The organism is Geodermatophilus sp. SYSU D01036 (genome assembly GCF_054050435.1).
This window is the reverse complement of record NZ_JBJGZJ010000001.1, coordinates 332595-390265: the sequence shown is the minus strand read 5'-3', so window position 1 is coordinate 390265 and position 57671 is coordinate 332595. Positions and strand designations below refer to the sequence as shown.

The 57671-nt window shown below is 75.9% G+C and carries 44 protein-coding genes and 2 tRNA genes (2 of these 46 cut by a window edge); 35 read left to right on the top strand and 11 right to left on the bottom strand.

Annotation, left to right across the window (positions count from 1 at the left end):
* The 5 genes from galU to ACI8AR_RS01990 form a co-directional block, all read left to right on the top strand.
* Positions 1 to 707, top strand: the 3' portion of a protein-coding gene (gene galU, locus ACI8AR_RS02010) for a UTP--glucose-1-phosphate uridylyltransferase GalU (protein ID WP_457049484.1). It extends 211 nt beyond the left edge of the window; only the last 707 of its 918 coding nucleotides appear in the window; its start codon lies off the left edge, out of view; it ends in the stop codon at positions 705 to 707.
* Between the two features lie 31 nt (positions 708 to 738).
* Positions 739 to 2133, top strand: a complete 1395-nt coding sequence (glp, locus tag ACI8AR_RS02005; protein ID WP_457049483.1) for a molybdotransferase-like divisome protein Glp — start codon at positions 739 to 741, stop codon at positions 2131 to 2133.
* Between the two features lie 55 nt (positions 2134 to 2188).
* Positions 2189 to 2752 carry a GNAT family N-acetyltransferase gene (locus tag ACI8AR_RS02000; RefSeq protein ID WP_457049482.1) on the top strand — a complete coding sequence of 188 codons (564 nt, stop codon included), beginning with the start codon at positions 2189 to 2191 and terminating at the stop codon, positions 2750 to 2752.
* A 177-nt stretch (positions 2753 to 2929) separates the two neighbouring features.
* Positions 2930 to 3643 carry a divisome protein SepX/GlpR gene (gene sepX / locus ACI8AR_RS01995; RefSeq protein WP_457049481.1) on the top strand — a complete coding sequence of 238 codons (714 nt, stop codon included), beginning with the start codon at positions 2930 to 2932 and terminating at the stop codon, positions 3641 to 3643.
* A 72-nt stretch (positions 3644 to 3715) separates the two neighbouring features.
* A tRNA-Ala gene (locus ACI8AR_RS01990) sits at positions 3716 to 3789 on the top strand.
* Positions 3790 to 3866: 77 nt separating this feature from the next.
* On the opposite strand, the gene ACI8AR_RS01985 is transcribed toward ACI8AR_RS01990, so the two are convergent.
* Together ACI8AR_RS01985 and ACI8AR_RS01980 are read right to left on the bottom strand one after the other, a co-directional pair.
* Positions 3867 to 4661 carry an ArsR/SmtB family transcription factor gene (locus ACI8AR_RS01985; RefSeq protein ID WP_457049480.1) on the bottom strand — a complete coding sequence of 265 codons (795 nt, stop codon included), beginning with the start codon at positions 4659 to 4661 and terminating at the stop codon, positions 3867 to 3869.
* Between the two features lie 110 nt (positions 4662 to 4771).
* Positions 4772 to 6304: a dolichyl-phosphate-mannose--protein mannosyltransferase gene (locus ACI8AR_RS01980; RefSeq protein ID WP_457049479.1), complete on the bottom strand. Its 1533-nt coding sequence runs from the start codon at positions 6302 to 6304 to the stop codon at positions 4772 to 4774.
* A gap of 54 nt (positions 6305 to 6358) precedes the next feature.
* Between ACI8AR_RS01980 and rsmI the strand changes: the two genes are divergently transcribed.
* On the top strand, positions 6359 to 7195 hold the full coding sequence (gene rsmI / locus ACI8AR_RS01975) for a 16S rRNA (cytidine(1402)-2'-O)-methyltransferase (protein ID WP_457049478.1): 837 nt from the start codon (positions 6359 to 6361) through the stop codon (positions 7193 to 7195).
* Between the two features lie 71 nt (positions 7196 to 7266).
* Here rsmI and ACI8AR_RS01970 read toward each other — a convergent pair whose 3' ends face one another.
* Together ACI8AR_RS01970 and corA are read right to left on the bottom strand one after the other, a co-directional pair.
* On the bottom strand, positions 7267 to 8139 hold the full coding sequence (locus ACI8AR_RS01970) for a DUF559 domain-containing protein (RefSeq protein WP_457049477.1): 873 nt from the start codon (positions 8137 to 8139) through the stop codon (positions 7267 to 7269).
* Between the two features lie 128 nt (positions 8140 to 8267).
* On the bottom strand, positions 8268 to 9362 hold the full coding sequence (corA, locus tag ACI8AR_RS01965; protein ID WP_457049476.1) for a magnesium/cobalt transporter CorA: 1095 nt from the start codon (positions 9360 to 9362) through the stop codon (positions 8268 to 8270).
* A gap of 121 nt (positions 9363 to 9483) precedes the next feature.
* On the opposite strand from corA, the gene ACI8AR_RS01960 reads away from it, so the two are divergent.
* From ACI8AR_RS01960 to ACI8AR_RS01925, 8 genes are all read left to right on the top strand, one after another.
* Positions 9484 to 10980, top strand: coding sequence for an amino acid permease (locus tag ACI8AR_RS01960; RefSeq protein WP_457049475.1), 1497 nt, complete (start codon positions 9484 to 9486; stop codon positions 10978 to 10980).
* A gap of 102 nt (positions 10981 to 11082) precedes the next feature.
* Positions 11083 to 11694: a hypothetical protein gene (locus ACI8AR_RS01955; RefSeq protein ID WP_457049474.1), complete on the top strand. Its 612-nt coding sequence runs from the start codon at positions 11083 to 11085 to the stop codon at positions 11692 to 11694.
* Positions 11695 to 11730: 36 nt separating this feature from the next.
* On the top strand, positions 11731 to 13527 hold the full coding sequence (metG, locus tag ACI8AR_RS01950; RefSeq protein WP_457049473.1) for a methionine--tRNA ligase: 1797 nt from the start codon (positions 11731 to 11733) through the stop codon (positions 13525 to 13527).
* Between the two features lie 37 nt (positions 13528 to 13564).
* Positions 13565 to 14455 (top strand): TatD family hydrolase, encoded by an 891-nt coding sequence (locus ACI8AR_RS01945; RefSeq protein ID WP_457049472.1) that lies wholly within the window; start codon positions 13565 to 13567, stop codon positions 14453 to 14455.
* 27 nt (positions 14456 to 14482) lie between these two features.
* The gene (locus ACI8AR_RS01940; protein WP_457049471.1) at positions 14483 to 15322 is read left to right on the top strand and encodes a hypothetical protein; all 840 of its coding nucleotides are present in this window, start codon (positions 14483 to 14485) and stop codon (positions 15320 to 15322) included.
* A gap of 322 nt (positions 15323 to 15644) precedes the next feature.
* Positions 15645 to 16736 carry a transglycosylase family protein gene (locus ACI8AR_RS01935; RefSeq protein WP_457049470.1) on the top strand — a complete coding sequence of 364 codons (1092 nt, stop codon included), beginning with the start codon at positions 15645 to 15647 and terminating at the stop codon, positions 16734 to 16736.
* Positions 16709 to 17614, top strand: a complete 906-nt coding sequence (gene rsmA, locus ACI8AR_RS01930) for a 16S rRNA (adenine(1518)-N(6)/adenine(1519)-N(6))-dimethyltransferase RsmA (RefSeq protein ID WP_457049469.1) — start codon at positions 16709 to 16711, stop codon at positions 17612 to 17614. The genes ACI8AR_RS01935 and rsmA overlap by 28 nt, the downstream gene beginning before the upstream one ends.
* The gene (locus tag ACI8AR_RS01925; RefSeq protein WP_457049468.1) at positions 17611 to 18570 is read left to right on the top strand and encodes a 4-(cytidine 5'-diphospho)-2-C-methyl-D-erythritol kinase; all 960 of its coding nucleotides are present in this window, start codon (positions 17611 to 17613) and stop codon (positions 18568 to 18570) included. Before rsmA ends, ACI8AR_RS01925 begins: the two co-directional genes overlap by 4 nt.
* A gap of 2 nt (positions 18571 to 18572) precedes the next feature.
* On the opposite strand, the gene ACI8AR_RS01920 is transcribed toward ACI8AR_RS01925, so the two are convergent.
* Together ACI8AR_RS01920 and ACI8AR_RS01915 are read right to left on the bottom strand one after the other, a co-directional pair.
* Entirely contained in the window at positions 18573 to 19160 is a 588-nt protein-coding gene (locus tag ACI8AR_RS01920; RefSeq protein WP_456938831.1) for a TetR family transcriptional regulator, read from the bottom strand.
* A 29-nt stretch (positions 19161 to 19189) separates the two neighbouring features.
* Positions 19190 to 20179, bottom strand: a complete 990-nt coding sequence (locus tag ACI8AR_RS01915; RefSeq protein WP_457049467.1) for an acyl-CoA desaturase — start codon at positions 20177 to 20179, stop codon at positions 19190 to 19192.
* 186 nt (positions 20180 to 20365) lie between these two features.
* Here ACI8AR_RS01915 and ACI8AR_RS01910 point away from each other — a divergent pair.
* The 9 genes from ACI8AR_RS01910 (at position 20366) to ACI8AR_RS01870 (ending at position 29053) form a co-directional block, all read left to right on the top strand.
* Positions 20366 to 20438: transfer RNA gene (locus ACI8AR_RS01910), tRNA-Gln, on the top strand.
* Between the two features lie 39 nt (positions 20439 to 20477).
* Entirely contained in the window at positions 20478 to 21989 is a 1512-nt protein-coding gene (gene glmU, locus ACI8AR_RS01905) for a bifunctional UDP-N-acetylglucosamine diphosphorylase/glucosamine-1-phosphate N-acetyltransferase GlmU (protein WP_457049466.1), read from the top strand.
* A gap of 12 nt (positions 21990 to 22001) precedes the next feature.
* Positions 22002 to 22982: a ribose-phosphate diphosphokinase gene (locus ACI8AR_RS01900; protein WP_457049465.1), complete on the top strand. Its 981-nt coding sequence runs from the start codon at positions 22002 to 22004 to the stop codon at positions 22980 to 22982.
* A 137-nt stretch (positions 22983 to 23119) separates the two neighbouring features.
* Positions 23120 to 23824, top strand: coding sequence for a 50S ribosomal protein L25/general stress protein Ctc (locus tag ACI8AR_RS01895; protein WP_457049464.1), 705 nt, complete (start codon positions 23120 to 23122; stop codon positions 23822 to 23824).
* 92 nt (positions 23825 to 23916) lie between these two features.
* Positions 23917 to 24480, top strand: coding sequence for an aminoacyl-tRNA hydrolase (pth, locus tag ACI8AR_RS01890; RefSeq protein WP_457049463.1), 564 nt, complete (start codon positions 23917 to 23919; stop codon positions 24478 to 24480).
* Between the two features lie 164 nt (positions 24481 to 24644).
* On the top strand, positions 24645 to 26150 hold the full coding sequence (locus ACI8AR_RS01885; RefSeq protein ID WP_457049462.1) for a sugar transferase: 1506 nt from the start codon (positions 24645 to 24647) through the stop codon (positions 26148 to 26150).
* A 147-nt stretch (positions 26151 to 26297) separates the two neighbouring features.
* Positions 26298 to 27608, top strand: a complete 1311-nt coding sequence (locus ACI8AR_RS01880; RefSeq protein ID WP_457049461.1) for a DUF1972 domain-containing protein — start codon at positions 26298 to 26300, stop codon at positions 27606 to 27608.
* Between the two features lie 23 nt (positions 27609 to 27631).
* A complete protein-coding gene (locus ACI8AR_RS01875) occupies positions 27632 to 28279 on the top strand; it encodes a hypothetical protein (protein ID WP_457049460.1) in 648 nt (215 codons plus the stop codon).
* A gap of 93 nt (positions 28280 to 28372) precedes the next feature.
* Positions 28373 to 29053, top strand: coding sequence for an acyltransferase (locus ACI8AR_RS01870; RefSeq protein WP_457049459.1), 681 nt, complete (start codon positions 28373 to 28375; stop codon positions 29051 to 29053).
* Between the two features lie 431 nt (positions 29054 to 29484).
* Here ACI8AR_RS01870 and ACI8AR_RS01865 read toward each other — a convergent pair whose 3' ends face one another.
* Entirely contained in the window at positions 29485 to 30237 is a 753-nt protein-coding gene (locus tag ACI8AR_RS01865; RefSeq protein ID WP_457049458.1) for a CDP-alcohol phosphatidyltransferase family protein, read from the bottom strand.
* 368 nt (positions 30238 to 30605) lie between these two features.
* Here ACI8AR_RS01865 and ACI8AR_RS01860 point away from each other — a divergent pair, with 368 nt between their 5' ends.
* From ACI8AR_RS01860 to ACI8AR_RS01845, 4 genes are all read left to right on the top strand, one after another.
* Positions 30606 to 35816, top strand: coding sequence for a PKD domain-containing protein (locus ACI8AR_RS01860; RefSeq protein WP_457049457.1), 5211 nt, complete (start codon positions 30606 to 30608; stop codon positions 35814 to 35816).
* Between the two features lie 81 nt (positions 35817 to 35897).
* A complete protein-coding gene (locus ACI8AR_RS01855) occupies positions 35898 to 38033 on the top strand; it encodes a glycosyltransferase (RefSeq protein WP_457049456.1) in 2136 nt (711 codons plus the stop codon).
* A complete protein-coding gene (locus tag ACI8AR_RS01850) occupies positions 38030 to 39070 on the top strand; it encodes a glycosyltransferase family 2 protein (protein ID WP_457049455.1) in 1041 nt (346 codons plus the stop codon). The genes ACI8AR_RS01855 and ACI8AR_RS01850 overlap by 4 nt, the downstream gene beginning before the upstream one ends.
* Positions 39067 to 39816 carry a polysaccharide deacetylase family protein gene (locus tag ACI8AR_RS01845; RefSeq protein ID WP_457049454.1) on the top strand — a complete coding sequence of 250 codons (750 nt, stop codon included), beginning with the start codon at positions 39067 to 39069 and terminating at the stop codon, positions 39814 to 39816. The genes ACI8AR_RS01850 and ACI8AR_RS01845 overlap by 4 nt, the downstream gene beginning before the upstream one ends.
* Positions 39817 to 39828: 12 nt before the next feature.
* On the opposite strand, the gene ACI8AR_RS01840 is transcribed toward ACI8AR_RS01845, so the two are convergent.
* Entirely contained in the window at positions 39829 to 40833 is a 1005-nt protein-coding gene (locus tag ACI8AR_RS01840) for a glycosyltransferase (protein ID WP_457049453.1), read from the bottom strand.
* Positions 40834 to 41121: 288 nt separating this feature from the next.
* On the opposite strand from ACI8AR_RS01840, the gene ACI8AR_RS01835 reads away from it, so the two are divergent.
* The gene (locus ACI8AR_RS01835) at positions 41122 to 42618 is read left to right on the top strand and encodes a lipopolysaccharide biosynthesis protein (RefSeq protein ID WP_457049452.1); all 1497 of its coding nucleotides are present in this window, start codon (positions 41122 to 41124) and stop codon (positions 42616 to 42618) included.
* 336 nt (positions 42619 to 42954) lie between these two features.
* Here ACI8AR_RS01835 and ACI8AR_RS01830 read toward each other — a convergent pair whose 3' ends face one another.
* Positions 42955 to 45171 (bottom strand): hypothetical protein, encoded by a 2217-nt coding sequence (locus ACI8AR_RS01830; RefSeq protein WP_457049451.1) that lies wholly within the window; start codon positions 45169 to 45171, stop codon positions 42955 to 42957.
* A 233-nt stretch (positions 45172 to 45404) separates the two neighbouring features.
* Between ACI8AR_RS01830 and ACI8AR_RS01825 the strand changes: the two genes are divergently transcribed.
* The 6 genes from ACI8AR_RS01825 to mfd all read left to right on the top strand — a co-directional run bounded on the left by ACI8AR_RS01825 (position 45405) and on the right by mfd (position 53347).
* Positions 45405 to 46844: a polysaccharide biosynthesis tyrosine autokinase gene (locus ACI8AR_RS01825; RefSeq protein ID WP_457049450.1), complete on the top strand. Its 1440-nt coding sequence runs from the start codon at positions 45405 to 45407 to the stop codon at positions 46842 to 46844.
* Positions 46841 to 47437: an arsenate reductase/protein-tyrosine-phosphatase family protein gene (locus tag ACI8AR_RS01820; RefSeq protein WP_457049449.1), complete on the top strand. Its 597-nt coding sequence runs from the start codon at positions 46841 to 46843 to the stop codon at positions 47435 to 47437. The genes ACI8AR_RS01825 and ACI8AR_RS01820 overlap by 4 nt, the downstream gene beginning before the upstream one ends.
* Positions 47434 to 47637, top strand: coding sequence for an adenylyltransferase/cytidyltransferase family protein (locus tag ACI8AR_RS01815; protein WP_457049448.1), 204 nt, complete (start codon positions 47434 to 47436; stop codon positions 47635 to 47637). Before ACI8AR_RS01820 ends, ACI8AR_RS01815 begins: the two co-directional genes overlap by 4 nt.
* Positions 47634 to 48407 carry a polysaccharide deacetylase family protein gene (locus ACI8AR_RS01810; RefSeq protein ID WP_457049447.1) on the top strand — a complete coding sequence of 258 codons (774 nt, stop codon included), beginning with the start codon at positions 47634 to 47636 and terminating at the stop codon, positions 48405 to 48407. The genes ACI8AR_RS01815 and ACI8AR_RS01810 overlap by 4 nt, the downstream gene beginning before the upstream one ends.
* Before the next feature lie 496 nt (positions 48408 to 48903).
* Positions 48904 to 49362: an adenylyltransferase/cytidyltransferase family protein gene (locus tag ACI8AR_RS01805; RefSeq protein WP_457049446.1), complete on the top strand. Its 459-nt coding sequence runs from the start codon at positions 48904 to 48906 to the stop codon at positions 49360 to 49362.
* Between the two features lie 442 nt (positions 49363 to 49804).
* A complete protein-coding gene (gene mfd / locus ACI8AR_RS01800; RefSeq protein ID WP_457049445.1) occupies positions 49805 to 53347 on the top strand; it encodes a transcription-repair coupling factor in 3543 nt (1180 codons plus the stop codon).
* A 2-nt stretch (positions 53348 to 53349) separates the two neighbouring features.
* Here the strand turns inward: mfd and ACI8AR_RS01795 are convergent, their stop codons facing one another.
* Positions 53350 to 56268 (bottom strand): acetoacetate--CoA ligase, encoded by a 2919-nt coding sequence (locus ACI8AR_RS01795; RefSeq protein WP_457049444.1) that lies wholly within the window; start codon positions 56266 to 56268, stop codon positions 53350 to 53352.
* Complete coding sequence (locus tag ACI8AR_RS01790) at positions 56265 to 56930, bottom strand: 4'-phosphopantetheinyl transferase family protein (protein WP_457049443.1); 666 nt, start codon at positions 56928 to 56930, stop codon at positions 56265 to 56267. Before ACI8AR_RS01790 ends, ACI8AR_RS01795 begins: the two co-directional genes overlap by 4 nt.
* Before the next feature lie 116 nt (positions 56931 to 57046).
* Between ACI8AR_RS01790 and ACI8AR_RS01785 the strand changes: the two genes are divergently transcribed.
* Positions 57047 to 57671, top strand: partial view of a peptidylprolyl isomerase gene (locus ACI8AR_RS01785; RefSeq protein WP_457049442.1) — the 5' portion only. The gene runs 371 nt beyond the window's last position; only the first 625 of its 996 coding nucleotides appear in the window; it begins with the start codon at positions 57047 to 57049; its stop codon lies off the right edge, out of view.

Below are 57671 nucleotides of genomic sequence, written 5' to 3'. Positions count from 1 at the left end.
ACTTCTTCGACCGCACCCCCGAGCTCGAGACCGCGCTGGAGAAGAAGGGCGACGCCGACCGGCTGGCCGCCGTGCACGAGTCCACCGAGGTCGCCCAGGTGCACTTCGTCCGGCAGGGCGAGGCGCGCGGGCTGGGCCACGCGGTGCTGCAGGCGGCCGCCTTCGTCGGCGACGAGCCGTTCGCCGTCCTGCTCGGCGACGACCTGATCGACGCCCGCGACCACCTGCTCGAGCAGATGCTCGCCGTCCAGGCCGAGCACGGCGGCTCGGTGATCGCCCTGCTCGACGTCGGCCGGGAGAACATCGACAAGTACGGCGCGGTCGCGGTCGAGCCCGGCTCGTCCGACGGCGTGGTGACCGTGACCGGCCTGGTGGAGAAGCCGCCGGTCGACGAGGCGCCGAGCAGCCTGGCGATCATCGGTCGCTACGTGCTCGCCCCCGAGGTGTTCGGGGTGCTGCGCGAGACCGCGCCCGGCCGCGGCGGGGAGATCCAGCTGACCGACGCGCTGGCCACGCTGGTCGAGCGCGGCGAGCCGCTGCACGGCGTGGTCTTCGACGGCCGCCGCTACGACACCGGCGACAAGCTCGACTACCTCAAGGCGGTCATCCGGCTGGCCGCCGAGCGGGAGGACCTGGGCCCCGCGCTGCGCTCCTGGCTGACCGAGTTCGTCGCCGACCTGCCCGCCGAGGGCGCGTCGCAGGCCTGACCTGCTCCCCGCAGGGGGGACGATCGCAGCGATGAGCGAGAACGGCACGCCCGGGGCGCGGGACACCACGGCGCTGGACCTCCGCAGCGGGGCCACCCTCGACCCCCCGACGTCGCCGCGGCTGGCGGTGCACACCACGGCCGCGATCGGCCCCGACGCGGCGCTCCCGGCCCCGCCGGCGGCCGCCGAGCCGGAGACGCCGGTGCTGCGCACCGTCGAGGCGCACCTGGACGAGATCCTCGCCGCGGTACCGCAGCCGGAGCCGATCGAGCTCGCCGTCCTCGACGCCCAGGGCCTGCTCTGCGCCGAGGAGGTGGTCAGCGCCCGCGCGCTGCCCGCCTTCGACCAGGCGGCGCTGGACGGCTACGCCGTCCGGGCCGAGGACGTCGCCGCCGCCACCCCGGACGCGCCGGTGGAGCTGGCCGTGGTGGGGGAGACCGTCGCCGGCGCGGCGGGCCCGACCGCGCTCGCGCCCGGGCTGGCGCAGAAGGTGGCCGCCGGCGCGATGCTGCCCACCGGCGCCGACGTCGTCGTCCCGGCCGTGTGGACCGACCGCGGGCTGGTCCGGGTGCAGGTGCACGGCGCACCGGAGGCCGGCGGTTACGTCCGGCGGGCCGGCGACGACGTCTCGCCCGGCACCGTCGCCGTCCGCACCGGCACCCCGATCGGCCCGGCGCAGATCAGCCTGCTCGCCGCCGTCGGGCGCGACCGGGTGCACGTCCGGCCCCGGCCGCGGGTCGCCGTCCTGTCCGCCGGCACCGAGCTGGTCGACATCACCGCCCAGCCCGTGCCCGGCCAGGTGGTCGACGTCAACACCTACGCCCTGGCCGCGGCCGCCCGCGACGCCGGCGCGGCCGCCTACCGCTGGGGGATCCTGCCCACCGACCGGCGCCGGCTGACCGAGGTGCTGGAGAGCCAGCTGCTGCGCAGCGACCTGGTGCTCATCGCCGGCACCTTCGCCGCCGAGGGCGACATGGTGCAGGAGGTCCTCGCGGAGCTCGGCCCCATGCGCTTCCGTCAGGTGACGATGCACCCGGGACCGGTGCAGGGCTTCGGCCGGCTGGGCCGGGACGAGGTGCCGGTCATCTGCGTGCCCGGCGAGCCGGTCGCCGCGCTGGTGTCCTTCGAGGTCTTCGTGCGCCCGGCGATCCGCTCGATGCTGGGCAAGCGGCAGCTGTTCCGCCGCACCGTGCAGGCGATCTCCGCGGAGCGGCTGGTCTCGCCGCTGGGCTACCGGCAGTACCTGCACGGCCAGGTCATGCGCCACCCCGACGGCGGCTACGTCGTCGAGCCGCTCGGCGACGGCGACGAGGCGATGCTGGCCCGGATGGCGCGCGCCAACTGCCTGGTCGTCGTCGACGAGGACGTCACCGAGGTCGCCGAGGGCGGGCTCGTGACGGTCATGCCCCTGCTGCTGGGCGGCTGACCTGGACCCGGTGCAGCACCCGGGCTGGCCCGCCCGCCTGGCGCACGGCCCGGTCGTGCTCCACCCGCTCCGCCGCGGCGACGCCGCCGAGTGGAGTCGGCTGCGGCTGGCCAACGAGTCCTGGCTGCGGCCGTGGGAGCCCTCGGCGGGGGTGGCCTGGTCGGTCCGGCACACGCCGGCGGCCTACCGCGCGATGCGCCGCTCGGTCGCCCGCCGCGCCCGGACCGGGGCGGCGCTGCCGTTCGCCGTCCGGGTGGACGGGCGGCTGGCCGGGCAGGTCACCGTGGACAACATCGTGCGGGGCGCGCTGCGGTCGGGGTCGCTGGGCTACTGGATCGACCGGGAGGTGGCCGGGCGGGGGATGGCCTCGCTCGCCGTGGCGCTGGTGTGCGACCACGCGTTCGGCCCCGGCGGGCTGCACCGGCTGCAGGCCGACATCCGCCCGGAGAACGGGCCGAGCCAGCGGCTGGTCGAGCGGCTCGGCTTCCGCCGCGAGGGGCTGCTGCGCCGGTACCTCGACATCGACGGCGACTGGCGCGACCACCTCGCCTACGCGCTGCTGGCCGAGGACGTGCCGCACGGCGTGCTCCGGCTCTGGGCCTCCCGCGCACCCCGCTGACGCGTCTCTATCACGTTCACGCTTCGTGAGCAGTCGACTACGTGTCGACGCGCCGCTTGGCAAACCCCTTCCGTCACACGACCAGTCGCGCGACACGCCCAGGAACATCCCTCTACCTGGGGATTCGCGTGCATAACCTGCCGCGGCAAGTGACTCGTGTGACGGGTGGTGTTCTCGATGGGGTCAGGCGTGCTTCTCGCCGCGCTGGTCGTGCTGTGGTTCGTCGTGCTGGTGCCGATGGTGGTGACCCGCGGGGACTCTCCGGCGACCCGCGCGGAGGTCACCCGGGGCCGGACGCTGCAGCGCCGGCGCGTGGGTGACCCGGTCCGCTCGGCGGAGACCGAGCGGGTCGCGGTGGACCGCGACCTGCTGCGGCAGACCGGCGAGCTGCGGATCGACGTGCACGCCGTCCGGCGGCGCACGCTGGCCGGGCTGCTGGCGCTGACGCTGCTGGCGCTGGCCGGCGCGCTGACCCTCACCCCGTGGCTGTGGGTGGCCCAGGGGCTGCTCGACGTCGCGCTGGTCGGCTACCTGGTGGTGCTGCGGGCCGCCGCGCGCCGGGAGCGGGCCGCCGCCCGCCGGGCCGCCCGCGTCACCGCCCGCTCGACCGCGCGGCCGGCCGCCCGCCCCGCGCCGCGGCCGGCACCCCGGGTGGCCGAGCCGCTGGTCGCCGAGCCGGTGCTCACCGACGACGAGTCGCTGCACCCGACCGTCGGCCTGCCGCACCCGAGCCTGCCGCTCGCGCCGGTGCACCCGCTGCGCCCGGCCCGCGTGGTGGCCGCCCGCCCGGTGCCGGCCGGCTGGCAGGACAGCGCCGTCGTCGGCCTGGACGACGACGACATCGGCTTCGCCGACATCGACCTGTACCAGCCGCGCGTGGTCAACGGTTAGAACGCGACACCCCGGGTGCCACCCCGCTGGTGGCGCCCGGGGTCGCGGGCGGTAGTCTTGGGCCCGCAGTCAGGGGCTGTAGCGCAGTCCGGTAGCGCACCTCGTTCGCATCGAGGGGGTCAGGGGTTCAAATCCCCTCAGCTCCACCCAGACCGCACCACCGCCGACGCCGTCGGGGCACCCGCCCCGGCGGCGTCCGCCGTTCCGGGACCCCGGACGACGGTCAGGCCGGGGTCGGCGCCATCGCCCACGGCGCCTCCGGCAGCACCTCGCCGGTCTCCAGCAGCGACTTGAGGTTGGCGCACACGGCGGGCCAGCCCTGCGACACCTGGCCCAGCTCGGTCTCGCCCGCCAGGTTCTCGTGGGTCACCGTCAGCCGGACGATGCCGCCGTGCTCCTCGACGAGGAACGTCACGACCGAGTCCCCGCCCGGGGGCTCCTCGCCGTCGGCCTCCCCGAAGGTGACCACCAGGCGCCGGGGCGGGTCGGTCTCGAGCACCCGGCCGCCGGCGTCGGCGACGCCCGACCCGTCGGTGCGCCGGTGCTCCCAGCGCGAGCCCGGCTCCCAGTCCGAGACGTTCGCGTGGCCCCAGAAGCGGGCCGTGAGGTCGGCGTCGGTCAGCGCGTGCCAGACCTGCGCGGCCGAGGCGCGGATGTACGTGACGTAGACGTATTCGGGGACCCGCTCGCTCATGGCGTGCTCCTCTGCTGCGGTGCGGATGGCGGACAGCGCCTGCAGGCGCGGCCGGTCGAACGCCGCGATCCACCGCCGCTCGATCTCGGCGATCGGGACCGGGTTGAGGAGGTGCAGCCGCTCCCGGCCGCGGCGGACGGCGGTGACCAGTCCCGCGGCGACGAGGACGTCGAGGTGCTGCGTGGCCGACTGGCGCGCCATGCCGGTGCCCGCGCACAGCTCGCCGAGCGTCTGGCCGTCGCGCTCCCGCAGGCGGTCGAGCAGGAGCCGCCGGGTGCGGTCGGCCAGCGCCTTGAAGACGGCGTCCTCGCCTCCGGGCTGCACGCCGCCGATCGTGCAGGTATCTACCTGCACGTGTCAACGCGCGGACCCGGGGCTCAGCCGTACGCCCCGACCGTCTGTCGCGGCGACGGGCCCCTCGGAACGACGGCCGCTCAGAACCAGGACGGGAACCACATGCGCAGCAGCCAGTCGGCGTGCGACAGCGGGCGCCCGGCGAGCACCGGGTAGAAGAAGACGAAGGTGCCGGCCACCACCGCGACGTAGCCGCTGACCGCGGCCAGGCCGGCGCTGCGCCGCCACTCGGGAGCGCCCGGGCGGCCGAGGACGTCCTGCAGCACCAGGGTCACGGCCAGCACGAAGAACGGCAGCACCGGCGCCATGTAGAAGACGAACATCGTGCGCTCGGGGTTGAGGAACCAGGTGCCCCAGCCGGCGGCCACCGTGACGGCCACCAGCAGCGCGGCCGGGTCGCGGCGGGCGACGATCCGCCAGGCGGTCCAGACCAACGCGGGCGCGAACGCCAGCCACAGCGTCGGCGTCCCGACCATGAGGATGTAGCGGACCACCTGGTCGCCCGCGGCGTCGGTGAGGCCCTGCGGGTTCCACAGCAGGATCGGCCGGCCGTTCACCAGCCAGGTCCAGGGCCCCGACTCCCACGGGTGCGGCGTGGACAGCCCGTTGTGGAAGGTCCACCACTCGGCGTGCATGTGCCACCAGGAGCGCAGCGCGTCGGGGACCCACGGGAACGCCGTCCCCGGGTTGCGCTGCGCCCACCAGCGCCCCTGCGCCGTCTCGCCGAGGAACCACCCGGCGAAGCTCGCGACGTAGGTGAGCACCGGCACGGCGGCCAGCGCCCAGGTGGCGCCGGGCAGGCCGCGGCGCAGCGCCGTCGTCGTCGGCCTCGGGACCCCGGCCTCCCGCCAGGCCTGCCGGTCCCACCACAGGGACAGCACGGCGCAGGACGCCAGGAACCAGATGCCGCTCCACTTGACCGAGCAGGCGCAGCCGAACAGCAGGCCGGCGGCGATCCGCCAGCCCCGCGGTCCGAGGCGGAAGCCGGTGGCCGGCACCGGCAGCGAGGCGGCGATGCGAGCGCGCACCCGGTCCCGGTCGACCACCAGGCAGGCGACGGCGGCCAGCACGAACAGCTGCAGGAAGACGTCGAGCAGGCCGATCCGGGAGACGGTGAACGCGAAGCCGTCCAGCGCCAGCAGCAGTCCGGCGACCAGGCCGAGCAGCGTGGACCCGGTCAGCCGCCGGGCCAGCCGGGTGAGCAGGACGACGGCGAGCGCGCCGGCCACCGCGGAGGGGAACCGCCAGCCCAGGCTCGTGTAGCCGAACACCTGCTCGCCGGCGGCGATGAGCCACTTGCCCAGCGGCGGGTGGACGATGAACGTGTAGCCGCGGTTGTACTCGTGGCCCCAGACCAGCAGGTCGTGCGCCTCGGGCGGGTAGTAGGCCTCGTCGAACAGCAGCGTGTCGGGGTAGCTGATGCCGACCAGCCGGCCGGCCAGCGTGGCGGCGCCGAGCACCGCGGCCAGGACCCACGACAGCAGCCGGTCGCCGGGCAGCGGCGGGATCCGGTCCACCCGCGGCCGGGGCGCCGGCCAGCGGCGCGGGGGACGGGCGCGGGCGTCGTCCGGCTGGTCCCCGGCGCCCGTGCGCTCGGGAGCCAGGACCGCCATGCGCCTCAGGGTATGTGGGACGGCGGTGCGCCCCGGCGTGACAGGCTCGTCGTCGTGACCGGACGGCTCGTGCTCGGTGGTGCGCCCCTCGGCCAGCCCGGCGACGTCGGCCCGCGGCTGCGGCAGGTGATGGCGTCGGCCGACGTCCTGGCGGTGGAGGACACCCGGCGGCTGCACCGGCTGGCCACCGACCTCGAGGTCGCGCTGACCGGCCGGGTGGTCACCTTCCACGAGTCGGTCGAGCGCCAGCGGCTCCCCGGGCTGATGGCGGCGCTGGCCGACGGCGCGACCGTCCTGCTGCTCACCGACGCCGGCATGCCCTCGGTCTCCGACCCCGGCTACACGCTGGTGCGTGCCGCGATCGACGCCGGCGTCGAGGTCACCTCCGTGCCCGGGCCGTCCGCGGTGACGACGGCGCTGGCGGTCTCGGGGCTGCCGGTCGACCGGTTCTGCTTCGAGGGGTTCCTGCCGCGCAAGGCGGGGGAGCGGCGGTCCCGGCTGGCCTCGCTCGCCGACGAGCGCCGCACGATGGTCTTCTTCGAGTCGCCGCACCGGCTGGCCGAGGCGCTCGCCGACTGCGCGGCCGCGTTCGGGGACGCGCGGGAGGCCGCGGTGTGCCGGGAGCTGACCAAGACGCACGAGGAGGTCCGGCGGGGGCCGCTGTCCGCGCTGGCCTCGTGGGCCGCCGACGGCGTGCGCGGGGAGATCACCCTCGTCGTCGCGGGGGCCACGCCGGAGCCGGTGTCGCTGTCGCCCGCCGAGCTGGCCGCGCTGGTGGCGGGGGAGGAGGCGGCGGGCGCCAGCCGCAAGGACGCCATCCGCGCCGTCGTCACCCGCACCGGCCTGCCCCGCCGCACCGTCTACGACGCCGTCGTCGCCGCCAAGCCCTGAGGGCACCCGTTGCGCTGAAGAGACACCCAATCCCGCGCCCGGATGCGTGCCGGAGGGCGCAGTCCAGGAGCTCAGGCAGCCAGCGCCGCGGCGATCCGGGCGAGGAGCTCGGCAGGACGGTGCAGGTCCGAAGCCGTGACGAACACGACGCGCCAGCCGGCCGCCTGGAGCCGGTTCAGCCGCTGCCGGTCGCGGGCGAACTGGCCCGGCTCGGCGTGCCAGAGCCCGTCGTACTCGACCGCCACCCGCCGATCCGGCCAGGCGAAGTCGACGCGTGCGACGCACCCGCCCGACGCGTCGGTCACCCGGTACTGGGCCACCGGCACAGGAACGGCGCCGCGGAGGAGGAGCCGCAGCCGGGTCTCCTGCGGTGACCCGGCCAGCCCGTCGGCCAGCCCGGCCACCGCCCTCGCACGTCGGCACCCCGGGCCCCGCGCGTCCGTGGCGAGCCTGCGGACGGTGGCGAGGTCCGCGCGGCCGGACACGACGAGCTGGTCGACGGCGGCCACGGCGCGGTCCCGCGGGAGGACCGAGGCCAGGCGGAGCGCAGTCGCCTCGGGAGTCGTCACGCGCAGCCCGAGACGGCGGGTCACGTCGGCCGGCCGGACGACGGCCCGCCGTGCCGCCACGCCCGCGAGCCGGACCTGGTGGGTGCCCGGCCGCAGGGTCACCTCGACGTCGTCCCCCGGGCCGGCCAGGTCGAGGCCCCACAGGACCGCTGCACTGCGCCCGGTGACGACGGCCGACGGGAGGAGCAGCGCCGCGGCCCGGGCACGGACTTCGTGCGTCGGCGGGACGTCGCGGTGGACGTAGACGTCCTGCAGCACCCGCCGCCAGGTGGATCCACCCAGCTGCCGACGGGTCAGCGCTCCGGAGGCGACCGCACTCGACCCGCGGAAGACCCCCGCGCGCAGGTGGTCGGGGACGGCAGGCGCGGGCGGCACCGGGGCACCGTGCCCGACCACCGGATGTGGCTGCTGCGGCTGTCCACAGGCTCCGCCGGTTGCGCGCTGGACCACGGAACCCAGGGCGGGATCAGGTGCTCCTCCGCGCAACCGCGCGGGCACGGGCGCTAGAGCCAGCCGTTGCGCTTGAAGCCGCGGTAGAGCAGCGAGCAGGTCACGAGGATGACCAGCCAGACCATCGCGTAGCCCCAGCGCCAGTGCAGCTCGGGCATGTGCTCGAAGTTCATCCCGTAGATCCCGGCGATCGCGGTCGGCACCGCGACGATCGCCGCCCACGCCGAGATCCTGCGCATGTCCTCGTTGTCGGCCATCGACGTGCGCGCGAGCGAGGCCTGCAGGATCGACGACAGCAGCTCGTCGAGCGCGCCCACCTGGTCGCGCACCCGGATCGCGTGGTCGAGGACGTCCCGGAAGTAGGACCGCATCGGGCCCGGCACCGAGTCGACCTGCCGCTCGGCCAGCTTCTGCAGGGGCACCTCCAGCGGCCCGACCGCCCGCCGCAGCGACATGAGCTCCCGCTTGAGCTGGTACAGCCGGCCGATGTCGTCGGTGCGGTCGGGGCTGAACACCGAGGCCTCGAGCTCGTCGACGTCGTCCTGCACCTGCTCGGCGACGTCGACGAAGGTGTCGACGACGTGGTCGGCCACCGCGTACAGCACCGACGACGGGCCCAGGCACAGCAGGTCGCGCTGCTCCTCCAGCCGGTGCCGCAGCTCGGTCAGGTCGTTGTGGTCGCCGTGCCGGACGGTGATCACGTGGTGCGGGCCGAGGAACACCATGACCTCGCCGGTGTCGACCACCTCGCTGGTCGCGGTCAGCTGCTCGTGCTCCACGTACCGCGCCGTCTTGAGCACCATGAACAGGTCGTCGTCGTAGCGCTCAAGCTTGGGCCGCTGGTGGGCGTAGACGGCGTCCTCGACGGCGAGCGGGTGCAGCCCGTAGCGCTCGGCGATCGCGCCCAGCTCGGCCTCGGTCGGCTCGAACAGCCCCAGCCAGACGAAGCCGTCCCGCTCGACGGCGGCCTCCAGCGCCACCATCGGGTCCACCGGCGGCTCCCGGCGCCCCTCCACGTAGACGGCGCAGTCGACGATCGCGTCGACGCCGGCCGCCCGCGTCGTCGCCGGCCGTGGCGCCCCGGCGGGGCGCGGCCGGGTGGTCGGCACGAACGGCCCGGGAGGGGCGTCCGCCCGCTGGTCGGTCACCGGTGCGCCTCCTCCCGTCCCGCCGCCGCGGCGGGGCGACAGCAGCGTAGGCGTGCGGGCTCGCGCCCCTCGTGCCACGCTGCCCGTGAGGCCGCTGCCGGGACCGACCGAGGAGGACGCCGTGGCCGCAGAGTCGCGCCGGGTCAAGTCCGTCGAGGAGTCCATCCGCGACACCGACGAACCCGAACACCGGCTCAAGAAGAACCTCTCGGGCCTGGACCTGGCGGTCTTCGGCGTCGGGGTGATCATCGGTACGGGCATCTTCGTGCTCACCGGTGTGGTCGCCCGCAACCAGGCCGGGCCGGCGGTGGCGATCTCCTTCGTGATCGCCGGCGTCGTGTGCGGGCTGGCCGCGCTCTGCTACGCCGAGTTCGCCTCCACCGTCCCGGTGGCCGGCTCGGCGTACACGTTCTCCTACGCGACCTTCGGCGAGTTCGTCGCCTGGATCATCGGCTGGGACCTGGTCCTCGAGCTGGCGCTGGGGGCGGCCACGGTCGCCGTGGGCTGGTCGGGCTACCTCAACCAGTTGCTGGACGACGTCGGCCTGGCGCTCCCGACGTCGATCGCGGGCGAGACGGCGACGTTCAACGTCCCGGCGATCGTGATCGTGCTGGCGATGACCGCCGTCCTGGTGCTCGGCATCAAGCTGTCCTCGCGGGTCACCGCGGTGATCGTGGCCATCAAGCTGGCCGTCGTCCTGCTGGTCATCGTGGTCGGCGCGTTCTACCTCGTCGCCGACAACTACTCGCCGTTCGTGCCGCCCGCCGAGAACGCGGCCGACGGTGGCGAGACCTGGCTGGACACCCCGCTGATCTCGGTGCTCACCGGCTTCAGCCAGGGCACCTTCGGCTGGGGCGGCGTCCTGGCCGGCGCGGCGATCGTGTTCTTCGCCTTCATCGGCTTCGACATCGTGGCCACCGCGGCCGAGGAGACCCGCAACCCGGCCCGCGACCTGCCCCGCGGCATCATCGGCTCGCTGGCCATCTGCACGCTGCTCTACGTCGCCGTCTCGCTGGTGGTCGTGGGCATGCAGAACTACACGGAGCTCAGCGAGAGCGCGCCGCTCGCCGGGGCGTTCGCCGCGAACGGGCTCACCTTCTTCTCGAGCATCATCTCGCTGGGCGCGCTCGCCGGACTCACGTCCGTGGTGATGATCCTGATGCTGGGCCAGTCGCGGGTGCTGTTCGCGATGAGCCGCGACGCACTGCTCCCGCGGTCGATCGGGACCGTGCACCCGCGGTACGGCACGCCCTACAAGATCACCATCGGCACCGGGATCGTCGTCGCCGTCCTGGCCGGGCTGGTGCCGCTGTCCGAGCTGGCCGAGCTGGTGAACATCGGGACCCTCTTCGCCTTCTTCCTCGTCTCCCTCGGCGTGTGGATCCTGCGGCGCACCCGCCCGGAGCTGCCCCGCTCGTTCCGCGTGCCGCTGGTGCCGCTGCTGCCGATCGTCTCGGCGCTGGCCAGCCTGTGGCTCATGGCCAACCTGCCCACCGAGACCTGGCTGCGGTTCTTCGTCTGGATGGCCGTCGGCGTGCTCATGTACTTCATCTACGGACGACGGCGCAGCCGCTTCGCCACCGGCTCGGCACGGGCGGGGACCGGCAAGCGCCTCTGACGGCTCACCCCTGGGGGTGAGGGGTGCCCCGCCGTCCCTCCTGCGCCGGCCCGCGCGGGACGACCTGACCGGTGACCGACGTCCCCGGCCAGGAGCAGACCCGTGGCGACCAGCGTCCTCGACGCACCCCTCCCCGCACCCGCACCGTCCACGCCCCGGCGGTGGCCGGCGGCCGTGCTCGCGCTGGCCGCCGTCTGCGGGCTGGAGGCCGCGGCGCTGCTCGCGGCCGGGCTGACCGGGCTCGACGGGCTGTTCGCCGTGGCGTCGCGGCCGCCCGCGCCGGTCGTCGTCGCGGTGCTCGCTGGGCTGGCCGGCTGGATCGTGCTGTGCGCGGGCGGCGGCCTGGCGGCCCTCGACGGCGGACGGCGGCTCGCGAACGGCCTGGCCTGCGCGGAGATCGTGGGCGTGGCGGGCCTGTTCGCCGTGAGCCTGGTCACCCCGCTGGTCGGCGACCTGCCGACGACGCTGCCGCTGCCGGCCGTCGCGCTGCTGGCGCTGGCGGTGCCGGTCGGCAAGCTGCTGCTCACCTCGGCGCCGGCCACCCTCGCCTGGTCCGCCGCGGTCCCGCCGCGCCCCCGCCCGGCCGCCGCGACCCGGCACCCGCGGACGCGCCTGGCCACCGTCGCGGTGATCGGGGTCGCCCTCGGCGCCCTCGCGCTGACCACGCCCGTCGCCGGCGAGCTCCCGCCCGCGAGCACCGTCGCCGGTCACTGACGAGGCGGGGAGCGGCCGCTCACTACCCTCGGTGTCGTGAGTGATCGGCACATCCTGACCGCCGTGGCCTGGCCCTACGCCAACGGCCCGCGGCACATCGGCCACGTCTCCGGCTTCGGCGTCCCCTCCGACGTCTTCAGCCGCTACCACCGCATGGCCGGGGACCGCGTCCTCATGGTCAGCGGCACCGACGAGCACGGCACGCCGATCACCGTGGCCGCCGACGCGGAGGGGGTGAGCCCGCGGGAGATCGCCGACCGGAACAACCGGCTGATCGTCAACGACCTGCAGGCCCTCGGCCTGTCCTACGACCTGTTCACCCGCACCACCACGGTCAACCACGCCCGGGTCAGCCAGGAGATCTTCCTCGGCCTGCTCAAGAACGGGTACGTCTTCCCGCAGACGACGCTCGGCGCGATCAGCCCGTCCACCGGCCGCACGCTGCCCGACCGCTACATCGAGGGCACCTGCCCGATCTGCGGCTACGACGGCGCCCGCGGCGACCAGTGCGACAACTGCGGCAACCAGCTCGACCCCACCGACCTGATCAACCCGGTCAGCCGGATCAACGGCGAGACGCCGCGGTTCGTCGAGAGCGAGCACTACTTCCTCGACCTGCCCGCCTTCACCCGGTCCCTCGGCGACTGGCTGGACAGCCGCCGGGGCTGGCGGCCCAACGTGCTCAACTTCGCCAGGAACCTGCTCGACGACCTCAAGCCGCGCAGCTACACCCGCGACATCGACTGGGGCGTGCCGATCCCGCTCGACGGCTGGCGGGACCGGCCCGACAAGCGCATCTACGTCTGGTTCGACGCCGTCGTCGGCTACCTGTCGGCGTCGATCGAGTGGGCCCGCCGGTCCGGCGACGCCGACGCCTGGCGCCAGTGGTGGCAGTCGCCCGACGCCGACGCCTACTACTTCATGGGCAAGGACAACATCGTCTTCCACGCCGAGATCTGGCCCGCGCAGCTGCAGGGCTACAACGGCGAGGGCGACAGGGGCGGCAGCCCCGGCTCGCTGGGCCGGCTGGCCCTGCCCACCGAGGTGGTCTCCAGCGAGTTCCTCACCATGGAGGGCCGCAAGTTCTCGAGCAGCCGCCAGGTGGTCATCTACGTCCGCGACTTCCTCGCCCGCTACGACCCCGACGCGCTGCGCTACTTCGTCGCCGTCGCCGGCCCCGAGACCCAGGACACCGACTTCACCTGGGCGGAGTTCCTCCGGCGCAACAACGACGAGCTCGTCGCCGGCTGGGGCAACCTGGTCAACCGGACGGTGTCGATGGCGGCGAAGAACGTCGGCGCCGTCCCGACGCCGGGTGAGCTGACCGACGCCGACCGCGCGCTGCTGGCCTCGACGTCGTCGGCGTTCGGGCCGATCGGCGACCTGCTGGCCCGCAACCGGCAGAAGGCGGCGGCCACCGAGGCGATGCGGGTGGTCGGCGAGGCGAACAAGTACCTGTCCGACCAGGCGCCGTGGAAGCTCAAGGAGGACCCGGCCCGCCGGGACACCGTGCTGCACACCGCGCTGCAGGCGGTCAGCGACTGCAACGCGCTGCTCACGCCGTTCCTCCCGCACTCGGCGCAGAAGGTGCACGAGCTGCTGGGCGGCACCGGCGTCTGGTCGCCGGCGCCGCGCATCGAGGAGGTCACCGACCTCGACGACGGCTCGCCGTACCCGATCATCACCGGCGACTACGGCGACGCGCAGGCGGTGTGGGCCTCGCGCCCGCTGCCGTCGGGCACGCCGCTGTCCCCGCCCACCCCGGTGTTCCGCAAGCTCGACGAGTCCGTCGTCGCGGAGGAGCTGGCCCGCCTGGAGGGCGACGCCTCGTGACGGCAGAAATGGCCATCTCTGCCGCACGGGCCGGGCAGTGAGCCGCTCGGCCGCGTCCCGCGCCAACCGGCGGGGCGAGCCACCGCCGTCCCCGGAGCCGCTGCCGGCCCCGGCGGTCGACAGCCACACCCACCTCGACATCGTCCTGAACGGCTTCCGCACCGACGAGCCCGCGGACGACGACGCGGTGGACGCCGAGATCGCCGCCGCGGCCGCGGTGGGGGTGCCGCGGCTGGTGCAGGTCGGCGTCGACGTGCCCTCCTCGCGGTGGTCGGCGGAGCTGGCGGCGCGGCACCCGGGCGTGCTGGCCGCCGTCGCCGTCCACCCCAACGAGGCCGGGGAGGGCGCCGCCGACGACGACGCGCTGGCCGAGATCGACCGGCTGGCGGCGCTGCCGCGGGTGCGCGCGGTGGGGGAGACCGGGCTGGACCGCTTCCGCACCGGGCCCGAGGGCTGGGCGGCGCAGGAGGCGTCGTTCCGGGCGCACCTGCGCATCGCGAAGGAGCACGGCGCCGCGCTGGTCGTCCACGACCGCGACGCGCACGACGAGGTGTTGCGGGTCGTCGACGACGAGGGCGCGCCGGAGCACGTGGTCATGCACTGCTTCTCCGGCGACGCCGCGTTCGCGAAGGCCTGCGTCGAGCGCGGCTTCGTGCTGTCCTTCGCCGGGACGCTGACCTTCGGCAACGCCGGCTACCTCCGCGAGGCCGCCGCGCTCACGCCGCTGGACCAGCTGCTCGTCGAGACCGACTCGCCCTTCCTCACGCCGGTGCCGCACCGCGGCCGGCCCAACGCCTCGCGTCTGGTGCCGCACACCGTCCGGGCGTTGGCCGAGGTCACCGGCGTGGAGGTCGCGCAGCTGTGCGACGCCCTGACCCGGAACGCCGAGCGGGTCTTCGGGACCTGGGGGACCGACCGGCTCGACTGACCGCGTCGGCGTTGCACACTGGTCTGCGTGGGTCGCCTCATCGCCGTCGTGCTGTTCATCGCCGTCCTGGTGCCCGGCGTGCTGCTCGCCCGCGCGTGGGCCCTGGCCGCGGGTCGCCGCGCCGTCGCGTCGGCGGCGATCGACTTCGCCACGCCCACGCCCGAGGGCGTGGCCGCGCTGCAGCGGCAGGCCCAGCACGGCCGCCGCGTGCGCCGGCTCGGGCTGCTGCTCGGCGTCGTGGGGATCGTCGCCAGCGTCGTGATGTTCGCCGAGGCGTCGGTGTTCCTCTGGCTGCCCGCCCTCGTCATCGGCCTGCTGGCCGGCGTGGTGCTCGCGGAGGCGACCCGCCCGCGGCCGCGCTGGCGGCTGTCCGACCCCGCCCGCCGGCCGCGGCGCGGCGAGCAGGTCTCGCCGTGGCTGCTGTGGACCACGCGCGCCGTCGTGCTCGCGGAGGTCCTCGTGACCGTCCTGATGTGGCAGCGCGGCGAGCTCGCCGACACCGTCGCCTGGGTCGCGCTCCTGGTCCCGCTCGTGGCGTGGCTGCTGGCCGAGACGGCGCTGCTGCGCGTCCTCGTCCGCCCGTTGCCGGCCGAGGGCGCCGACGTGCCGGTCGACGAGGCGCTGCGCACCTGGACCGCGCACCTGGTCACCGCGGCGGCGAGCGTGCTCGCGCTGCTGCCCCTCGGCACGCTGCTGCTGGCCGCCGGCATCGACCTCGGCGACCGGGTGACCGAGAACGTCGACCTGCTGCCGGTCGCGCTGGTCGCCGGGGGTTTCGCGAGCCTGGCCGCGGGCCTCGCCGTCGCCGGCTTCCTGCTCACCTGGCTGCGCCCGGTGCGGGCGAACGAGCGGGCGCTGGCCGGCTGAAGCCCGCTCCGGTGCCCGGCCGGGGCGCCGGTCACACCGTGACGTCGGTCACCGCCTGATCTCACGCACCGCATCCGTCACCGCTGTCACATGCGGCGCGTCCCTCACCGTTCGTGTCGGCGCGGCTCCATGTCGACGTGTCGCCCCTCTGCTTCACTTCCTGCGCACCGTTGCTAGACGTGGCGCACTCGTTATCGTGTCGTGACTGACAGCCGGGGTGGGATCGCCGGACGGCGTCCGACGGTCCCGGGAACCCCCGCGCTGTCGGCTGCCGCTCGGGTGTGCGACCCCCTGCCCGGTCCCTCGACCCCGTGGAAGTGTCGTGCCCCGAACGCTGAAGCTCGCCCTGTTCGCCCTGGTCCTGCTCGGGCTGGTCGGCGGCTCCGTGGCCTGGTTCGCCGCGCAGAAGTCGCTCACGCTCACCGTCGACGGGCAGGCCCGCGAGGTCAGCACCTACGCCGACACCGTCGGGGAGGTCCTCGAGGAGGAGGGCCTGCGGACGCAGTCGCACGACGTCGTCCTCCCGCGCCCCGCGGCCGCGGTGGCCGACGGCGACACGGTCGTGGTCAACCGCGCCCGCCCGCTGCAGCTCACCGTCGACGGCGTGACCCGCGAGGTCTACGTGACCGCCCTGTCCGTGGACGAGGCGCTCGACCAGCTCGGCTACCGCGCCGAGGACATGGTGCTGTCGGCCAGCCGCAGCGAGCGGCTCCCGCTCGACGGCATGGCGCTGTCGATCACCACCCCGAAGGCCGTCACGCTCGTCGTCGACGGCGCCACCCGCGTGGTGACCACCACCGCGGCCACCGCCGGCGACCTGCTCGCCGAGCAGGGCGTGACCCTCGGCGCGCACGACCGGACCAGCCTGTTCGCGACCCAGCCGCTGCTCAACGCCATGCGGCTGCAGGTCTACCGTGTGCAGGTGACCGAGCAGGTGGTCACCACCCCGATCCCGCACCAGACGGTCCGCACCGACGACCCGAACGTCTTCGAGGGCGACGAGACCGTCACCCAGCCCGGCGTCGACGGCGAGCAGGCCACCACCTTCCGCGTGACCGTCACCGACGGCGTCGAGACCGGTCGCGAGCAGCTGAACACCTCGGTCACCCGCCCGGCGGTCGACGAGCTGGTCAGCGTCGGCACGAAGGAGCGCCCGGCGCCGGAGCCCTCCACCAGCGGGCTGGACTGGGACGCGCTGGCGCGGTGCGAGGCCGGCGGCAACTGGTCCATCAACACCGGCAACGGCTACTACGGCGGCCTGCAGTTCAACCAGAGCACCTGGCTGGCCAACGGCGGCGGCGAGTACGCCCAGTACCCGCACCAGGCCACCCGGGAGCAGCAGATCGACATCGGGGAGCGGCTCTACGCCGCCCGAGGCGCCTCGCCGTGGCCGCACTGCGGTCGCTACCTCTGATCCACCCGGAGAACACCCCGCTGAGCACACCTCCCGAGCAGGCCGACGGGCTGCTGGGCCCGGCCGCGATCCGCGAGCTGGCCCAGCAGCTCGACCTGCGCCCGACCAAGACGCTCGGGCAGAACTTCCTGCACGACGCGAACACCATCCGCCGGATCGTGCGCACCGCGGAGCTGCGCCCCGACGACGTCGTCCTCGAGGTCGGGCCGGGCCTGGGCTCGCTGACCCTCGGCCTGCTGCCGGCCGCCGCAGCGGTCACCGCCGTCGAGATCGACCCGCGGCTGGCCGCCCTGCTGCCGGCCACGGTGGCCGCCCGCCGGCCCGACCTCGCCGGCCGGCTGACCGTCGTCGAGGCCGACGCGCTGCGGGTGACCGAGCTGCCCGGGCCGCCCCCGACGGCGCTGGTGGCCAACCTGCCGTACAACGTGGCCGTGCCCGTCCTGCTGCACCTGCTCGAGCTGCTGCCCTCGCTGCGCCGGGCGCTGGTGCTCGTCCAGGCCGAGGTGGCCGAGCGGCTGGCAGCCCCGCCGGGCGGCGCCGCCTACGGCGTGCCGTCGGTGAAGGCCGCCTGGTACGGCACCGCCCGCCGGGCCGGCAACGTCGGCCGCCGCGTCTTCTGGCCCGAGCCCAACGTGGACTCCGGGCTGGTCGCCCTCGACCGGCACGACCCGCCGCCCGGCGACCGCGCCGCCACCTTCGCCGTCGTCGACGCCGCGTTCGCGATGCGCCGCAAGGGCCTGCGCGCGGCGCTGGCCCGCTGGGCCGGCAGCCCGGCCGCCGCCGAGGCCCGGCTGCGGGCGGCGGGCATCGACCCCGCGACCCGCGGCGAGCAGCTGTCGGTGGCCGACTTCGCCCGGCTGGCGGCGACCGCGCCGTGAGCTGGTCCTCCCCGGGCGGCCCCGGCCACACCCGCGGCGACGGCTCCGTGGCCGCGCACGCCCCCGCCAAGGTCAACGTGTCGCTGGCGGTCGGCCCGCTGCGCGAGGACGGCTTCCACGACCTGCAGACGGTCTACCTCGCGGTCTCCCTGCTGGACACGGTGACCGTGCGCCCCGGCGAGGGGCTGTCGGTGACGGTGACCGGCGAGGGCGCCGACGGCCCCGACCCGGTGCCCACAGACCGGCGCAACCTCGTCTGGCGGGCCGCCGAGCTGCTCGCCGAGCACGCCGGGGTCGCCGCCGACGCCGCCATCGCCGTGGACAAGGCCATCCCGGCCGCCGCGGGGCTGGCCGGCGGCAGCGCCGACGCCGCGGCCGCGCTGGTCGCCCTCGACGCGCTGTGGGGCACCCGCGCCACCCGCGGCGACCTCACCGCGCTGGCCGCGCAGCTGGGCAGCGACGTGCCGTTCTCGCTGGCCGGCGGGGTCGCGCTGGGCAGCGGCCGCGGCGAGCGGCTCACCCCCGTCCTCGCCCGGCGGCCGTCGCACTGGGTGCTCGGCATCGCCGAGGGCGGGCTGTCGACGCCGGCCGTCTACGCCGAGCTCGACCGGCTGCGCGCCGAGGGCCGGGTGCCCTCCGGCGCCGCGTTCCCCTCGCCCGAGCCGGTGGTCGCCGCCCTGCGCAGCGGCCCGGTGACCGCCCTCGCCGGGGCCCTCGCCAACGACCTGCAGGCGCCCGCCGTCTCGCTGCGCCCGGCGCTGCGCCGGGCCCTGCGGGGGGCCGTCGACGCCGGCGCCGCCGCCGCGGTGGTCAGCGGGTCGGGCCCGACCGTGGCCGCGCTGGCCGCCGACGAGGACGCGGCGGTGCGGCTGGCCGCCGTCCTGGCGGGGGAGGGCCTGTTCCGCACCGTCCGGGTGGTGCACGGGCCGGTGCCGGGGGCCCGCCTGGTCGGCTGAGCTCAGCCGTCCCGGTGCCGCAGCGCCGGGTCGGGGTCCAGGTGCGCGAGCCCGTTGTAGGCGAGGTCCACCAGCCGGGCGGCCACCTCGGCCTTCCCCGGCGAGCGGGTCTCCAGCCACCAGTGGCCCACCTGCGCGACCATCCCGACCAGCGCCTGGCTGTAGAGCGCGGCCAGCCGCGGGTCGTGGCCGCGCGCGCCGAACTGCTCGGCGAGCAGGTGCTCGACCCGGCGGGCCAGCTCCCCGATCAGCGACGAGTACGAGCCGGGGGAGTCGCGGGAGAGCACGCGGAACCCGTCGGTGTCCTCCTCGACGTAGTCCAGCAGCGCCAGCGCCGCCCGCTCCAGCAGCGCCCGCGGGCTGCCGCCGGCGGCCAGGGCGGAGGTGAACCGCTCGAGCACCCGCGCCATCTCCCGGTCGACGACGGCGGTGTAAAGCCCCTCCTTGCCGCCGAAGTGCTCGTAGAGGACCGGCTTGCTCACATCCGCGCGAGCGGCCAGCTCCTCGATCGAGGTGGCCGCGTAGCCGCGCTGGGCGAACACCTCCCGGCCGACCGCCACCAGCTGCTCGCGCCGCTGGGAGCGGCCCATCCGCGCCCGTCGCCGGGGCGCGCCGGCGGTCAGGACGCCACGGCGCCGGCGGCCGGGACCCGCCGCTTGGCCGCCAGCCGGACCGGGTCGGGCCACTTCACCGAGTGCGCCCACCCGAGCTTCTCGAACACCCAGATGACCCGGGCGCTGATGTCGACCTGCCCGCGCAGGACGCCGTGCCGGGCGCAGGTCGGGTCGGCGTGGTGCAGGTTGTGCCAGGACTCGCCCGCGCTCAGGACGGCCAGCGGCCAGAAGTTGGTGGCGCGGTCCCGGGAGGCGAAGGGCCGGCTGCCCACCACGTGGCAGATCGAGTTGATCGACCAGGTCACGTGGTGCAGCAGCGCGACGCGCACCAGCCCGGCCCAGAAGAACGCCGTCCATGCGCCGGTCCAGCTGCCGGTCACCAGGCCGCCGACCGCCGTCGGGACGGCCAGGCTCAGGAACGCCCACAGGATGAACAGCCGGCTGGTGACCCGCAGGCCGCGGTCCTTGAGCAGGTCGGGGGCGTAGCGCTCGGCGTTGGTCTGGCGCCGGTCGAACAGCCAGCCGAGGTGGGCGTGCCACATGCCCTTGAGCAGCGCGCGGGTGTCGGTGCCGTAGCGCCACGGCGAGTGCGGGTCGCCCTCGCGGTCGGAGAAGGCGTGGTGGCGGCGGTGGTCGGCCACCCACTGCACCACCGGGCCCTGGACGGCCATGCAGCCGACGACCGCCAGCGCGATCCGCAGCGGACGGCGGGCCTTGAACGAGCCGTGCGTGAAGTACCGGTGGTAGCCGACGGTCACCCCGAGCAGGGTCAGGAAGTAGAAGCCGACCGCCAGGCCGACGTCCAGCCAGGACAGCCCCCAGCCCCACACCGCCGGCACGACGGCCGCCAGCGCGAGGAACGGCACGACGACGAACACGTAGAGCGTGAGCTGCTCCAGGTGCCCCTTCTCCTTGCCCAGCGCGTTGGGCGGCAGGCCCTTGTCCGGGTCTGCGGGACGGAAGGCCGTCGGCCGGGTGAGGGAAGGGGCGGACACGGGGCCTCCAGGGGTCGTCCGTCGCGGGCCCCGGGTCGGCGTCCGGCGGCTCCGGGGCCGTAACCTACGTCACCGTAGGGAGGACCGCTCCTCGAGGGGACGACGCCGTCCGGGCGGCTCCCGTGCCCGCCTCCGGCCCGCCCCCTAGGCTCGTCCCACGCGGTGCCGTGCGGGGACGGCGCGCGGTGGGGGATGGGGTAATCGGCAGCCCGCCGGCCTTTGGAGCCGGGAAGTCTCGGTTCGAGTCCGAGTCCCCCAGCAACGTCCCACCCGGTCGCACCCGTCGTCGAGGAGATCCGTGAGCCCGCAGCAGCCCGTCGCCGCCGTCGTCGTCCTCGCCGCCGGTCAGGGGACCCGGATGCGGTCGACCACCCCGAAGGTGCTGCACGAGATCGGCGGGCGCAGCATGCTCGGCCACGTCCTCGCCGCGACCGCGCCGCTGGCGGCGGGCACCACGCTGGTCGTCGTCGGGTCCGGCCGCGCGATGGTCGAGGAGCACCTGGCCGCCGTCGCGCCGGACGCCCGCGCCGTCGTGCAGGAGGAGCAGCGCGGGTCGGGGCACGCGGCGCAGGTGGCGCTGGAGGCGGTGCCCGACCTCGAGGGCCCGGTGCTCGTCGTCAACGGCGACTCGCCGCTGCTCACCACCGGCACCCTGGCCGCGCTCGTGGCGGCCCACCACGAGGCGGGCAGCGTCTTCACCGTGCTGACCGCCGAGGTGGGGGACCCCACCGGCCTCGGCCGGATCGTGCGGGGGGAGGACGGCGCGCCCCGGGCCATCGTGGAGGAGAAGGACGCGACCGCGCAGCAGCGGTCGATCCGCGAGGTCAACGCCGGCGTGTACGTCGCGAACGCGGCCACGCTGCGCCGGGTCCTCGCCGGGCTGTCCACCGACAACGCCCAGGGTGAGCAGTACCTGACCGACGCGCTGGCGCCGCTGGTCGAGGGCGGCGCCCCGGTCGCCGCCGTCGCGGCGCAGGACCCGGTCGACGTGCTCGGCTGCAACGACCAGCGGGAGCTCGCCGCGCGGCGGCGCACCCTCAACGACCGCGTCCTCGACGCGCTCATGGTCGCGGGCGTCACCGTCGTCGACCCGGCCACCACCTGGGTCGACGTCACCGCCTCCGTCCTGCCGGGGGCCCGGCTGCTGCCCGGCGTCCAGCTGCACGGGACGACGACGGTCGCGGCCGGCGCCGCCGTCGGCCCGGACACCACGCTGACCGACTGCACGGTGGGGGAGGGCGCCACCGTGCTGCGGACGCACGCCACCGGGGCCGAGATCGGGCCCGGGGCGACGGTCGGGCCGTTCAGCTACCTGCGGCCGGGCACCCGGCTGGCGGCCCGGTCCAAGGTGGGCGCCTTCGTCGAGACGAAGAACGCCGCGGTCGGCGAGGGGTCGAAGGTGCCGCACCTGTCCTACGTCGGCGACGCGACGATCGGCCGCGGGGCGAACATCGGCGCGGCGACCGTCTTCGTCAACTACGACGGCGTGGCCAAGCACCACACGACGATCGGCGACGCCGTCCGTGTGGGATCGGACACGATGCTGGTCGCGCCGGTCACCGTCGGGGACGGCGCCTACACGGCCGCGGGCTCGGTGATCACCCAGGACGTCCCGCCGGGGGCCATGGGTGTGGCGCGGGCCAAGCAGCGCAATGTGGCAGGCTGGGTGGGACGCCGTCGCCCGGGCACCTCCGCCGCGCAGGCCGCGGCGGCAGCGACAGCAGCAGCGGCCGAGGACCCGGCCGGGGGCCGGGCCGCGGGTGACGCACCGGACCGGCCGGCGGACCCCGAGGCCACCCACGAGCAGTGAGGCAGTGAGCCGATGAGTGCGATCCGGCAGACCACCAGCAAGAGCCTGATGCTCTTCTCCGGCCGGGCGTACCCCGAGCTGGCCTCCGAGATCGCCGGGCACCTCGGCGTCACCCCGACCCCCACGGCCGCCTACGAGTTCGCCAACGGTGAGCTGTTCGTCCGCTTCGAGGAGTCCGTCCGCGGCTGCGACGCCTTCGTCGTGCAGAGCCACACCGCGCCGATCAACACCTGGCTCATGGAGCAGCTGATCATGGTCGACGCGCTCAAGCGCGCCTCGGCCAAGCGGATCACCGTCGTCGCGCCGTTCTTCCCCTACGCCCGGCAGGACAAGAAGCACCGCGGCCGCGAGCCCATCTCCGCCCGGCTGGTCGCGGACATGTTCAAGACCGCCGGCGCCGACCGGCTCATGGCCGTCGACCTGCACACCGCGCAGATCCAGGGCTTCTTCGACGGCCCGGTCGACCACCTGTTCGCCCTCGACCTGCTGGTCGCGCACGTGCGCGACCGCTGGGGCGACCGCGACATCACCGTCGTCTCGCCGGACTCCGGCCGGGTGCGGGTGTCGGAGCGGTGGAGCGACAAGCTCGGCGGCGTCCCGCTGGCCTTCATCCACAAGACCCGCGACCCCATGCGGCCCAACGAGGTGGTCGCCAACCGCGTCGTCGGCGAGGTCGCCGGGCGGGTCTGCATCCTGGTCGACGACATGATCGACACCGGCGGCACGATCGTGAAGGCCGCCGAGACGCTGTTCGAGGCCGGCGCGGCCGACGTCATCGTCACCGCCACCCACGGCGTCCTGTCCGGCCCCGCGGTCGACCGGCTGAAGAACAGCAAGATCAGCGAGGTCGTCATCACCAACACGCTGCCGATCGAGCCGGCCCGCCAGTTCGACAAGCTCACCGTCCTCTCCATCGCCCCGCTGCTGGCCCGGGCGATCAAGGAGGTCTTCGAGGACGGCTCGGTCACCAGCCTCTTCGGCGGCGCCAGCTGAGCACCGGGTACGCTGGTCGGAGCCCGGCGAGGGAGACGGCCGTCCGTACTCCGTGATCGACGTGCGTGTGCTCCTGCGAGGTGTGCCGCGCCCGGCCGCCGGCACCCGGCCCACCCGCTGTTGAGGAGCACACCACCGTGGCTGACTTCCGCCTCGTCGCCGAGGCCCGCACCGAGTTCGGCAAGGGCAGCGCCCGCCGGACGCGCCGCGCGGGCCGCATCCCGGCCGTCCTGTACGGGCACGGCCAGGACGTCGTCCACCTGTCGCTGCCGGCCCGCGAGTTCGCCGCGGTGCTGCGCAACGGCGGCACCAACGCCCTGATCACCGTCGTCCTCGACGGCCAGGAGCAGCTGGCGCTCACCAAGTCGGTGCAGCGCGACCCGCTGACCCGCCAGCACGAGCACGTCGACCTGCTGGTCGTCCGCCGGGGCGAGCGCGTCACCGTCGACGTCCCCGTCGTCACCGTCGGCGAGTCCGGCCCCGAGACCCTGCTCAGCGTCGAGCTGAACACCGTCTCCCTCGAGGCCGAGGCCACCGCCATCCCCGAGACCATCGAGGTCGACGTCACCGGCCGCGGCGCCGGTGACGGCGTGACCGCCGGCGACCTCCCGCTGCCGTCCGGTGCCACCCTGCTGACCGACCCCGAGGCCCTGGTCGTCAACGTCATGGGCGCCCCGACCGCCGAGCAGCTCGACGCCGAGCTCACCGAGGCCGAGGCCGAGGCCGGCATCGAGCGCGAGGAGTCCGCGCCGGCCGCCGAGGGCGTCGGCGAGGGCGACGTCGTCCCCGAGCCGCTCGCGCAGGGCAGCGGCGAGTCGATCGAGTCGACCGAGAACAGCTGAGGTCCCCGCTGACCGAGAGCACGACCCGCAGGGGCGCCGGCACCGCCGGCGCCCCTGCGGCGTCCGCACCCTCCGAGGGCCCCTTCCTCGTCGTGGGGCTGGGCAACCCCGGCCCCTCCTACGCCGGCAACCGGCACAACGTCGGCGCGATGGTGCTCGACGAGCTCGCCGCCCGGGCCGGCGTGAAGCTCGCCGCCGGCAAGGGTGCCCGCGCCCGGGCGCTGGCCGGGGAAGGCCGCCTGGCCGGCCGCCGCGTCGTCCTGGCCCGGCCGACGACGTACATGAACGAGTCCGGCGGCCCCGTGCGCGGGCTGCTCGACTACCACAAGCTGCCGGTGACCGACCTCGTCGTCGTGCACGACGAGCTCGACATCCCCTTCGCCGCCGTGCGCCTCAAGCGCGGCGGCGGGGAGGGCGGGCACAACGGGCTGCGCTCGATCAGCCGCTCCGCCGGGACCAAGGAGTACCTGCGCGTCCGGGTCGGCATCGGCCGGCCGCCGGGCCGCCAGGACCCCGCGGACTTCGTGTTGAAGGACTTCTCGGCCACCGAGCGCAAGGAGCTCGACCTGCTGGTCGCCGAGGCGGCCGACGCCACCGAGGAGCTGCTCGCCCTGGGTCTCGAGGCGGCGCAGAACGTGGTGCACCCGCGCACCTGAACCCTCCCCTTCGGGTGAACCGTCACTCTCCGCGTTGACCCGTCCATGACGCTCTGTGAGTGTTCTTCGTGCATCGGGGGACAGGACGCAGGTCGAGGCGTCATGACGATGCACCGTCCGTGACGGCCGTCTCCCTCGTGCACTCTGAGTGACGAGGGGGAGATGTGCTGCTGGACCACTCCGGTTCCGGGTCGGGGGCCGCCACGCGGGCCCTGCCCGTCCCGCGCCCGGCCGCCGAGCAGCGGCACGTCCTGCGCGCCGTCGGCCGTCCCGTTCCCCGCCGCTGGGCCGGGCGGTACTCCGCGGTCCTGCACCTGCTCGACCTCGCCGCCGCGGTCCTGGCCACCGGCGCCGTCGTGCTGGCCCATCCGGCCGCCTTCTCACCTGCCCGCCCCGTGGTGCTCACCGCCGCCGCGCTCGTCCTCGCCTGGCCCCTCCTGCTGGTGGGCACCGGCGCGCACGAGGAGCGGGTGTTCGGCACCGGTAGCGACGAGTACCGCCGCGTCGGCCGGGCGGGCTTCCTGCTCCTGGCCCTGACCTGCGTCGTCTCCTTCCTCGGGCAGCTGGGCCTCAGCCGCGCGCTGGTGCTGCTGGCCGTCCCGGGGCTCACCGTCCTCACGCTCACCGGCCGGTACGCCGCGCGGTGCGGGCTGCGCCGGCTGCGGGCCCGCGGCGCGTGCACCAAGCGGGTCGTCGTCGTCGGCCGCGGCGGCGCCGTCGTCGAGCTGGCCACCGCGGTCCGCCGGCAGAGCTACGCCGGGCTCGAGGTGGTCGGTGCCTGCGTCACCCCGGACGGCCGGGCGCGGGTCGCCGGCGCCCTGGGCGTCCCGGTCGCGGGGCTCGACGACGTCGTCGCCACCGCCGCTCGGCTGGGGGCCGACACCGTCGCGGTGACCTCCGCCAGCGAGACCGCCGCCGAGTACCTGCGCCGGCTGTCCTGGCAGCTGGAGGGGACCGGCATCGAGCTGCTCGTCGCGCCCGGCCTCATCGAGGTCGCCGGCCCGCGGCTGCACATCCGTCCCTTCGAGGGCCTGCCGCTGCTGTCGGTCGAGCAGCCGCGGTTCCGCGGCTGGGGCCGGCTGGTCAAGGGCGGCGTCGACCGCGCCGCCGCCGCGGTCGCGCTGCTGCTCCTCGCGCCGGTCCTGCTCGCGCTGGCCGCGGCGGTGAAGCTGGACAGTGCGGGACCGGTCCTCTACCGCCAGGAGCGGGTGGGCGCGAACGGCCGCGGGTTCACCATCCTCAAGTTCCGCAGCATGGCCGTCGACGCCGACCGCCGGCTGGCCGAGCTGCTCGAGCGCAACGAGGGCGACGGGCTGCTGTTCAAGATGCGGCACGACCCCCGCGTCACCCGCGTCGGACGCTGGCTGCGGCGGTTCTCCCTCGACGAGCTGCCCCAGCTGTTCAACGTGCTCGGCGGGTCCATGTCGCTGGTCGGGCCCCGCCCGCCGCTGCCCGCCGAGGTCGAGCGCTACGACTCCTCGGTGAGCCGCCGGCTGCTGGTCAAGCCCGGCCTGACCGGCCTGTGGCAGGTCTCCGGCCGCAGCGACCTGTCCTGGGAGGAGGCCGTGCGGCTGGACCTCCGCTACGTGGAGAACTGGTCGCTCGCCCTCGACGCGCTGATCCTCGCCAAGACCGTCCGCGCGGTCGTGACCAGTGCCGGCGCCTACTGAGCGCTCCTCACGCCCGCCTCACCCCCGTCCTCCCGGCCGGGGGGACGAGCCCGACCCCCTCGCCCACCAGCACCGAACGGGCCTCCTCCGGAGGCCCGTCGCCCCGACCGTGCGCCGCGAGGCGCCGCACTCCCGGAGGACCGGCCGATGAACCGCACGAGCATCGCCATGGTGGGGACCCGCGGCGTCCCGGCCCGCTACGGCGGTTTCGAGACGGCGGTCGAGGAGGTGGGCCGCCGGCTCGTCGAGCGCGGGCACCGGGTGGTCGTGTACTGCCGCACGGTCCCGGGCGCTCCCGAGCCGCCGGCCGAGCACCTCGGCATGGAGCTGGTGCACCTGCCGGCCGCCCGCCGCCGGTCGCTGGAGACCCTCAGCCACACCGCCCTGTCGGTCCGGCACCTGCTGGCCCACCGCACCGACGCCGCGATCGTCTTCAACGCGGCCAACGCCCCGCTGCTGCCGCTGCTGCGCGCCGCCCGCATCCCGGTCGCGACGCACGTCGACGGCCTGGAGTGGAAGCGCGCCAAGTGGGGCGGCGCCGGCCGCCGCTACTACCGGACCGCCGAGGCGCTGGCCGTGCGCTGGTCCGACGTCCTCATCGCCGACGCCGAGGGCATCGCCGAGTACTACCGCGCGGCCTTCGCCGCGCCGACGACGCTGCTCACCTACGGCGCGCCGCTGATCGCCCCGGGCGCGCACCGGCTGGCGGAGCTCGGCCTCGAGCCCGGCGGCTACCACCTGGTGGTGGCCCGGTTCGAGCCGGAGAACCACGTCGACGTCGTCGTCGAGGGCTACGCCGCCAGCGACGCCGCCAAGCCGCTGGTCGTCGTCGGCTCGGCGCCCTACAGCGACGACTACACGCGCCGGGTGCACGCGCTCGCCGACGAGCGGGTGCGGTTCCTCGGCGGCGTCTGGGACCAGGAGCTGCTCGACCAGCTCTACGCCCACTGCGCGACCTACCTGCACGGCCACTCGGTCGGCGGCACCAACCCCTCGCTGCTGCGCGCCATCGGCGCGGGCGCTGCGGTCACCGCCTTCGACGTCTCGTTCAACCGCGAGGTCGTGCGCGACGCGGGCCGCTTCTTCCGCACGCCCGGCGACGTCGCCCGTGAGGTGGCCGCCGCCGAGGCCGACCCCGGGCGCGTCGCCCGCGACCGCGTCCGGTCGCGCGAGATGGCGGCGCGTTACGACTGGGACGAGGTGGCGCGGGGATACGAGGAGCTGGTGGACCGTCTGGTCACCGGTCAGGGTCCCCAGCGCCGCCCGTCCGGCCGCCGGAGCCCGGTCCCGGACGTCGAGACGCAGGTGCCGGCCGCGGTCCCACGGTGGGCACGGCCCCCGCAGGACCGCGTGGGCGCCGGCGCGCCCCTGCAGCCACACGCCGTCCCGGCCGTCCCGGACCTCGACCTGGCGGACGCGACCACCGCGCAGGGTGCCCCGGGCCGGGGTGTCCGATGACCCGGCCCGGCCGGACGGGACGGGTGGGACCGAGGCGCCGGCTGCTGCTGCTGGCCGTCGTCGTCGCCGCGCTCGTCGGCGGGGTGCTGTGGGCGCTGCCCCGCGGCGGCGACGAGGCACCGACCGCGGCCGACGCGGTGCCGAGCGCCACGGTCGGCGGGATCGCGGAGGGGGTCCCCCCGACCGCGACCCCGACCGGCGGGAGCAGCACGCCGCCCGCGCCGGTCACCCCGGAGCCGAGCGGACCGACCGAGGTCGCGGACGAGCCGCCGCCGAGCCGGCCGGCCGTCTCGTTCGACGGGACCGCGGAGTCGGCCGACGGCGTCACCGCCACGGTGCAGACCGTGGAGGCCGTGGAGGGGACCGGTTTCGGTCCCGGCAACATCGCCGGCCCGGCGCTGCGCGTCACCGTCCGGGTCTCCAACGGGACCTCCGCGCCGGTCCCGCTCGACGGGGCGGTCGTGCGGATGACCCACGGGGAGACCGACACCCCCGCCTCCCCGTTGGAGGACCCGTCCCGCGCACCCTTCTCGGGCACGGTGGCGCCGGGGGACACCGCCGACGGCGTGTACGTCTTCCGCGTCCCCGAGGACCAGCGGCAGCGGGTGACCGTCGTCGTCGGTCACCAGGCCGGTGCGCCGCTGATGGTCTTCACCGGACCGGTGGGCTGAGGACGCGGGCAGATGGACAGCACCCGAGGACGTCCTGCGTCCTCGTCCGGGACCGGACCACCACGCGGTGGTGCCGCGCTCCGCCGCTGGGTCGTGCGGACGGCCGGTGAGCTGCGCGGCCGGCCCCTCGCCATCGATCCCCGGATCGGCCCCGCGTACGTCCTCGCGCTGGTCGTGGAGCGCGGGGTCATGGCCGCTCGGGGTCTGGTGCGGTTCCCCACCCGGTCGTCGCGGCCGTTCGTGGGCGCGCGCGTGCGGCTGCGGGGCAAGCGCCGGCTGACCACCGGCCGCGGGGTCACCCTCGGGCACGGCTGCCTGGTCGACGCGACGTCCGTCGAGGGCGTGCACCTCGGCGACGGCGTCACGGTCGGACGCAACACGCGCATCGAGTGCACCGGGAGCGTGGCCACGCTCGGGCGCGGCCTGACCGTCGGTCCGGGTACGGGCCTCGGGTCGGACAACCTCTACGGCTGCGCCGGCGGCATCCGGATCGGTGCGGACACCATCGTGGGGGAGTTCGTCTCCTTCCACTCCGAGGACCACGTCTTCGCCCGCCGCGACGTCCCCATCCGCGACCAGGGCGTCACGCACCGGGGCATCGAGGTGGGGAGCGGTTGCTGGATCGGCTCCCGGGTGACCGTCCTCGACGGCGCCCGCATCGGTGACGGCGTGGTGATCGCGGCCGGTGCCGTGGTGACCGCCGGGGAGTACCCCGCCCACGGCGTGTACGGCGGCGTGCCGGCCCGGCTGCTCCGGATGCGGCCCGAGGGCTGACCGGTCCACCCGCGTCTCGCGGGACGTGCCACCGGCCCCGCTCGCGCCGCGGCAGCACACGTCGTCCGGTCCCTCACCCGCCGGTGACCGTCGCACGGGGCGCGGGGACGCGTGATCCGCCACCGGCGACCGGGACCGGGGGCCAGGTCCGCTCCGGCGCCCGTCCGCGATCCGGGGAGAGGCACTTCCCGACGTCGGGGGAGGCCGACGTGGCCGTCACCGCGAGGTCCCGCGGGCTGGGCGGGCCACCCACGGAGGCGCCCGGTCGTGCGCACGACCCCGGTGGCCCGGGCCCGGGCGCCCGTGCCGGCGACGGTGGTGCACGACGGCCCGCCGGTGACCGGCACCGGGTCGGGCTCCGGGGTGCAGCGGCGTCACCGGACCAGGCCGCCGGTCCGCACGCGCCCGGGCCGTCCGCCCACGAGCCGCGGTCAGCGGGAGGCGTCGAGTTCGGCCACCTGCCCGTGCCACCGCACGAGCCCCGCCGCGAGGTAGGCCGCCGTGCCGACGAAGAGGACGGCGTAGACGGCCAGGAAGACCGAGGTCCACGGGAGGAACACGAAGGCGAGGCACAGGACGCCGTAGTCCGCCGGTGCGGTGAGGAACGACCGTGCCGCCGACCGGGGCCCCGTCCCCGCCCCCGCCACCGTCCCGCCGGAGCGCCGCAGCTGGTCGGTCAGCACGGTGCCGAAGAACATCACCGTCGTGACCAGGCCGAAGAGCACGGGTAGCAGCAGCAGCCGGGGCTCCGCGTCGGCGAAGCGGTACAGCGAGACCAGGACGGCGACGTGGACGGCGGCTCCCTTCGCGCAGTCGACCATGTGGTCGAGCCACTCGCCGGCCCGGGTGCCCCCGCCGCGCAGCCGGGCCAGCTGACCGTCGGCGGAGTCGAGGGCGTAGCCCAGGGCGAGCAGCAGCGTGACGGCGACCCCGACGACCCAGCTCGGACGGGCCAGCGCGAGCAGCCCGATGCCGACGGCGGTGCACACCGCGCTCACCGTGGTCACCTGGTCGGGGGTGAGGCCCAGGCGGTGGGCGACGGCGGCCAGGTACCTGCCCAGTGGGCGGTTCACCAGCCGGGAGTACAGCGGCGCGTGGTGCGACGGCTTGCCCGTGCTGCGCAAGGCGGCGACGGTGTCGCCGAACGAGAGGCGGGACGGCGTCCCGGCAGTCGCGGAGGACATGTCCTGACTCCTCGGACCCCGGCTCGTCCGGGTCCTCCGGGGAGGATCCCGCCACCTCGCCGCCGAGGACGGGGAACGAGGCAGTTCTGTCGAGCCGCCAGTCTCCGGCCGCGCACGTCTCCGGAGGAGGCCCCCGGGGCAGGAGCTCCCCCCAAGGCGTGAGGCGCGCCCCCACCCCCCTCATGAAGGAGACCCCGACGGTGCTGACGCACGGTGATCCTCTCGCCGGCGTCGGCAGGAGGGTCGTGGCCAGAAACCCCTGATCAGGTGATCAGTTCACCCTGGCCTCCCCGATCTCGTCACTCTTAGTGTCTGCCGGTCTGTCCGGAAGGCCGGTCGGGCTGCATCGAACGAGCGGGGGATCCGGCATGGCCGCACGCGTGGTCACCACATCCAGGAAGTCGTTGGCGGGAACTCTGGTCGCCCTGCTGGCGGCCGGCGTCCTGGCTCTCCTCGTCCCCGGCACCGCGCGGGCCGACAGCGCGCCGCCGGCACCGGCCGACCCGGCGGTCCCGGCGACCGTCACCGCGGACCCGCTGCCGACCGTGCAGATCAACGGGATCGTCTGGTCGCAGGTCGTGGTGGGCAACACGGTCTACGTCGCCGGGCAGTTCAGCCGCGCCCGTCCGGCCGGCGCGGCGCCCGGCACCCAGGAGGTCGTGCGGAACAACCTGCTGGCCTACGACATCCGCACCGGCGAGCTGGTCACGTCCTTCGCCCCCTCCCTCAACGCGCAGGCACTGGTCGTGGCCGCCTCGCCCGACGGGTCCCGCGTCTACGTGGGCGGTGACTTCACCGTGGCCGACGGTCAGACCCGGTACCAGGTCGCCGCGTACGACACGGCCACGGGCCGGCTGGTCAGCGAGTTCCGGCCGGCGGTCAACGCGCCGGTCCGCGCCATCGCCGCCACCAACGACCGGGTCTACCTCGGTGGTGACTTCACGGCCGTCGGCAGCGTGAGCCGGACCCGGCTCGCCGCCGTGTCCGCCGGCGGTCAGCTCCTGCCGTGGGCCCCGGTGCCCGGCGTCGGGTCGACCGCCGGCAACTGGCTGCCGAACAACGACCCGCAGAACAACCGGACCAGCAACTCGGTGATGGGCCTCGTCGTGGCCGGCCCGAACGGCCAGGTCGTCGTCGCCGGCCGGTTCGACACGCTCAACGGCACCCGGTCCACCGGTGTCGGGGCCGTCGACGGCGTCACGGGCGCCACCCGGCCCTTCGCCATCGGCCGGCTGATCACCAACCAGGGCGTCAACTCGGCCATCTGGAGCCTGAGCACCGACGGCACGTCGGTGTACGGCACCGGCTACGACTTCTACGGCCCCGGCAACCTCGAGGGCTCGTTCGCGGTCGACCCCGACGGCGGCGCGGTCCGCTGGATCAACGACTGCCGCGGCGACAGCTTCTCCGCCTTCGCCACCAGCGGCGTCGTCTACATGGCCGGGCACCCGCACGACTGCAGCCAGATCGGTGCGTACCCCGAGCAGGACCCGCGCGTGCACCAGTTCGCCACCGCCCTGTCGCAGGTCGCGACGGGCAAGGTCGGCCCGAGCGGCATGCGCAACAACAACCTCGTCGGCCAGCCGTCGCCGTCGCTGCTGACCTGGTTCCCCACCTTCTCCACCGGCACCGTCAGCGGCGCGTCCCAGGCCGCCTGGAGCGTCACCGGCAACGGCCAGTACCTCACCTACGGCGGGGAGTTCCCCGGCGTCAACGGTGTCCAGCAGCAGGGGCTGGTGCGCTTCGCCGTCCCCTCGCTCGCGCCGAACGCCGTGGCGCCCCGTGCGTCGGGCACCTTCGCCCCGACGGTGACCGCCGTCCCCGGCGCCATGCGGGTCACCTGGCGCGCCGCGGTGGACCGCGACAACGAGCACCTCACCTACCGGGTGTACCGGGACAGCGACACCGCGACGCCGGCCTGCGTGGTCACCCGGCCCTCGACGTGGTGGGTCGTCAACACCCACGGGTGCCTCGACCGCGGAGCGACGGCCGGCTCGCACCGCTACCGGGTCACGGCGTCGGACCCGTTCGGCAACGTGCTCGCCTCCGGGTGGGTCACCGCGCAGGTCCCCAGCGGCAGCACCAGCTCCGAGCGCCCCTACGCGTCGGCGGTCATGGCCGACGGCGCGGTGGCGTACTGGCCGCTCGGCGAGACCTCGGGCACCAGGACGTACGACGTCGCCGGCGGGCAGGACATGACGCTCGGCTCGGGCGTGACCCGTGTCCAGGCGGGCGCCCTCGGCGACGGGAACGGCGCGATCGGCGTGAACGGGACGAGCTCCGGCCTCGTCGCGACCCAGTCCGCCGTCAGGACCCCCAACGTGGTCTCGGTCGAGGCGTGGTTCAGGACGACGACGACCCGCGGCGGCAAGATTGTCGGTCTGGGCAACTCCAACACGAGCCCCAGCACCAACTTCGACCGGCACGTCTACATGGACACTGCCGGGCGGGTGTACTTCGGCGTGCACAACGGGGTCAACGTGGAGGTGCACGGCCAGCAGGCCTACAACGACGGCCGCTGGCACCACGTGGTGGGGACCATGACCACCGGGGGACTGGAGCTGTTCGTCGACGGGACGCTCGTGGCCTCCCGCGGTGACGTGGCCCGCCCGCTGCCGTACGACGGCTTCTGGCGGATCGGCGGGGACAGCAGCTGGTTCGCGGGCCAGGAGTGGTTCTCGGGCCAGGTCGACGAGGTCGCCGTCTACGGCCGGCCGCTGTCGGCGCAGCAGGTCGCCACGCACGTCGCCCTGGGGCGCGGCGCCAACGTCGCCCCGACCGCGGCGTTCACCCCGGCGGTCAGCGACCTGACGGTGGCCGTCGACGGCTCCACGTCGAGCGACCTGGACGGCTCGGTCGCCTCCTGGGCGTGGGACTTCGGTGACGGCGCCGCCGGCACCGGGCGCACGGCGTCGCACACCTACGCGACGGCGGGCACCTACACCGTGCGCCTGACCGTGACCGACGACGACGGCGCGACGGCGACGAGCTCGCAGCAGGTCACCGTCACCGCCGCGCCCACCGGCGAGGGCTCCTACGCCGCGGACGCGTTCGGCCGGGAGGTCGCCGGTGGCTGGGGCACCGCCGACCGGGGCGGGGCGTGGACGGTCGCCGGCAACACGGCCGGCGCGTCGGTGACCGGCGGCGCCGGGCAGCTGACCGCGCCGGCGGGGACCAGCGCGTCCGCGGCGTTGACCGGGGTCTCCCGCAGCGACGTGGCGGTGCAGGCGTCCCTGACCCTGCCGCAGGCAGCGACCGGGGGTGGCACCTACGTCAGCCTGGCCACCCGCCGGGTGGGCACGAGCGACTACCGCACGCTGCTGCGCTTCCGCGCCGACGGCCAGCTCGAGGTGATGCTGGTGCGGTACGTGGGCGGGGTGGAGACGATCCTCACCGGCACCACGCTGCCCGGCGGCCACACGGCCGGGCAGCCGCTGACGGTGCGGTTCGAGACCGAGGGCACCGGGACGACGTCGCTGCGGGCCAAGGCCTGGGCGACCGGCACCGCCGAGCCGGCGAACTGGCTGCTGACCACCACCGACACCACGGCGGCGCTGCAGCGGCCCGGCGGGCTGTTCGTCTACGCGTACACCTCGGGCAGCGCCACGCGGCCCTCGGTGCTGCGGGTCGACGACTTCCGGGCCGAGCCGGCCGGGACGGTCGTCGTCGTGCCCAACCAGCTCCCGACCGCCGCGTTCACCGCCACGGCCGCGGGCTTGACCGCGAGCGTGGACGCGGCCGGCTCGGCCGACGCCGACGGCTCCATCGCCTCCTGGGCGTGGGACTTCGGTGACGGCGCCGCCGGCACCGGGCGCACGGCGTCGCACACCTACGCGACGGCGGGCACCTACACCGTGCGGCTCACCGTGACCGACGACCGCGGGGCGACGGCGACGACGACCCGGCAGGTGACCGTCACCGCGCCGGCGCCGCAGCCCGAGCCGCAGCCCGGTGACGGGGCACTCGCGAGCGACGCGTTCGGCCGGGAGGTCGCCGGTGGCTGGGGCACCGCCGACCGGGGCGGGGCGTGGACGGTCGCCGGCAACACGGCCGGCGCGTCGGTGACCGGCGGCGCCGGGCAGCTGACGACGGCGGCGCGCCAGAACGTCTCCGCGCTGTTGGGAGCGGTGTCGCAGACCGACGTGACGGTGCAGGCCTCGTTGACGATGCCGCAGCCGGCCACCGGCGGTGGCACCTACGTCAGCCTGGCCACCCGCCGGGTGGACGGCAGCGGCAGCGACTACCGGGTGCTGCTGCGGTTCCGCTCGGACGGCCAGCTCGAGGTGATGCTGGTGCGGTACGTGGGCGGGGTGGAGACGATCCTCACCGGCACCACGCTGCCCGGCGGGTACACGGCGGGGCAGCCGCTGACGGTGCGCTTCGAGACCCAGGGCACCGGCACCACCGAGCTGCGCGCCAAGGCGTGGGCGACCGGCACCGCCGAGCCCGCGGCGTGGCTGGTCACCACCACCGACGCCACGGCGTCGCTGCAGCGGCCGGGTGCCCTGTACCTCTACGAGTACACCTCGGGCAGCGCCACGCGGGCCTCGGTGCTGCGGGTCGACGACCTGTGGGCCGGACCCGCGGGCGCCCGCCCGGGCACCCAGCCCCAGCAGCCCGGCGATCCGGTGCCGCCGGCCAACGCGGCACCGACGGCGGCCTTCACCGCCCGGGCCTCGGGTCTGTCGGTCGCGGTCGACGCCTCGGGGTCGACCGACGCCGACGGCTCGGTCTCCGCGTACGCGTGGGACTTCGGGGACGGCGGCACGGCCACCGGGCGCACGGCGTCGCACACCTACGCGGCGGCGGGCACCTACACCGTGCGCCTGACCGTGACCGACGACGACGGCGCGACGGCGACGAGCTCGCAGCAGGTCACCGTCACCGCGCCGGCACCCGAGCCCGAGCCCGGGCCGCAGCCCGGTGACGGGTCCCTCGCGGCCGACGCCTTCGGCCGGGAGGTGCCCGCCGGCTGGGGCACCGCCGACCGCGGTGGCGCCTGGGCCGTCGGCGGCTGGGGGTCCACGTCGGTGACCGGCGGCACGGGCCGCCTGGTCGGCGCCGCCGGGCAGAACGCCTGGGCGCTGCTGGGCGACCTGTCACAGACCGACGTGGCCGTGCAGGCGTCCCTCACCCTCCCGCAGACGGCGACCGGTGGCGGCAGCTACGCCAGCCTGGCCACCCGCCGGGTGGACGGCAGCGGCAGCGACTACCGGGTGCTGCTGCGGTTCCGGTCCGACGGCCAGCTCGAGGTGATGCTGGTGCGGCACGTGGGCGGGGTGGAGACGATCCTCACCGGCACCACGCTGCCCGGCGGGTACACGGCCGGGCAGCCGCTGACGGTGCGCTTCGAGACCCAGGGCACCGGCACGACGTCGCTGCGGGTGAAGGCGTGGGCCGCGGGGACGGCGGAGCCGGCGGGCTGGCTGCTGACCGCCACCGACGCCACGGCGGCGCTGCAGCAGCCGGGCGCGCTGTACCTCTACGAGTACACCTCGGGCAGCGCCACCCGCAGCTCCACCGTGCAGGTCGACGACCTGTGGGTCGGGCCCGCGGGCACCGCCCCGTGGGCCGGCTGACCCGGCCTCACCCCCCGGGGTGAGCGGCGCCGGCCGGCACTGCCGGCGCCGCTCACCGACCGGGAACATCGCAGGGTGACCGTGGAAGCACCCGTCGCAGCGGCCCCGTCCTCCGACACGCGGAGGACGGGGCCGCTCGGCGTCGTCGTCGTGAACTACGGCTCGTCGGCGCTGCTGCGCCGCACCCTCGTCCCCCTCGGCCGGACCGGCCTGCCCGTCGTCGTCGTGGACAACCTCTCCACCGGCGAGGAGCGGCGCGCGGTCACCGCCCTCGCCCGCGAGGAGGGGTGGGAGCTGGTCGCGCTCCCCGACAACCGCGGCTTCGGCGCGGGCGTCAACGCCGGCGTCGCCGCGGCCCGCCGGCTCGGCTGCGTCACGTTCCTCCTGCTCAACCCCGACGCCGTCGTCGAACGCACCGTGGTGGACGAGCTCGCCGCCCGCAGCGTGGCCGACCCCATGGCCCTGCTCAGCCCGGTGATCACTCGGTCGGACGGGAGCGTCTGGTTCGCCGGCTCGCGGCTGCGGCTGCGCGACGGCCGTACCGGCCGGCGGATCACCGACCCCGCCGCACCGGACGGCGTCCGCGACTGGCTGACCGGTGCCTGCCTGGTCGTGCACGCGGAGCTGTTCGACCTGCTCGGCGGCTTCGACGACGGTTACTTCCTCTACTGGGAGGACGTCGACCTCAGCTACCGCGCCCTGCGGGCCGGCGCCCGCCTCGTGGTGTGCGAGGACCTCGTGGCCGTGCACGACGAGGGCGGCACCCAGGTGCGGCACGGCGAGGCCATGTCCGAGGGCTACTACTACTGGAACTGCCGCAACCGGCTGGCGTTCGCGGCGCGGCACCTGGGCCGGCGGGCCGTGCTGCGCTGGCTGGTGACCGCACCGGCGGCCGGCTGGGAGGTCGTGCTGCGCGGCGGCCGGCGCCAGCTGCTCCGGTCCCCGCGGCCCCTGCTCGCCGCGGCACGCGGGTCACTCGCCGGCGCCCGCCCGGCCCTCCGTTCCCTCCGGCGGCCCGCCGCGGCCGGGCTCCGTCCCGGCGTCCTCGTCGTGCACCCCGGAGCCGACCTGTACGGGGCGGACCGGATGCTGCTCGAGTCGGTCGACGCCCTCCGCACCCGGTTCGCGGTCACCGTCGCGCTGCCGGGTCCCGGGCCGCTGGCCGACGAGCTGGACCGGCGCGGGGTCCGGGTCGTGCACTGCCCGATGCCGGTGCTGCGCAACGCCGCGCTGCGGCCGCGCGGGGCCCTGCGGCTGGCCGCCGACGCCGTCCGCGGCGCCCTGCCCGCGGTGCGGCTCGCCCGCCGTCACGGCGCTGCGGGGGTCTACGTCAACACGCTGACGCTGCCGACCTGGCCGCTGCTGGCCCGGCTGGCGGGGCGTCCCTCGGTCGTCCACGTGCACGAGGCGGAGCGGTCGCTGCCGCGCCCGGTCCGCCGCGGCCTCGCGGTCGCGCCGGCGCTGGCCACCCGCGTCGTCGTCAACAGCGCCTTCACCCGGGACGTGCTCGGTGACGTCGCGCCCCGCGTGCTCCGCCGCAGCACCGTGCTGCACAACGCCGTGCGGGGACCGGCCGCTCCTGCCGGGCCGCGCCCCACGCCGGGTCCTCCCGCGCAGCTGCTGTACGTCGGCCGGCTCTCGCCGCGGAAGGGGCCCCAGGTCGCCGTGGCCGCGCTCGCCGAGCTGACCCGCCGGGGCGTCGACGCCCGGCTGGCGCTCGTCGGGTCGGTCTTCCCCGGCTACGAGTGGTTCGAGGCCGAGCTGCGCGACCGGGTGGCCGCGGCGGGCCTGGTCGACCGGGTCTCCTTCCTCGGGTTCCGGCCGGACGTCGGGCCCGCGCTGGCAGCCGCCGACGTGGTCCTGGTGCCGTCGGTGTCGGAGGAGTCGTTCGGCAACGCCGCCGTCGAGGCGGTCCTCGCCGCCCGGCCGCTCGTGGTGAGCGACTCCAGCGGGCTCCGCGAGGCCGTCGCGGGCTACTCCGGCGCGCGACCGGTGGCGCCGGGTGACCCCGTCGCCTGGGCCGACGCGGTGCAGCAGCTGCTGGCGGACTGGCCGCGCGTGCGCCGGCAGGCCGTCGACGACGCCGCGGAGGCTCGCCGGCGGCACGCGCCGCAGCGCTACCGCGAGGGCCTGCTGGCCGTCGTCGGCGCGCTGGGCGGGGACGGACCCGAGCGGCCGCCGGCCACCGTGACCCCGCAGGACCGGAGGACCGCGTGACCACCACCCCGGCCACCGTCCCGACCACCGTCCCGGTCCCCGGCCCCGGCCCCGGCGAGACGGTACGGGTCACCATCGCGGTGCCCACCTACCGGCGCCCCGACGACCTCAGCGCCCTCCTGCCGATGCTGTGCCGGCAGGCGGCCGAGCTGACCTCGGGCTCGGTGCCGCGCTACGCCGTCGACGTCCTCGTGGTGGACAACGACCCCGGGCGCGGCGCCGAGGACGTCGTCGCCGCGGCCGGCGGCCCCGGGGTCCGGTACGCGGCCGAGCCGCGGCCCGGCATCGCCGCCGTGCGCAACCGGGCGATGGACGAGGCCCGCGACGCGCGCCTCCTGGCCTTCATCGACGACGACGAGCGGCCGGGCGACCGGTGGCTCGCCGCACTGCTCGACACCTGGGCGGCGACCGGCGCCGCGGCGGTCTCGGGCCGCGTCCTGGCCGAGTACGCCGGCGCCCTCGACCCCTGGCTCGCGGCCGGGAGGTTCTTCGTCCGCCGCAGCCTCCCCAGCGGCACCCGGATCGACATGGCCGCCACCGGCAACCTGCTGCTGGACCTGGCACAGGTGCGCGGCAGCGGTGTCCGCTTCGAGCCGGCACTCGGTCTCGGCGGGGGAGAGGACATCCTGTTCAGCCGCAGCCTCGCGCGGGCCGGGGGGCGCCTGGTGTGGTGCGACGAGTCCGTCGCCGTCGACCAGGTCCCGCTGGAGCGGATGACCCGCCGCTGGGTGCTGGTCCGCGCCTGGAGCCACGGCACCGGCGCCGTCCACACCGAGCTGCGGCTGACCCGGCGGGCCCCGGCGCGCCTCGCCGTCCGTGCCCGCGCCCTGGGGCACGGCCTGGTCCGGGTCGGCGGTGGGGGGCTTCGCTGGGCGCTCGGGCTGTCGGTGGGCTCCCTGCGCCACCAGGCCCGGGGGGCGCGCGCGGCGTTCCGCGGCGCGGGGATGGTCGCCGGCGCGTTCGGCGTCGTGCACGAGGCCTACGCCCGGGACGGGCGCCGGTGGCGGCTGCGGCTGCTGTCCCGGGCCGGCTCGTGACCACCCTCCTCGCGAGCGGCACGTCCGGCCGCCTGCGGGCCGGGGCCCGTCTCGCCCGGCGGGTCGCCGCACCCCTGGCGGGCTCGGTGGTGTCCGTCCGGACCGAGGCCCCCCAGGTCGCGCTCACCTTCGACGACGGCCCCGAACCGGGCGGCACCGACCGCGTCCTGGCCGCGCTGGCCGACGCCGGGGCCACCGCCACCTTCTTCGTCCTCCTCACCCGCGTCCGGCGCCACCCCGGCCTGCTCGCCGAGGTCGTCGCCGCCGGGCACGAGGTGGCGCTGCACGGCGTCGACCACCGGCCGCTCCCGACCCTGCCGCTGCCCGAGGTGGCCCGGTCGGTGCGTGCGGGCCGGGCCGAGCTGGAGGACGTCACGGGCCAGGCGGTCCGCTGGCACCGCCCGCCCTACGGTCGGCAGACCTGGGGCACGTGCCGCGCGGTCCTCGCGGCCGGGCTGACGCCGGTGCTGTGGGGGCCGAGCACGTGGGACTGGAAGGACGTGCCGCACGCGGCCCGGCTCGCCCGCTCGCGGGACGGCGTGCGGCCAGGGGCGATCGTGCTCGCCCACGACGGCTTCGCCGGACCCCAGGACCTGGCCGACGACGGGCCGGCGCCGGAGCTCGACCGCGGGGCGCTGGTGACGGACGTGCTCGCCGGTTACGCGGAACGGGGTCTCGCCGCCCGCGCCCTGCGGGACCTGGTCACGCAGGGCGGCCCCGTCCGGGAGCTGCGGCTCACGCGCTGACGCGCGCCGCGGTCACCCGTGCAGGGCCCGCAGCGCCTGCCGGTAGGCGGCGGCGTGGGACTCGCCGGCCCGGTCCCAGTCCCGCCGGCTGAGGTCGGGGGCCGCGGCCGGCGGCGCCGCCCGCAGTGCCGCCACGGCGTCGAGCAGGTGCCCGGCGGTCAGCTCACCGCCGTACCGGTGCACCCAGCCGGCGCCGACCTCCTCGGCGAGACGGGTGTTGGTGGCGTTGTCGGGGACGAGCACGGGACGGTCGAGCGAGAGGGCGGCGAGAGCGCCACCGGAGTTGTGCATCTCCCGGTAGGGGAGGACGACGAGCTCGGCCGAGGTGACCTCACCGACCAGGTCGGCGTCCTCGAGGAAGCCCAGGGACACCGACACCCGCGGGTCACCGGCGGCCAGCCCGGCCAGCTCGGCGCCCAGCTCGGGGGTGGAGGGGTTGCCGGCCACGCGGAGCTCGAGGTCCTCCGGCGTCCTGCCGGCGGTGGCGGCGAACGCCTCGACGAGCCGGTCGACCCCCTTGTAGCGGCGCAGCTGGCCGACGAACGCGAGACGCCCCGGCCGCGCGGTCGACCGCCGGTGCGGCGCGAACCAGTCCCGGTAGTGCCCGTGCAGGATCGTCACACCTGCGGCGCCGTCGGGGAGCGGGGTCTGCTCGTTGATGCGGATCCGCAGCGTCGTCCACCGCTCGGCCCAGCGCAGCAGGGCGACCTCGCGCCGGGAGATGTCCCGCGGCAGCTCGAGGTTGTGCACGGTCCTCACCAGGGGGGTGCGGGTCGCCCGCAGCCGCAGCAGCAGCGCGGCGAACAGCACCTGGCGGACCGCCTTCCGCAGTGGGCCGGTGCCCGACACCAGGATCTCCGGCCAGTGCACGTGGAAGACCGAGTAGCCGCCGAGCAGCGCCCGGCGCCAGGAGAAGGTCAGCACCCGGACGTCGGGGAGCGCGGCCAGGCTGCGCCCGAGCTGGACGAGGTACGGGTTCGTCGTCGGCCGGGGCCGCGGGAAGGACTGCAGGACCACGAGTCCGGTGTCTCCCCGTCTCGCACGCACGACCCGGCCTCCAGAGGTGTCACGGGGACGCGCCGACGGCGTCCCGCTCGAGGACACTCTGCCGCGCCGGGCGCGGGCCGGCCTCGCCCGTCCTGGTGAGATCCCCGCCGTTCCCGGCGTCCCGGGAGGCGCACCCGTGGTCTGATCGCGCCCGGTCCCGCCGTCGGGGGAACGGGCCAGCGACGGAGAGGGAACCATGCCGCGACAGGTCGGCGGCCGCGCGCCGGGAACCTCCCACGTCCACCTGCGAGCGGTGCGGTGACGGCACCGACCCGTGAGGCGCCCGGGACGGGGCTCGGCCGGCGTGCGGCGCGGGGGGTCCTGGTCGCGCTGACCGGACAGGGGCTCCGCATCGGGGTCCAGGTCCTCTCCGTCGTCCTGCTCTCGCGGCTCCTGGGCCCGACCGACTACGGCCTGCTCGCGATGGTCATGGCCGTCATCGGGGTCGCCGACGTGTTCCGGGACCTCGGCCTGTCGACGGCAGCCGTCCAGGCCCGCTCCCTCTCCGCCCAGCAGCGCAGCAACCTGTTCTGGGTCAACACCGGCACCGGCGTCCTCCTGGCGGGCGTCGTGTTCGCCGGCGCACCTCTCGTCGAGGCCCTGTACGGCCGGCCCGAGCTGGGCGCCATGACCCAGGCGCTCGCGGGCGTGTTCGTGCTCAACGGCGTCGCGACCCAGTACCGGGCCGACCTCACGCGGCGCCTGCAGTTCGGCCGGCTGGCCGCCGCCGACGTGGCCGCCCCCGCGGTGGGCCTCCTCGCGGGGCTGGTCCTGGCCGGGTCCGGCGCGGGCCACTGGGCGCTGGTCGCGCAGCAGCTGGTGCAGGCGGCGGTGATGACGGCGCTCGTGCTCGTCGCGGGGCGGTGGCGGCCGCTGCGGCCCGACCGGCGCACCCCCATGGACGGCCTGCTCCGCTTCGGCTGGCACATGGTCGGCATCGAGATGCTGGGCTACGCCAGCCGCAACGCCGACGCACTCCTCATCGGCACCCGGTCCGGCGCCGCTGCGCTGGGCCTCTACAACCGTGCCTACCAGCTGCTGATGGCCCCGCTCGGGCAGCTGCGGGCCCCGACCACCCAGGTCGCCCTGCCGGTCCTCTCCCGGCTGCAGGACGACCCCGTCCGCTGGGCGGAGTACGTCCGGCGCGGTCAGCAGGCGCTCGGCTACACCTTCGTCGCCGGCCTCGGGGTGGTCGTGGGCGCCGCGGAACCGGTCACGGCGGTGTTCCTCGGCGACCGGTGGGAGGGCGTCGCGCCGGTCCTGCGGCTGATGGCGGTCGGGGGCATCTGCCAGACCCTGGCCTTCGTCGGCTACTGGGTCTACCTGTCCCGAGGACTGACCCGCTCGCTCGTGCGGTACTCGCTGTTCGAGACCGCCGTCCGGCTGGTCTGCATCGTCGTGGGCAGCAGGTACGGCGTCGTCGGGGTGGCCGCGGGGTTCGCCGTGGCGCCCGCCCTGACCTGGCCGGTGTCCCTGTGGTGGCTGTCGCGGCTGGCGCCCATCCCGCTGCACCACCTGGTCACCGGCGCGCTGCGCATCCTCGCGCTCACCGCCGTCGTCGCGGGCTCCGCCTGGTGGGCCGCCGACGCGCTGGCGGGCCGGTCGTCACTGACGGCGCTCGCCGCCGCCGTGGCCTCCGGTGCGGCCGGGTACCTGGTGGTGGTCGCGCTCGTCCCTCCGGTGCGGCGCGACGTCGTCGCAGTCCTCCGTGCCGTCCGTGCCGGCATGGGCAGCCGACACCGGCCGGTCGTCTGACCCCGCCGCCGCACCGGCAGCCGGCCGCGCGGCCGGTTCCCGGGGACACCGGCCGTCCCGCCGCGGGGTGTCCTCGAGACGGGCCCTCCCACGACGGGCCCTCCCACGACGGGCCCTCCCACGACAGGCCCTCCCACGACAGGCCCTCCCACGACGGGCCCTCCCACGACAGGCCCTCCCACGACAGGCCCTCCCACGACAGGCCCCGCCCCGACACGCGTCCTCGACAGGGGCCGCAGACGACAGGGCCGTCCCGCGACGGGTCCCTGGCGACCGGGCCCTGCCGCGCCGGGTACCCGCGGCGCGCGGGTCCGGCGGCCGGCCCCCCGCGACCCGTCAGACCGGCTGCGGGACGGCGTCCGCCCGGGCCGGCTCCTCCCTCGGCCGGGCCGGGCCCGCGGTGTCGGCGCGCGGCAGCAGCGCCAGTCCCACCGCGAGGACCACGACGTCCAGGTCGCTCGGCAGCGGCCCGAACGCGAGGTACCACAGTGCCGCGGGCGCCAGGAAGCACAGCAGCGCCGACGCACGGCGACGGCTGAGCCGGGCGGCCGTGGCGGTCACCACCAGCCCGGCCATCGTCAGGCCGAGGAGCAGCCCCACGGGCCCGAGGTTCGACCACAGGTCGGCGACCACCGAGTGCAGCTCGAACCGGCCGGCGAGCAGGTAGTGGTGCAGGTAGCCCTGGGCGGTCGGGTCGTTGACCACCGCGATGCCCGTCCCGGCGACCTCGACGTCCTCCGCCGAGGGCACGGTACCCAACCCGAAGCCCAGCGGTGAGTGCTGCAGCAACGACCACGTCGCGGTCCACTCGGGGCGCGAGCTCAGCAGCAGTGAGCCGCTCTGGGCCACCTGGGCGGTCGTGCGTGCCTGCAACCCCGACCCCAGCGCCCCGGACAGCAAGAGGTCGGTGAGCAGGGCGTAGGCGACGACCGCACCCGTCCCGAGCACCAGTGCGCCCCGCACCCAGCGAACCGTCCGGCCAGGACGCGCCGGGCGCGCCTGCCACAGGACGAGCGCCGCCGCTCCCACGCAGAACGCGAAGGCGCTGCGCGCGTCGTTCAGCACGTCGGCGACGCCCAGCAGGCCGAGGACCGCCACCGAGGCTGCGGGACGCCGCCGGCCGGCCAGCAGCGAGAGCGCCACGACGGTCAGCGGCAGGGACAGCTCGAACTTGAACGCGTTCTCCGACCCGGGTGACCGGAGCAGGCCGGCCACCAGCTGCCCGAGACCGAAGGCGATCCCGATCGCGCGCAGCGGGAGCACCGTCCGGGCCCACAGGAGGAGCCCGACGGTGCCGAGGCCGGTCAGCACGGCGGCCGCGGTGGTCGCGGCCTCCAGCGGGTCGAAGGTGTGGTCGACTGCTGACTGCCGGGCCAGCAGCAGGCCGCACAGCAGTCCGAGCCCGGTGAGGACGGCCAGCGGGACCGCGCCGCGGTAGCGGGGGAGCGCGGAGATCCACACCGGCAGCAGCAGGGCAGCGACCAGCAGACCCGAGGTCGTGGCCATGGGCAGCCGCAGGTCGGCGCCGGCGACCGCGAGGGCGAGCAGCGCGCAGATCCCGCTCGGCGTGCTCCACGGCCGGCCGGCACCGGTGCGGTCGGCGCGGGCGAGCACCGCGGCGACCCGGCCGCCGCGTCCGCGGCCGTCGAGCACCACGCCGGCCACGGGGACCCCGCCGTCCTGCGCCGCGTCCAGGTCGGCGGCCAGCCCGCGGACGGTCGTCCGCCCGGCCTCTGCGACGACGACGACGGCGTCCGGGCGGGACCCCGGGCCGCCGTCCCCGTCGACGACGAGGACGCCCCCGGCCGCGAGCTCCCCGGCGAGCTCCGACCGCCGCCGGGTGGCCCCGACCAGGGCGACCTGCCCGCGGCGGCCCGCCACGCCCGCACCGAGCAGCCAGCGCAGCCGCTCCACGCGGCCGGCCCGGCGGGCCGCGGCGCTCCGGCCCGATCCGCCGAGCTCGGCCAGGACCGTGACGCCCGGGACGTCGGCCGCGGTGTGCACCCGCGGGCGCGCCAGCTCGGCCAGCCCCGCCGCCAGGGCCGCGAGCGCCGCGCCCGCTCCCAGACCGAGGACAGCGAGGGTCCGCCGATCCGCGGACGCGGGAGCCGGCGGCGGGCCGGTCTCGGTCACGGTCGTCACGCGCAGCAGGGGAGTGCCGTCCCCGGCCCGCCACGTGGCCTCGACGCGGTTCCGGACGGCGTCGACGACGGACGTGGCCCGTTCGGCGGCCAGCTGCGGGTCGGGGGCGGAGACGGTGACGTGCAGGAGCGAGGTGTCCTCCACCAACCCGGCCTCGACGGTCGTGCCGTCCGCGGATCCCGAGGCGGTGGCGAGCTCCACCAGCGTCGGGAGGACCTCTCGGCGCACCAGCGCGGCGTGGACGGCCTCCTCCTGGTCCTGGATCCTGGCCACGCCCACGTACAGCTCGGCCCCCGCCTCGTAGGTGGGAGCCGGAGCCACCACGGCCAGCAGCAGTGCACCCAGCAGCGCGCCGAGCACCGTCCACGGCCAGCGGCGGACGACCGCAGCGGCGTAGGTCGTCGGCGTCATCGAGCTCCCCTCACGGATCGGAGGGGCCATGGTCGCCCGCCGCCGGGCTCCGGACGAGGGAAGCGACCCGAGTCGAGGGCTCCCGTGCCCCCATCGGGTGGTGTCCGCCGCGACGGCGTCGCCAGGACCGGCCGGGGTCCCGGAGGGTGGTGGGCAGCGCGCGGTGGGCCAGCGGCCCGTGCCGCGCATCTCGGGGGACGCCGCGTGGGACGCCGGCGTGGGGGAGGAGACCGATGGGCATCGAGAACGTGGTCGGCGTGGTCCGGAGGCGGTGGCGGTGGATCGTCGCTGCGGTGCTCGTCGGCCTCCTCGGGGCGCTCCTGCACACCCAGCTGGCGACCAGGACCTACCGCGCCACCGCCGAGGTCTTCTTCACGCTGCAGTACGGCAACTCCGCCGCCGACCTCGTCCAGGGCGCCACGTACACCCAGAACCAGGTCGCCTCCTTCGCCCGGCTGGCGACGACCCCCGCCGTCCTCGGCCCCGTCGTCAACGACCTCGGGCTCGACGTCACCGCGACCGAGCTGGCCGACCGGGTGGAGGCCGCCGCGCCGCCGGACACGGTGCTGGTCGAGATCACGGCCACGGAGTCCTCGGCGGCGCGCAGCGCCGAGTTGGCCAACGCCGTCGCCGCCTCTCTGGCCGTCGAGGTCGAGCAGCTCGCCCCCGAGGACGACGAGGGCCGGCCCACCGTCTCGGCCTCGACGGTCACCCCCGCGGAGGAGCCGGACGGGCAGGCGTCCCCGGACGCACTGCTCGATCTCGCCGCCGGGCTCGTCGCGGGGCTCCTCCTCGGTGCCGCGCTCGCCTGGGCCCGCGACACCCTGGACTCCCGGGTGCGCGACGCGGCCGCCCTGGCGACCGTGACCCCGCTGCCGGTCGTCGGGGTGCTCGGCGCGCTGCCGCGCGGGCAGGGCCGGCGCCCGCTGGTCGCGGTCGACCCGCACCACCCGTACGCAGAGGCCTTCCGGCAGCTGCGCACCAACGTGCAGTTCCTCCGCGTCCCCGACGGCCTGCCGGAGGAGCGGGACCCCTCCGCCCACGTCCTGCTCACCACCTCGTCGGTGCCCGGCGAGGGCAAGTCCACGGTCGCGCTGAACCTGGCCTGCGCCCTCGCGGAGACGGGCGCTCGCGTGCTGCTGGTCGACGCCGACCTGCGGCGGCCCACGGTGGCCGCGTCGCTCGGCATCGAGGGCGCCGCGGGCCTCACCACCGTGCTGGTCGGTCAGGCCGGGTTGGACGACGTCGTCCAGGTGTGGGGGACCGCGGGCCTGGAGGTGCTGACCTCGGGGCCCATCCCGCCCAACCCCGCCGAGCTGCTCGGGTCGCCGGCGATGGGGCACCTGCTCGAGCGCACCCGCGCGGTCTACGACTACGTCGTCGTCGACACCGCGCCGGTGCTGGCGGTCACCGACCCGGTCGTCCTGTCCCGCGCCGTCGACGGCACCCTCGTGGTGGGTGACGCCGGCCGGGTGCGGCGGGCCCAGCTGACCGAGACCCTCTCCACGCTGTCCCAGGTCGGCTCCCGGGTCCTCGGCGTGGTCCTCAACAACGTGCGTCGCGACGAGGAGTCCTACAGCTACCGGCGGACCCCCGAGGTCGGCTCAGCCGGTGAGGCCCCGCCGGCCGCCGCCCCGACGCCGGCTCGGGTGCCGGCCGGGCCCCGCGGGTGACGCCGGGATCGCCGGGCGCGTTCGAGGTCCTGGTCGTCTGCACCGGCAACATCTGTCGCTCGCCCGCCGCCGCGGCCGGGCTGTCGGCCGGGCTCTCCGGGACCCGCGTCGCCGTGTCCAGCGCGGGACTGCACGCGTGCACCGGTGAGCCGATGGCGCCGCAGATGACCCGGCTACTGGACGTGCCGCCGCCTCGGACGCCCGCCCGCCAGGTGACGCCGGGGATGCTCGCCCGGGCGGGGCTGGTGCTGGGCATGACCCGCGATCACCGCCGCGCCCTGGTCACCCTCGCCCCGGCGGCGGTCCGGCGCACCTTCACGCTGCACGAGTTCACCGACCTGGCCGAGCTCGCCCGGGCCGACGGCCTGCTGCCGGGATACGGGCCGCCCGACGAGGCGTTCGCCGCGGTCGTGGCCGCCGCCCCGCGGCTGCGTCCCCGGCGGTGTCCGGGGGCCCCGGACGACGTCGAGGACCCCTACGGACGGGACGACGAGGTCTTCGCGCGGGTGGCCGCGGAGCTGCGGGACACGGTCGGCCGGCTGCTGGCTGCCATCGGCACGGTGCCCGCGGCCGGGACGGTTCCGCCCGCATGACCGTCGTCGGCTGCGCGCCCGGCGCGTACGACCTGTTCCACCTCGGCCACCTCGACCGGCTGCGGCACGCCGCGGAGTACTGCGACCACCTCGCCGAGGAGGTCGGCTCCGACGAGACGCTGGTGCTGACCGCGGGGCGCGCGCCGGTGGTGTCGCTGGCCCAGCGCGTGCAGGTCGGGGCCGGGGAGCCGCGGCGGTGAGCGCGCCGTCGGGGACGCCGGCCGCGGGGCCGGACACGTCCGAGGAGCGCATCGCGGTGCCGCCGGTGCTCATGTACCACTCGATCAGCCCGGCCCGCGTGCCCGATCCGCACCGGATCCGGGTGACCCCGGGTCGGCTGGACGCCCACCTGCGGCTGTTGCGCCGGCTGGGCCTGCGCGGCGTCTCGCTGGCCGAGCTGCTCGCGGCGCAGGCGCGTGGCCGCGCCGACGGGCTGGTCGGGTTGACCTTCGACGACGGCTACGCCGACTTCCTCGACCACGCGATGCCGGTCCTCGCCCGCCACCGGATGACGGCGACGCTCTACGTCGTCGCGGGTCTGCTCGGGGGCACCAACGAGTGGGACCAGGGCCCGCAGCTGCGACTCGTCGACGCCGACCAGGTCCGGGCCGTGGCTGCCGCCGGTCACGAGGTGGGCAGCCACACCCTCGTGCACACCCGGCTCACCGGGGCCGGTCCTGCCACGCTCACCGAGCAGGTCGCCGCCAGCCGGCGCGTGCTGCAGGAGGTGCTGCAGGCCGACGTCCCCGGCTTCTGCTACCCGTGGGGCGACTTCGACGCGGCTGCCGTGGAGGCGGCGCGGGCGGCGGGGTACGACCACGCCTGCGTGACCGGCGACCACCTCCCGGGACACCGCTTCGCGGTGCCCCGGAGCTACGTCGCGCCGGGAGACCGCGCGCCGCAGCTGCTGGCCAAGCTGGCCAGGCACCGCTGGCGGATGCGGGGCGTGGGGACCGCTCGCGCCAGGTGAGCCGGGCCCCGTCGTCGCGGCGCACCGGGACGGGATCCCCGTGGTCCTCGTGGTCCCGGTCGGCGCCGGCCACACGCTCGCCGCGTCCGACGCCTGAGGGGACGCCCGGGCGACCCGACCGACGTGGACGCGTGTGTCGATCACGTCCTCGCCGGCGGCGGGACGGCCCGGGCCCGGGGGGACGCCTGCCGGCGGCGAGTACGGCGACCCGTCGCACGTCGACCCGTCGCACGTCGACCCGTCGCACGTCGACCCGTCGCACGTCGACCCGTCGCACGTCGACCCGTCGCACGTCTACCCGTCACACCTCGACCTGGACGGCGTCCTCGCCTTCCTCGCCGCCGCCGGCGGTCGCACCGGCCCGCCGGTTCTCACTGAGTGTCACCACGTCCCCCGACCGGGTGCTTCCCGGCCAGGGGAACCCGTCCGGGGGATGACGGAGAGTGATCTCGGCTGGTCGACTGCCCGGGACGTCGGACGAGGTCCTGGGGGAGTCATGACCGTCATCGGGTACGCGCCGGGCGCGTACGACCTGTTCCACATCGGCCATCTCAACGTGCTGCGGCACGCCGCGGCGCACTGCGACCGGCTGGTGGCCGGGGTGGTCGCCGACGAGGTGCTCCTGGAGACGAAGGGTCGGGTGCCGGTCATCCCCCTGGCCGAGCGCATGGAGATCGTCGGCAGCCTGCGCTGCGTCGACGCCGTCCACGCGGAGACGTTGCTCGACAAGGTCGACACCTGGCGGGAGGTCGGGTTCGACGTCCTCTTCAAGGGCGACGACTGGCGCGGCACGCCCAAGGGCGACCGCCTCGAGCGGGACCTCGCCGCCGTCGGGGTCGAGGTGCGCTACTTCCCCTACACGATGCACACCTCGAGCACCGCCCTGCGCCGGGCGCTCCAGGCGATCGAGGCCGGGGCGGCCGGCACCAGCACCGCTGCCGCGCTCATCTCCTAGGCGCCGGTCGCGTCCCGGGGGCGCGGCGGGTGGTGCTCGACCGGCGGCCCCCGTCGCCAGGGAGGCCCGGACGAGGGCAGGCGCCGGTGCTCGGTCCTCCAGGTCCTCCAGGTCCTCCGAGCGTCGTCACCAGCCGTGACCGGGATGCCACCCGGGACCCGGGACCGCAGGCCTTGGTCAGGCACGTCGGCGCCGCAACGGGTTGCAGTCCGTCACCCCTTCTGGTCGCCCGACCCGACCTGCGGCGCGCCACTCCCACGGATCCCGGTCGCCGTCGGGTGCAGCGGGGGCGTCTTCGGGCGCTGTCCGGCCGGATCGGCTGTCCGGGCGCTGCCCTCCCGGTCCCCGGCGGGTGTCCCCGCCGCGGTCTAGCCTGGGATGCCGGGCCTGCGCCGCACCCGGCGGCACGGAGCGGGCCGTCCACCCCAGGAGGAAGACCCCCGTGAGTCTGCGCGGCGTGCTCGACGTCGTCCTCACCGATCCCGGCGTCGCGCGCGTGGTGGCCGCGGCCGGGTCCGCCGAGCTCGCCGTGACCGCGCCGCCGCCGGTGCAGCCGCTCGTCGCCGCCGCCCTGGCCGCGGGTGGGCGGGGACCCGGCGGTGCAGCCGGTGTCCCGGTGCTGCTGGTCACCGCCGGTGAGCGGGACGCCGACGCCGCCGCGGACGTGCTGCGCTGCTTCCTGCCCGACCGCCGCGTCGAGACCTTCCCCTCCTGGGAGACGCTGCCGCACGAGCGGCTGTCCCCGCGGGCCGACACCGTCGGCCGCCGCCTGGCCGTGCTGCGCGAGCTGACCCACCCCGGCGACACCGGGATCGACGTGCTGGTCGCCCCGGTCCGCAGCGTGCTGCAGCCGCTGGCCCCCGGCCTCGGCGACCTCGTGCCGGTCGAGCTGAGGGCGGGGGACACCGCCGAGCTCGACGACGTCGCCCGCGCGCTGTCCGACGCCGCCTACACCCGCGTGGAGCTGGTCGAGAAGCGCGGCGAGTTCGCCGTCCGCGGCGGCCTTCTCGACGTCTTCCCGCCCACCGAGCCGCACCCGGTCCGCGTGGAGTTCTGGGGCGACGAGGTCGACGAGCTGCGCTACTTCTCCGCCGCCGACCAGCGCTCCCTCGACGAGCGGCCCGAGCGGCTGTGGGCCCCGCCGTGCCGCGAGCTGCTGCTCACCGACGCCGTCCGCACCCGCGCCGCCGAGCTCGCCGCGGAGCACCCGGGCCTGGCCGAGCTGCTGGGCAAGCTCGCCGAGGGCATCGCCGTCGAGGGCATGGAGGCGCTGACCCCCGCGCTGGTCGAGGGGCGGCTCCAGCTGCTCACCGACCTGCTGCCCGCCGGCACCCACGTGCTGGTCGCCGACCCCGAGCGCGTCCGCAGCCGGGCCGCCGACCTGGTGCGCACGGCCGAGGAGTTCCTCGCCGCGTCCTGGGCCACCGCCGCCGAGGCCGGCGAGGCGCCGCTGGACCTGGGCGCGTCGTCGTTCCGCGAGCTGGCCGACGTCGAGGCCGCCGCCCGCGGCCGCGGCCTGCCGTGGTGGACCACCGGCGCGTTCACGCTCGACGTCGACGACGAGTCGTCGGTGACCCTGCAGGCGGGCACCGTCGAGCGCTTCTCCGGCGATCTCGACCGCGCCGTCGAGACGCTGCGCGGCTGGAACCGTGACGGGTGGCGGGTCGTCCTCACCTTCGCCGGCCCCGGCCCGGCCCAGCGCGCGGCCGAGCAGCTGGGGGCCGCCGACCTCGGCGTGCGGCTGGTGCCCGGCATCGAGTCCGCGCCCGAGGAGAGCCTGACCTCGATCACCCAGGGCAACCTGGAGTCCGGCTTCGCGCTGCCCGCCGTGGGGCTGGCGCTGGTCACCGAGCACGACCTCACCGGCCAGCGCGGCACCACCATGCGCGACGCGGTGAAGATGCCCGCGCGCCGCCGCAACGCCGTCGACCTGGTGCAGCTGCAGCCCGGCGACCTCGTCGTCCACGAGCAGCACGGCATCGGCCGGTACGTCGAGATGGTCAGCCGCACCGTGCACGGCGGCCAGCGCGACTACCTGATCGTCGAGTACGCGCCGAGCAAGCGGAACCAGCCGCCGGACCGGCTGTTCGTGCCCACCGACTCCCTCGACCAGCTCACCCGCTACGTCGGCGGGGAGCAGCCGGCGCTGTCCAAGCTCGGCGGCGCCGACTGGCAGAAGACCAAGGGCCAGGCCCGCCGGGCGGTCAAGCAGATCGCCGCGGAGCTCATCCGCCTCTACTCGGCGCGCATGGCGACCACGGGGCACGCCTTCGGCCCCGACACCGTCTGGCAGCGCGAGCTCGAGGACGCCTTCCCGTTCCAGGAGACCCCCGACCAGCTCGCCGCGATCGACGAGGTCAAGGCGGACATGCAGAACCCGGTCCCGATGGACCGGATCATCTGCGGCGACGTCGGCTACGGGAAGACCGAGATCGCCGTCCGCGCCGCGTTCAAGGCGGTGCAGGACGGCAAGCAGGTCGCCGTCCTGGTGCCGACGACGCTGCTGGCCAACCAGCACTTCAAGACGTTCTCCGAGCGCATGGCCCAGTTCCCGGTGACGGTGAAGGTGCTGTCCCGGTTCCAGTCCGACGCCGAGAGCGCCGAGACGCTGCGCCAGCTCGCGGCCGGCGAGGTCGACGTGCTGGTCGGCACCCACCGGCTGCTGCAGCCGACCACCCGGTTCAAGGACCTCGGGCTGGTCATCGTCGACGAGGAGCAGCGCTTCGGCGTCGAGCACAAGGAGTACCTGAAGACGATGCGGACGGCGGTCGACGTCCTGTCGATGTCGGCCACCCCGATCCCGCGCACGCTGGAGATGAGCCTGACCGGCATCCGCGAGATGTCGACGATCCTCACGCCCCCGGAGGAGCGGCACCCGGTGCTGACCTACGTGGGCGCGTGGGACGACAAGCAGATGGCCGCGGCGATCCGCCGCGAGCTGCTGCGCGACGGCCAGGTCTTCGTCATCCACAACCGGGTGCAGTCGATCGACAAGGCCGCGGCGAAGATCCGCCGGCTGGTGCCCGAGGCCCGCGTCGCCGTCGGCCACGGCCAGATGAAGGAGCACGAGCTCGAGCGGATCATGGTCGGCTTCTGGGAGAAGGAGTACGACGTCCTGATCGCGACGACGATCGTCGAGTCCGGCCTGGACATCCCCAACGCGAACACCCTGATCGTCGACCGCGCCGACACCTTCGGCCTGTCCCAGCTGCACCAGATCCGCGGCCGTGTCGGCCGTGGCCGCGAGCGCGCCTACGCCTACTTCACCTACGACCCCTCGCGGCCGCTGACCGAGACCTCGGTCGACCGGCTGACGACGATCGCGCACAACACCGACCTCGGCGCCGGCATGGCCGTGGCGATGAAGGACCTCGAGATCCGCGGCGCGGGCAACCTGCTCGGCGGCGAGCAGTCCGGGCACATCGCCGGGGTCGGCTTCGACCTCTACGTGCGGCTGGTCGGCGAGGCCGTGGCCGACTACAAGGCACAGGTCGGCGGCGAGGAGGCACCGGCCGAGCCGCTCGAGGTGCGGGTGGACCTGCCGGTCGACGCGCACCTGCCGCACGACTACGTGCCCGGCGAGCGGCTGCGGATGGAGGCCTACCGCAAGGTCGCCTCGGTACAGGACGACGACCAGGCGCAGGCCGTCCTCGACGAGCTCACCGACCGGTACGGCGCCCCGCCGGCGCCGGTGCTCAACCTGCTCGCGGTCGCCCGCTTCCGCGCGGCGATGCGGGCGCTCGGCGTCACCGAGGTGTCGCTGCAGGGCCGCGCGATCCGGGTCTCGCCGGTGCCGCTGCGGGAGTCGCAGCAGATGCGGCTGGCCCGGCTGGCCGACGGCGCCACGTACAAGTCCGCCGTCCAGACGGTGTCGCTCAAGGTCCCGGTCGGCCCCGACCGGCGCACCCCGCTGCGCGACGTCGCCCTGCTCGAGCACCTGCACTCGCTGCTGAAGGCGGTGCTCGAGCAGCCGGTCGCGGCCTGATCTCAGTCGAGGACGGCGGAGACCTCGGCGGCCAGGGTGCCGACGTGCCGGTCGCTGAGCATGCCGATGCGCTCGTCGTCGAGGTCCCCGTGGTAGCCCGGGACGTCGATGACGTGCAGGCCGCGGACGACCCGCCGCCAGGCGCCCAGGGTCCGTGATGCCGCGGCCCGGGACCCCTCGGCGAGGAAGTAGTGCACCGGGCCGTCGAACCGGCCGGGTCGGTGGGCCTCGGACACCTCCTGCGACCCGAGGAAGAAGCGCAGCTCGGCATCGGGCGCCGGGGCCGGGGCGGGTGCGGACGGCCGCCTCCGGCCGGTCAGCCGCCGTGGGAGGCCGCGCAGCGGGCGGCCGGAGCGCACCGTGGCCCAGCGGCCGGCCCAGCGGACCCGGGTGGTCTCCCACCGGCTGAGCGCTGCTCGCGGCGGGCGGACGTCGAGCAGGCCGAGGCAGCCGACGTCCGCCCCGGCGGCGCGCAACCGGGTCGCGACCTCGTGGGCGACCAGTCCGCCGAAGGAGTAGCCGAGCAGGGTGTACGGCCCCTCCGGCTGGACACCGCGGACCTGCACGAGGGCGTCGGCAGCGACCTCCTCGATGGTGCGGTGCCGTCCGTCGTCGTGCAGCAGCGGCAGCCGCAGGCCCAGCACCGGCCGCGGGGTCGTGAGCCGATCCACCAGGCCCCCGTACAGGTTCAGCTGGCCCCAGGCGTCCGGCACGAGGAACACCGGCCGTCCCTCGCCCGCCCGCAGGGTGGTCACGGCGGCCGGTGCGGCGGAGGTCTCCGCCTCCGCGGCCCGGGTGAGGCCGGCCGGCGTCGGGTCCTCGGCGAACCGCTGCACCGGGACGTCGGCGCCGAGCTCGAGCCGGACGCGTCGGAGCAGGCTGAGCACCTGTCGGGAGGTGCCGCCGAGGTCGGACCAGTCGTCGTGGGGGTCGGCGGAGCGCAGGCCGAGCACCTCGCACCAGATGCGGGAGACCTGGCCGAGCAGATCGTCGTCCTCCTCCACCGCAGCGGGGGCGGCAGAGGCCGCGGCGACCGCTGCACGGATCCCGTCCAGGCAGTCCGGGTTGCGGAGCGCGACGGCGTTGGCGACCGGGTCGCCGTTGACGGCGTCGCGGGCCGCGCGCTCGGAACGCTTGCCGTTGTGGGTCAGCGGCAGGTCGCCGACCGCGACGACCAGCGAGGGCACGTGCGCGGCGGACGCCTCCCGGCGCAGCGTGCGGCGGATCGTGCGGTCCAGGCCGCCATCGAGCCGGGCTCCCGGCCGCAGCACGACGAGCAGCACCATGCGCGAGCCCCCGGGCCGGCTCGCGTCGCGCTGCTCGACGGCCATCGCGTCGGCGATCTCGGGCAGCTGCCGGAGCACGGTGTAGATCTCGCTGGGCCCGATGCGCAGCCCGTCGACGTTGAGGACGCCGTCCGAGCGGCCGTGCAGCCGGGAGGAGCCGTCGGCGTCGAACTCGATCAGGTCGCCGTGGGTCCACACGCCGGGGTGGTCGGCGAAGTAGGCGTCGTGGAAGCGGCGACCGTCGGGGTCACGGAGGAACCCGACCGGCCGGCTCGGGAACGGGCGCCGGCAGACCAGCTCGCCGACCTCCCCGACGACCTCGCGGCCGTCCTGGTCGACCGCCGCGACGTCCAGGCCGAGGCTGCGCGTCTGGCTCCGGCCCCGCCGGACCGGGAGGTCGGGGGCGCCGAGCACGAAGCAACCGATGACGTCCGTGCCGCCGGATACCGACTGCAGCGGCACCGGCCCGAGGGCCTCGGCCACCCAGTCGAACTGCCAGTCGTGCAGGACCGCGCCGGTCGAGAGCACCGCCCGCAGCCGCGACAGGTCGCCGGCCTCCGCGGGGCGGTAGCCGGCGTCCTGACCGAGCTGCAGGTAGGCCGGGCTGGTGCCGAGGACGGTGACACCGTGCTCGGCCGCCAGCTCCCACAGCGTCTCCGGGCCCGCGACCGGGCCGTCGTAGACGACGACGTGCGTGCCGGTGGCCAGGGCCGACAACTGCCAGTTCCACATCATCCAGGCGGTGGTGGTGTGGAAGTAGAGCGTGTCGCCGGGGCCGAGGTCGACGTGCAGCCGGTGTTCCTTGACGTGCTCCAGCAGCGTGCCACCGGCACCGTGCACCATCGCCTTGGGCGGGCCGGTGGTGCCCGAGGAGAACATCACGAACAGCGGGCTGTCGAAGGCGTGCCGCGGCCAGTCGGTCGTGGGAACGGCGTCCGCGGCGGAGCCGGCGAGCCGGTCCACCGGCAGGCCGAGGTCCGGGCGCGTGTCGTCGTCGAGCAGCAGGACGCGGCGCAGGGTGGGCAGCCCGGCGACGACCTCGGCCACGACGTCGTCGGGGACCACCCGGCGGTCGAGGACGAGCACGGACGGGTCGACCTGGCCGAAGCGGCCGAGCAGGGACGCCGCACCCATGTCGGGAGCGGCCGTGGAGACCGCGGCCCCGATCGCAGCCGCGGCGAGGGCGACGACGGCGGTCTCGCCGGTGTTGGCGGCGATCAGCACCACCCGGTCCCCCGCGGCGACACCGAACCGCTGCAGCGCGGTCACCGTCCGCGCGACGGCGTCGCGCAGCTCACCACGGGTCCAGCGGTCGGTCGGCCGGTCGGCGTGCACGGCGGTGAGCGCGGGCGCGTCGTCGCCCGCGCCCTCGAGCGGGCGCAGCAGCGCCTCGGCGTAGTTCAGTCGCAGGCCGGGGAAGAAGCGCGCGGTCTCGACGTCGGTGCCGGTGAGGACGACGTCGGCGGAACCCGACCACGGCACCCCCGACCAGTCGAGCAGGGTGCGCCAGAACTCCTCGGGCCGCTCGACCGAGAAGGCGTGCAGGGCGCCGGGCGCATCCAGGGCGGCGCCGGCCACCTCCTCGCAGCGGGCACGGAAGGACGCGAGCTGGGGGAGGGCGGGGGCGAGCGTCACAGGGGGATCTCCTCGTCGAGGGCGACCGCGAGGCTGGCCACCCACCCGTCGGGCACGGGCACGTCGTGCAGGGTCCAGCCGGCCGCCGTCGCGCCGGTCGGCCCGACGGCGGTGACCACGGTGGCCGGGTCGTCCCGCAGGCCGGTCCCGCGGGCCTTGAGGACGGCTTCCTTGCGGGTCCAGGCGCGGGTGGCCGCGACCGGGCGTTCGCCGTGGGGGAGGAGGGCGATCGCGCGCAGCTCGGTGGGGTGCAGCCAGCCCTCGTCGGCGACGGCCGGCGTCCAGGGGGCCACCGGCTCCAGGTCGACGCCGATCCGGCGGCCGCGGCCGATCGCGACCACGCCCAGCTCGCCGCCGGCCGAGCAGCCGGCGTCCAGGCGGGTGTCCGCCGGCAGCTCCGGGCGACCCGTGGTGCCCGTGGCGAGCGGCACGTGCCGGGGGTCGGTGCCCAGCTCGGCGGCGAGGGCGGTCCGCAGGGCGGCGCGCAGCAGGACCCGGCGCCGGTGGACGGCGGGCGTGCCCCGCCGGGCGCGGGCGAGCTCAGCCGGCGTGAGCACCGCCTCGGCGCGGGCCAGCTCGTCGTCGCCGGCCACGAGGGGCACGACGGTGACGGTCACGCCGCTGGTCACCCGGCGCGTGGGCGCGGGGACGGACGGCGGCATGCGCGCGATGGTGGCAGCGGCCGCGGCCCGGGCCATCCCTCCTCGTGGGGACACCACCCTCCCGGGTGGCCCGCCGCCTGCGTCGGGCACCACCCCGGGTGTGGCACGCTCCGCTGGTGCAGACCCGCCGGCTGAGCACCTCGATCGCCGTCGGCCTGGCCGCTGTGGCCGCCCTGGCCGGCTGCCGGACCTCGCCCAACGTCGCCGCCTACATCGCGGACGAGCAGGTGACCGTCGCCGAGCTGCGGTCCGCCGTCGACGAGCGGCTGGCCGACCCCGCGATCGCCGAGGCCGTCGGGGGCGGCGGCACGGACTACACCCGGCAGGTGCTCACCCTGCTCGTGCGCCAGGAGCTGTACGCCGAGGCGGCCCGGCGCAGCGACGTGGAGGTCACCGACGCCGAGGTCGGCGAGTTCATCGAGACGGCGCTGGCCGGCCGCGACGAGGAGGAGCTGTACGCGCAGGCCGCCTCGCAGGGCTACTCGCGCGAGGACATCCGGGAGAGCGCCCGCCAGCAGCTGCTGCGCCGGGAGCTCGGCGTCGCCGCCGGGGAGGACCCCGGGACCGACGAGGCCGCGCTGCGCGCCCGGTACGAGGAGGTCCGCGCCGGCCTGGAGCAGGTGGAGCTCGGCTACTTCGTCGTCCCCGACCAGGCCACCGCCGACGCCGTGGTCGCCGAGCTGGCCGCCGCGCCGGCCTCGTACCCGGCGGTCGCGGCCCGGTACCCGGGCGAGATCACCC

What these genes read in the sequence shown, in the direction of transcription:
- ACI8AR_RS01920 (WP_456938831.1), bottom strand. Translation starts at nt 19,160, where the DNA reads ATGGGCCGCTCCCAGCGGCGCGAGCAGCTGGTGGCGGTCGGCCGGGAG.
- ACI8AR_RS01860 (WP_457049457.1), top strand. Translation starts at nt 30,606, where the DNA reads ATGGCCGCACGCGTGGTCACCACATCCAGGAAGTCGTTGGCGGGAACT.
- ACI8AR_RS01830 (WP_457049451.1), bottom strand. Translation starts at nt 45,171, where the DNA reads ATGACGCCGACGACCTACGCCGCTGCGGTCGTCCGCCGCTGGCCGTGG.
- ACI8AR_RS01825 (WP_457049450.1), top strand. Translation starts at nt 45,405, where the DNA reads ATGGGCATCGAGAACGTGGTCGGCGTGGTCCGGAGGCGGTGGCGGTGG.
- glp (WP_457049483.1), top strand. Translation starts at nt 739, where the DNA reads ATGAGCGAGAACGGCACGCCCGGGGCGCGGGACACCACGGCGCTGGAC.
- ACI8AR_RS01980 (WP_457049479.1), bottom strand. Translation starts at nt 6,304, where the DNA reads ATGGCGGTCCTGGCTCCCGAGCGCACGGGCGCCGGGGACCAGCCGGAC.
- ACI8AR_RS01865 (WP_457049458.1), bottom strand. Translation starts at nt 30,237, where the DNA reads ATGTCCTCCGCGACTGCCGGGACGCCGTCCCGCCTCTCGTTCGGCGAC.
- ACI8AR_RS01805 (WP_457049446.1), top strand. Translation starts at nt 48,904, where the DNA reads ATGACCGTCATCGGGTACGCGCCGGGCGCGTACGACCTGTTCCACATC.
- ACI8AR_RS01790 (WP_457049443.1), bottom strand. Translation starts at nt 56,930, where the DNA reads ATGCCGCCGTCCGTCCCCGCGCCCACGCGCCGGGTGACCAGCGGCGTG.
- sepX (WP_457049481.1), top strand. Translation starts at nt 2,930, where the DNA reads ATGGGGTCAGGCGTGCTTCTCGCCGCGCTGGTCGTGCTGTGGTTCGTC.
- ACI8AR_RS01880 (WP_457049461.1), top strand. Translation starts at nt 26,298, where the DNA reads ATGAACCGCACGAGCATCGCCATGGTGGGGACCCGCGGCGTCCCGGCC.
- ACI8AR_RS01900 (WP_457049465.1), top strand. Translation starts at nt 22,002, where the DNA reads ATGAGTGCGATCCGGCAGACCACCAGCAAGAGCCTGATGCTCTTCTCC.
- ACI8AR_RS01815 (WP_457049448.1), top strand. Translation starts at nt 47,434, where the DNA reads ATGACCGTCGTCGGCTGCGCGCCCGGCGCGTACGACCTGTTCCACCTC.